Here is a 57,671-nt window from a genome sequence, read left to right as displayed (position 1 = left end):
CGCGTGGGAGGGCACGGACGAGGACCCGGCCCAGTGGTACTGGTTCGAGGGCAACTTCGAGTCCTACGAGCAGAACAAGGTCGAGCGCCTCGGCCCTGACGCGGCCAAGCCGCACCGCGTCACGCACCGCCGCCTGACGCGGGACTAGGCTCCGCGCGTGACGCACGCGGGAGGGCCCCGGAACCACGTGGTTCCGGGGCCCTCCCGCGCTGTGACCGCTTGCGGCCGGGGTCCGGCTAGGACTTCCGTCCCCTCCGGGCCGCGGCCTTGATCATCCCGGATTGCAGTCCGCCGAGCAGCTTGGACTTCGCGTCGTCGGGGACGCGGATCATGCCCTCCTGCGCCGCGGTGGCCACGAGGAGGCCGTCCCGGTTGAAGAACCGGCCCTCGCAGAGCCCGCGGGCTCCCGAGGCGCTGGGGCTCTCCTGGACGTAGAGGAGCCATTCGTCGACGCGCACCGGGCGGTGCCACCACATGGCGTGGTCCAGGCTGGCCACGCTCATGCCCGGCGTGACCCAGGGCAGCCCGTGGCGGCGCAGCACCGACTCGAGCAGCGTGTAGTCGCTCCCGTAGGCGAGCGCCGCGCGCTGGACGGCCTGGTCGCCCTCGACCGGCCCGAACGTCTTCATCCAGACGGCGTTCGTCGCGGAACGGTCGGCCCTGCGCGGTCCCTCGACGTAGAGCGGCGTGTCGACGTGGCGGATGTCGAACGGCCGGTTGTATGCCCACTCCTGGGCCATGGGGTGCTTGAAGCGGCCGAGGAGGTCCGCCGTCGAGGGCAGCGACTCCGGGTTGGGAATCCCCTCGGGCATGCGTGCTTGGTGTTCGAGGCCCTCGGCCGGTTCCTGGAACGAGGCGATCATCGACAGGATCGGCACGCCCTCCTGGTAGGCGTGGACGCGGCGGGCCGAGAAGGACCGGCCGTCGCGCAGGCGTTGGACGCCGAAGGTGATCGGCTTGCGGGCATCGCCGGGGCGGAGGAAGTAGCCGTGCATGGAGTGGACGGGCCGGTCCGCGGAGACGGTCCGCGAGGCCGCGACGACCGACTGGGCCAGGACCTGCCCGCCGAAGACGCGCTGGCGCGGCTGCTCGGGCGAATGCCCGATGAAGATGTCCTCGTCCGTGCGCGCGTCGAACTCCCCATCGAGATCGAGCAGCCCCAGCAGGGAGGCGGTGGGGTCCTGGTGTTGCACGGTGGTGGCTCCTCGGCTGGTCGCGATCGTGACTCGACAGTATCCGGGCCGCGTTCGACGCGGCAAGCGGCCCGTCGCGGTGTGTCCCCGCCGGCTCGAGGGCATGAAAGCATGGTGTCATGCTGCCTGCCGACCTCAAGTTCGCCGATGCCGAATCCCTTGCCGACCTGCGCACCTTCCTCGTGCGGGCCCGCGCCGTGGCCGACGGCGAGGTGCGCCTCGCCGCAGCCGGGTCCTCCCTGGCCGTGTACGTGGCCGTCCTCGCCCCCGGGCAACTGGGCGAGGCCGTGCCGACCATCCTCGGCCTGCGCGTCGCACGCCTGGCGACGGACCCCGGTCCGGGCATGGACGCCGTCTACCCGATCGGTGCGGTGGCGGACCGCCTGGCCCGTTCCGGTGCCGGCGAGACGGTGCTGCCGCTGCCGCCCGCCGAGTCCACGGCGGCCTGGACCGGGGTCGCCCCGCCGCGCGGCGGATGGGAACGGGTGGGGGAGTGCGACGCCGGGGCGCTGCGCCGGGCGGCCGAGGACGGCATGCGCGCCGTCGCCTCGGCGCTGCCGGAGAACGCCGGGCGTCCGGTGCTCGCCACGGTGCGCCAACGGATCTGGTCGAGCCCGATGGAAGGCTCCGGCCCCGTGGTCCCCACGGGCGTCGCCTTCGCGGCGCAGACGCTGGGCTTCCTGCCCCCCGAAGGGCCGGTTCCGGTCTTCGCCTCCGGGCCGTGGCTGCGGTTGACCAGCCCCGTGGGGCACGTCCTCGTCCGCCGGGCCACGCTCCTCTGACGGGGCACGGGCCCCTAGCGCTGGTCCGGGGCGTTCTGGAGGGAGTGGGCCGCCCGTTCGAGGTAGTCCCACAGTGTCGCCTCCTGCAGCGGCGGTAGCCCCAACGCGTCGACGGCGGCGCGCATGTGCCGCAGCCACGTATCCCGGGCGGCGGAATCGATCGTGTAGGGCATGTGGCGCATGCGCAGCCGCGGGTGGCCCCGGCGTTCGCTGTACGTCGTCGGCCCGCCCCAGTATTGCTCCAGGAAGAGCTGCAGGCGCATCGCCGCGGGCCTCAGGTCTTCCTCGGGGTACATGGCCCGGAAGTCCGGATCGGCGGCGACTCCCTCGTAGAACTTCTCCGCGAGGCGGCGGAAGGTCTCGCGCCCGCCGACCTCGTGGTAGAAGGTCCCCGCGTAGGCCTCCGGATCGTGCTCGTCGTTCGGATCCAGCGGCCGGGTCGTGTCGAAGCCCGCCGAAGGCGAGCCGACGGGACGCAGGCGGCCGAGCGGCCGGCCCAGGTTGCTCCCCTGCGGAAGCAGCGGCGGGCGGTCGGGGTTCTCGTGCGGGGTAGCCATGTGGTGCGGGGATCCTTCGGGGCGGGTTGGGGTGACGCCCTCCAGACTACGCCCGGACGGGCTCGTGGTGGACGGCGAAGTTCACGCTGCGCGCGATGAAGCACACCGCGTTGGCCGCGCCGTGGAGTGAATCGGCGAGGGCGCGTTGGGACTCGTCGGACAGCTCGACCGCGGGGCGCAACGTCGCGGAGACGAACTCCCCGCTGCCGTCCCGGTTGAGCCGCATCAGGGCCTCGGCCTGGTCCGTGTAGCCCGTCACGACGACGCCGTTCTTCACGGCGAGATGCAGATAGGACAGCATGTGGCATTGGCTCAGCGCCGCCAGCAGGAGCTGTTCGGGGTTCCAGCGGTCGCGGTCCCCGTGGAACGTGGGGTCGGCCGTGCCCGGGAGATCGGGGAGCCCCGCCGCGGCGACGACGTGGTCGCGGCCGTAGTCCCGGTAGCCGGAGGTGCCGGTGCCGCGGTTCCCGGTCCAGGAAATGGAGACCTCGTAGTGGTGTTCGTTGAGCGTCATGCGGCCACGGTACACAGCCGCGGGCCGGTGGGGGAATCCACCGGCCCGCGTTGTTCGGCACCGTCTGCTGCCCAGCCGCGTCGTCCGATCAGCGGCGTCGACGGATCAGCGGTCGGCCGCCTGTGCGGCGAGCGCCCGCACCACGCCGTCGCGGTTCTCCAGCATGAGTCGCCGCAGCGCCGGGCTGTCGTCGCCGAGCTCCCCGAGGAAGGCGTCGGTGCGGTCCACGGTATCCTGGGACACCTGCGCGGACGGGTAGAGGCCCACGATGATCGACTGGGCGGTCTCGTAGCCCTTCTCCTCCCAGATCCGCCGAGCCGCCGCGAAGTACTCCGCGGCGTAGCCCTCGATGAGCGAGGCATCGTGCACGCGGTTGAAGCCGGCGATCGCCTGCCGCTGCAGCGTGTTGGACAGCGTCCCGTCCACCAGGACCGCGTCCCAGGCGGCGCGCTTGGCCTCCGCCGTCGGCAGCGCGGCGCCCGCGAGCTGCGCGGCAAGGCGCCCGTTGGCCGTGTTGTCGCGCTCGAGCTCGGCGTCGATGTCGGCCTGGCCGCGCCGCCCGCCGGCGGCCAGCGCCGTCAGGAGCTCCCAGCGCAGGTCGGCGTCGAGTTCCAGGCCCTCGAGCACGCGGGAACCCGTCAGCAGCTGCTCGACGGTGTCGAGCTGCGCCGCGGTGCGCGAGCGCAGGGCGAAGGCCTTGGCGAACTGCAGCTGGTGATCGGAGGCCGGTGCTGCGGCCTCGGCGAGCTCCCACAGGCGCTCCGCGGCGGATTCGGCGAGCGCGCGGCGGTCGGCGGCGGCGACGTAGTAGTCCAGCACCGTGTTGAGCTGGCGGAGCAGGACCAGGACCACGGAGGAGTCGGACTCCTGGGCGATGTTGTTCAGGACGAGCTCGACGTAGGCGCGCGCCGGCGTCTCCGCATCCCGCGCCGCGTCCCACGCGCTGCCCCAGAGCAGGGTGCGCGGCAGCGACTCGGCGATGTCCTTCAGGTGCTCCGTCGCCGTGGCGAGGGAACGCTCGTCGAGGCGGATCTTCGCGTAGGCCAGGTCGTCGTCGTTCAGCAGGACGAGCGCCGGGCGGCGCAGCCCCACAAGCGCGGGCACGTCCGTCCGCTCCCCGGCCACGTCGAGCTCCTCCCGATGCGTGCGGACCAGGCGTCCGGCGTCGTCCTGGTCATAGAAGCCGACGGCGAGGCGGTGCGGGCGGATGGTCGGGTAGCCCTCCGGCGCGGACTGGAGGATCGCGAACGAGGCGACGGCCCCGTCGTCGTCCACCGTGATCTCGGGGACCAGCTTGTTCACTCCCGCGGTCTCGAGCCAGAGCCGGCCCCACTCGGCGAGGTCGCGCCCGCTGGCCGCCTCGAGCTCGGTCATCAAGTCCGCGAGGACAGTGTTGCCCCAGGCGTGCTTGCCGAAGTAGGAGCGCACGCCGGCCATGAACTCCTCCTGGCCCACCCAGGCCACGAGCTGGCGGAGCACGGAGGCGCCCTTGGCGTAGGTGATGCCGTCGAAGTTGACCTGGACGTCCTCGAGGTCGTTGATCTCCGCGACGATCGGGTGCGTCGAGGGCAGCTGGTCCTGGCGGTAGGCCCAGGACTTCTCCATCGAGGCGAACGTGGTCCATGCGCCCGTGAACTCGGTGTTCTCGGCCGCCGCCAGGGTGGACATGAACTCCGCGAAGGACTCGTTGAGCCACAGGTCGTTCCACCAGCGCATCGTGACGAGGTCCCCGAACCACATGTGGGCGAGCTCGTGCAGGATGGTGATCGCGCGGCGTTCCACCATGGCCCCGGTCGGCCGGGAGCGGAAGACGTAGCTCTCGAGGAACGTCACGGCCCCGGCGTTCTCCATGGCGCCGGCATTGAACTCCGGGACGAACAGCTGGTCGTACTTGGGGAACGGGTAGGGTGTGCCGAACTGCGCCTCGAAGAACTCGAAGCCCTGGCGCGTGAGCGTGAAGACGTTCTCCGCATCGAGGTGCTCCATGAGGGACTTGCGGGCGAAGACGCCGAGCGGGATGGTCCGGCCGTCCGAGCTCGTGAGCTCGCTGCGCACGGACTCGTAGGGCCCGGCGATCAGGGCCGTGATGTAGGAGGACATGCGCAGGGTCGGCTCGAACGCCCAGACGGCCGCGCCCCCGCCCGCGTCGCGCGGGGCGGGCGTGGGGGAGTTGGACACGACGTCCCAGTGGGCGGGCGCCTTGACGGTGAACCGGAAGGCGGCCTTGAGGTCGGGCTGCTCGAAGACGGCGAACATACGCCGCGAGTCGGGGACCTCGAACTGCGTGTACAGGTAGACCTCGTCGTCCACGGGGTCCACGAAGCGGTGCAGGCCCTCGCCCGTGTTCGTGTAGAGGGCGTCCGCGACGACGGTGAGGACGTTCTCCTCCGCGAGGCCGTCGAGGCGGATGCGGACGCCGTCCGCGACGTCCGGGCCCAGCTCCGTGCCGTTCAGGACCACCGAGTGCACGGTGTCCGTCACGGCGTCGATGAAGGTCGAAGCGCCCGCCGCGGCCGTGAAGCGGACCGTGGTGGTCGAGCCGAAGACCCGGTCTCCGCGCGTCAGGTCGAGTTCGACGTCGTAGCTGTCGACGGCGAGCAGCTCGGCTCGCTCCTGCGCCTCGGCGCGGGTCAGGTTCAATCCAGGCAAGGTCGGTGCCTCCATAGCTCGTTCATGTGCGGTGCGCGGCCGGAGCCGGCACGGCGATTCTGAAAGAATCGCTGAAGATGTGGCCATTGTCTCACCAAGCGCCACTGCTTGCACCCTAGCGACGCACCCGCTCCGCCACAAAGCACGTTGCGCCCTCGGCCCAGGCCCGCCCGGGGGATAGGCTGGGACGCGTTCACCACCCACTCACCCGCGGAGGACCCTTTCCATGCGCGTGCACATCGCCACGGACCATGCCGGTCTTGAACTGAGCGCCCACCTGGTGCGCCATTTGAGCGCCGCCGGCCACGACGTCGTCGACCACGGCCCCACGGCCTACGACCCCGAGGACGACTACCCGCGCTTTTGCATCAACGCCGCCCTCGCGGTCGTCGCCGACCAGGCGGCCGGCACCGAGGCCCTCGGGATCGTCCTCGGCGGCTCCGGCAACGGCGAGCAGATCGCGGCGAACAAGGTCGCCGGAGTCCGCGCGGCGCTGGCCTGGAACCTCGACACGGCGCGCCTGGCCCGCGAGCACAACGACGCGAACGTCATCGCCGTCGGCGGGCGCCAGCACCCGCTCGATGAGGCGACCGCGATCATCGAGGCCTTCCTCGCCGAGCCGTTCAGCAACGCGGAGCGCCACGTGCGCCGCATCGGCAAGATCGCCTCCTACGAGGCCACGGGCGAGGTCCCCGCCGAGTAATGCCGGAGGGCCACTCGATCCACCGCCTCGCGCGGCAGTTCAACGACGTCTTCGCGGGGAGCCGGCTCCGGGTCTCGAGCCCGCAGGGCCGGTTCTCCGCCGACGCCCGGCGCGTGGACGGGCGGACGCTCGAATCCGCCGGGGCGCACGGGAAGATGCTGTTCCTCCGCTTCGACAACGACCTCACGCTGCGCGTGCACCTGGGGCTCTACGGGGCCTGGGACTTCGGCGGCGACGAGGGCTTCCGCGGCGCCTCCTCGATCGGGGCGCCGCGCCGCGTGGGGGAGCGGGAGGCGTACGACGACGGGGCCCCCGTCCCGTACGCGGGCCCGCCGGAGCCCGTGGGGCAGGTCCGCGCCCGGCTCGAGTCCGGGCACGGATGGGCGGACCTGCGGGGGCCGAGCGCCTGCGAGGTGCTCGACGACGCCGGCGTGGCCGCCGTGCTGGGGCGCCTCGGTCCGGACCCGCTCGGGCCGGCCCCGGATGATGCGGTTGCCGGCGCGGCGGCGCTGCCGGTTCCCGTCTGGGACGATCCGCGGGCGGAGTTCGCGCGCCGGCTCGTCCGCCGCGCCACGCCCGTGGCCGTGCTGCTCATGGAGCAATCCGTCATCGCCGGCGTCGGAAACATCTACCGCGCCGAGGCCCTGTTCCGGGAGCGGATGGACCCCTGGGCCACCGGGCGGCAGGCAGGCGTCGACGCGGCGCGGCGGCTCTGGGACGACCTCGCGTCGATCATGGCCGACGGTGTCCGCGACGGCCGGATCATCACCACGCGTCCCGGGGACCGCTCCGGCGCGGCGCCGGTCTGGCCGGACGACGCCTACTACGTCTACCAGCGCCAGGGACTGGGCTGCAGGGTCTGCGGTACGGGGATCGCCCTGGCCGAGATCGCCTCCCGCAAGCTCTACTGGTGTCCCGCGTGCCAGGGGCGGGAAGGGCGCGCGTAGGCGTCGGTTCCGGACGGCGGATTGCGGACCGGGGGTCGGCTCGTGCTAAAGTCTCAACGTCCTCGGGGATGTAGCTCAATGGTAGAGCCTCAGTCTTCCAAACTGATTACGCGGGTTCGATTCCCGTCATCCCCTCGCGTCGCGAAGGCGGACCGGCCGCGGCCGGTCCGCCTTCCGCGTCTGATTAGTCGTAGCGCGGCCGTTCTGCGTAAACTGGCAGCTGCACTAATCGGGGTGTAGCTCAGCTTGGCTAGAGCGCGCGCTTTGGGAGCGTGAGGTCGCAGGTTCAAATCCTGTCACCCCGACTCTGCCCACCATCGATCCCATCCTCAGGAGTACCACAGCTGTGAAGAGCGCCGTCGAAAACCTCTCCCCGACCCGGGTCAAGCTCAACGTCGAGGTTCCGCTCGACGAACTCCAGCCGAGCATCGACGCCGCGTACAAGACCATCGCACAGCAGATCCAGGTGCCGGGCTTCCGCAAGGGCAAGGTGCCCAACGTGCTGATCGACCAGCGCGTCGGACGCGGCTACGTCCTCGAGACGGCCGTGAACGAGGGCATGAACGGCTTCTACCAGGAGGCCGTCCGCGAGGCCGACATCGTCCCGCTGTCCCGTCCCGAGGTGGAGATCACCGAGGTGCCCGAGGGCGACGCCGGCCAGCTCGCCTTCCACGCCGAGATCGACATCCGGCCTCAGATCGAGCTCCCGGACTACGCCGGCCTCGAGGTCCAGGTCGACGCGGCATCGGCGTCCGACGAGGATGTCCAGAAGCAGCTCGACGAGCTGCGCGGACGCTTCGGCACGCTCAAGGCCGTCGAGCGCCCCGCCGCCGACGCCGACTTCATCACGATCGACCTCAAGGCGACCATCGGCGACGAAGAGGTCGACTCCGCGACGGGCCTGTCCTACCAGGTCGGTTCCGGCACGATGCTCGAGGGCCTCGACGAGGCCGTGACCGGCCTGTCCGCCGGCGAGGACGCCGTCTTCGAGTCCACGCTGGCCGGTGGCGAGCGCTCGGGCGAGACCGCCCAGGTCAAGGTCGCCGTCTCGGCCGTCAAGGAGCGCGAACTCCCCGAGGCCGACGACGAGTTCGCCCAGCTGGCCTCCGAGTTCGACACGATCGCCGAGCTCAACGAGGACCTCGCCAAGCAGGCGGCCGACGCCAAGGTCGTCGAGCAGGGCGTGCAGGCGCGCGACCTCGTCCTCGACAAGCTCGTCGAGCTCATCGAGGTCCCGGTCCCCGGTTCCATCGTCGACGAGCAGGTCGAGCAGCACTTCGCCCAGGGCGGCCACACCGAGGGCGAGGAGCACGACACCGAGGAGCACCGCGCCGAGGTCCGCGCCAACGCCGAGCGCGCCTTCAAGAACGAGGTCATCCTCGACAAGATCGCCGAGAAGGAAGAGGTCGGCGTCGAGCAGTCCGAGCTCATCGACTACATCGTCCAGACCGCGAGCCAGTACGGCATGGACCCGAACCAGTTCGCCCAGATGCTCGACGGCGCCGGCCAGGTGCCGATGATGATCGGCGAGGTCCGCCGCCGCAAGGCGCTCGCCAAGGTCCTCGAGCTGGCCAAGGTCACCGACTCCGAGGGCAACGAGGTCGACCTCAGCAGCTTCGTCCGCCCGGCCGGCGAAGAGGCCTCGGCCTCCTCCGCGAGCTCCGCCTCGTCGGCTTCCTCCGCCTCCGCCTCCTCGGCCGAGTAGGAAACGCAGCGCAACGCCGCTCGGCGGGACCCTTCGGGGCTCCCGCCGAGCGGCGTTTAAGCGGCCGGTGAACGCGCGGCGCGGACCACCATGCGCCCACAGCGAACAGCCCCGGCCGCACCGCGCCGAGGCGGTCCTCAGGCAGTAGTCTCATGGAAGGCAAGCGCCCACGGCGCCCCGGCGCAACGGCCGGAGGAGCACGGCACCACGGAGAGGTATTCGAGCATGTCCAAGGAATCCCGCACCCCCACCATGGCTTCGGTCGACCCGGCCAGCCGCGAGGACTACATCTACAACCGGCTGCTCAAGGAGCGGATCATCTGGCTCGGCACCGAGGTCGCCGACGAGAACGCCAACGCGATCTGCTCGCAGCTGCTGCTCCTGTCCGCGGAGGACCCGGACAAGGACATCTACCTCTACATCAACTCCCCGGGCGGTTCCATCACCGCCGGCATGGCGATCTACGACACGATGAACTACATCCCCAACGACGTCGTCACGGTCGCCACGGGACTCGCCGCGTCGATGGGGCAGTTCCTGCTCTCCTCCGGCACGAAGGGCAAGCGCTACGCGACCCCCAACGCACGCATCCTCATGCACCAGCCCTCGGGCGGCATCGGCGGCACCGCCTCCGACATCCGCATCCAGGCCGAGCTGATCCTGCACATGAAGAAGGTCATGTCCGAGCTCACGGCCGAGCAGACGGGCCAGGATCTCGAGACCATCCTGCGCGACAACGACCGGGACAAGTGGTTCACGGCCCAGGAGGGCCTCGAGTACGGATTCTTCGACCACATCGCCCAGAACTCGCACTCCGTCTCCGGCGGCGGCGGAGTGAAGCAGTAGCGGCGAGCCCGTCCCGACCCCTTAGATCCCCACAGGAGAACACCATGAACGCCAACGGCATCGGAACCGCCGGGCAGCTGCCGACCGCCCGCTACATCCTTCCCCAGTTCGAGGAGCGCACGCCCTACGGCTTCAAGCGCCAGGATCCCTACGCGAAGCTCTTCGAGGACCGGATCGTCTTCCTGGGCTCGCAGGTCGACGACGCCTCGGCCGACGACGTGATGGCCCAGCTGCTCGTCCTCGAGTCCATGGATCCGGAGCGCGACATCACGCTGTACATCAACTCCCCGGGCGGTTCCTTCACGGCCATGACCGCCATCTACGACACGATGCAGTTCATCCGTCCCGAGGTGCAGACCGTCTGCCTCGGCCAGGCGGCCAGCGCGGCGGCCGTTCTGCTCTCGGCCGGGGCCCCCGGCAAGCGGCTCGCCCTGCCCAATGCACGCGTCCTGATCCACCAGCCCGCCATGGGCGGGGGAGAGCGCGGCACCGCGACGGATCTGCAGATCCAGGCAGAGGAGGTCATGCGCATGCGGACCTGGCTCGAGACCACGCTCGCCGCCAACAGCAACAAGACGGCGGAGGAGGTCGGCATCGACATCGAACGCGACCTCTACATGACGGCCGAGGACGCCAAGGTCTACGGCCTGATCGACGAGGTGCTGACGCCGCGCAAGATCAAGCCACAGGCCGTCGGCAGCTAGCCCTCCGCACCGCCGGGCCCTGCGAAATGTTGCAGCATGGGCCCGGCGGTGACCCAAACCGTCGGGTCGCTGACTTACAGTTGAAGAAGTCCCGCAGCGGCGCCCCACCGGGCGTGGCGCGGGCAACGGGCGGGCCGCCCTGACGGACCGCCATCGCGCGGCGCGACGACTGCACCGCGCGGAGTCGTCGGTCCGTCCGGCGGCCGGGAGTGCCGACAGTAGGGAGAAGGTCGCAATGGCACGCATGGGTGAGAGCTCCGATCTGCTGAAGTGTTCCTTCTGCGGCAAGAGCCAGAAACAAGTGCGCAAGCTCATCGCAGGACCGGGCGTCTACATCTGCACCGAGTGCATCGAGCTCTGCAACGAGATCATCGACGAGGAGCTGGCCGAGGTCGAGGAGGGCGCGGAGTTCGAGCTGCCGCGGCCGCGCGAGATCTTCGACTCGCTCCAGGAATACGTGATCGGCCAGGAGGGCGCGAAGCGCTCGCTCGCCGTCGCCGTCTACAACCACTACAAGCGCATCCAGGCCGGGAACGTCCCCAAGCCGGCCTCGCTCAACGACAGCTCCCACCCCCTCGACGAGGTCGAGGTCGCGAAGTCCAACATCCTCCTGATCGGTCCCACGGGCTGCGGCAAGACCTACCTCGCCCAGACCCTGGCCCGCCGTCTCAACGTGCCGTTCGCCGTCGCCGACGCCACGGCCCTGACGGAGGCCGGCTACGTCGGCGAGGACGTGGAGAACATCCTGCTCAAGCTCATCCAGGCCGCGGACTACGACGTCAAGAAGGCCGAGCAGGGGATCATCTACATCGACGAGATCGACAAGATCTCGCGCAAGAGCGAGAACCCCTCCATCACGCGCGACGTCTCGGGGGAGGGCGTGCAGCAGGCCCTCCTGAAGATCCTCGAGGGAACGGTGGCCTCCGTGCCTCCGCAGGGCGGACGCAAGCACCCGCACCAGGAGTTCATCCAGATCGACACGACGAACGTCCTGTTCATCGTGGCCGGTGCCTTCGCCGGACTCGAGGAGATCATCGGCTCGCGGGCCGGACGCAAGGGAATCGGCTTCGGTGCGCCGTTGACGCACCTCAAGGCCGAGGCCGCGTCGTACTCGGACGTGCGGCCGGAGGACCTGCTCAAGTTCGGCCTGATTCCCGAGTTCATCGGGCGCCTCCCGGTCATCACCACGGTCGAGAAGCTCGACCGCCCCGCGCTCATCGAGATCCTCACGGAGCCGAAGAACGCCCTCGTGAAGCAGTACCAGAAGATGTTCAGGATCGACGGCGTCGAGCTCTGCTTCGAACAGGACGCGCTGGAGGCCATCGCGGACCTCGCCCTGGAACGGGGTACCGGTGCGCGGGGGCTCCGCGCCATCCTCGAGGAGGTGCTCGGCCCCGTGATGTTCGAGCTGCCGGGCCGCGAGGACATCGCGGAGGCCGTCGTCACCGCGGAGGTCGTCGCGGGGAAGGCCGAGCCCACGCTGATCTCGCGCCAGGTGGCCGCGAAGCGCCGCAACAAGTCGGCCTAGACCAGGCCGTTCCGCATCCTCGACACCCATCCCGGCACACGCCTGCCACGAAGGAGCAACTCGATGAGCACGACCACCGTCGGTTTCTGGTTCGACCCGATCTGCCCGTTCGCGTGGGCCACCTCGCGCTGGATCCTGGAGGTCGAGAAGGTCCGGCCCATCGGCGTCGAATGGAACGTCATGAGCCTGTCGATGCTCAACGAGGGGCGCGATCTGCCCGAGGACTACCGCCGCATGATGGACGACTCCTGGGGTCCCGTCAGGGTTGTTGCCGCCACCGGCCAGCAGCACGGACAGGAGGCCGTCGCCCGCCTCTACACGGCGATGGGACGGCTCATCCACCACGAGCAGGTCAAGGACCGCGCCGAGGTCATCACCCGCGCGCTCGAGGACGCGGGCCTGCCGGCCACGTTGGCCGATGCCGCCGCCACGGACGAGTTCGACGCGGTGCTGCGGGCCTCGCACGACTCGGGGATCAACCAGGTCGGCCAGGACGTCGGCACACCCATCCTCTCGCTCAACGGCACGGCCTTCTTCGGCCCGGTCATCACGCGCGTTCCCCGCCGCGAGGAGGCGGGCCGGCTCTTCGACGCGGCCGTCGCGCTCGCCTCCTACCCGCACTTCTTCGAGCTCAAGCGCTCGCGCACCGAGAGCCCGGAGTTCGACGGCTAGCGCCAGGCGGCACCGAATCCCGGCTCGCCCCAGGAGTCAAGGCCACGCGCCCATGGGAAACCCCGGGCGGCGCGCCGTGGACCCTCCAAATCCCCGCACGGGCCTTGCGATGCGACGCGGCCCGGCGTAGAACTGTGGGTACGCATCACCAGACAATGCGTGGTCACGAACCACATCCGCAGTGACGGAACGAAGGCATCGCCTTCCAACCGACCGCAGGTAACGAGGCGGAAAGACCTGCAGGAGACGGATCGGGACCGGCTACCGGAATCAATCGGTCGTTACCCGGCAGCCAATGAGTCGAAGCCCCTCCGACGCGGAAACGCCGAAGGGGCTTCCCCTCGTGGTGATCCTCTAGCGCGGTGCGGGCTCCTCGGCGGGAGCCAGCTCGACGCCGCCGACCGTCAGCTCGCCGTCGGCCACGATGAGCGTGAGGTCGCGGGCGTTCCCTGCGGCCAGGAGGTCGCCCAGGCCCGCGCGCAGCTGCTCGATCTGGGCGGCCGGCGCCGAGATGGTCCCGGCGACAACCTCGGTGCGCTGCTTGACCTTCGCCTCCGACTTCGCCTTCCTGATCCCACCGAGCGCGGAGCCGACGGTCGGCAGGACGCCGGGGTCGGCCCCCTCGAGCGCGGCGGCGAGGTGAGCCGACGTCGGCCAGGCAGCCCGGTGCACGGAACCCTCACGCCACCAGCCCCAGACCTCGTCCGTCGCGAACGGCAGGAACGGTGCGAAGAGGCGCAGCACGGCGTCGAGGGTCGTGGCCAGCGTCGCGAGGACGCTCGCCTGCTCCTCGGGACCGCGGGCACCGTACGCACGGTCCTTGACGAGCTCGACGTAGTCGTCGGTGAAGGACCAGAAGAAGGACTCCACGAGGTCCAGCGCCCGCGCGTAGTCGTACGACTCGAGCGCGCGCGAGGCGTCGTCGATCACCGTGGACAGGCGCGCGAGGAGCGAACGGTCCAGGCCGTTGACGACGACCTCCGCCGCGCCGTCGAGGACGTCGGAGCTCGTCGCGCCCAGGTTGAGCACGAACTTCGAGGCGTTGAGGATCTTGATCGCCAGGCGGCGGCCGATCTTCATCTGCGCGATCTCGTAGGCGGTGTCCGCCCCGAGCTTCGCGGAAGCGGCCCAATAGCGCACGGCATCGGCGCCGAACTCGTTCAGCACGTCGGTGGGGACCACCACGTTGCCCTTGGACTTGGACATCTTCTTCCGGTCCGGATCGAGGATCCAGCCGGAGATCGCCGCGTGCTTCCACGGCGCGCAGCCGTGCAGGGCGTCGCCGCGCACCGCGGTCGAGAAGAGCCACGTGCGGATGATGTCGTGCCCCTGGGGGCGCAGGTCGAACGGGAAGACCTTCGCGAAGAAGTCCTCGTCCCGGCTCCAGCGGCCCACGATCTGCGGCGTCAGGGAGCTCGTCGCCCAGGTGTCGAGGACGTCGGCATCGCCGGTGAACCCGCCGGGGACGTCGCGCTGGGCCTCGTCATAGCCCGGTGCCGCGTCGGCGGCCGGATCGACCGGCAGCTGCTCCTCCGAGGGCAGGATCGGGTGCTCGTAGTCGGGGTCGCCGGCCGCGTCCAGCGGATACCAGACCGGGACCGGCACGCCGAAGAAGCGCTGCCGGGAGACGAGCCAGTCGCCGTTGAGTCCCTCGACCCAGTTCGTGTAGCGCGAGCGCATGAACCCGGGGTGGAACTCGATCTCCTTGCCGCGGCCGACCAGGCGCTCGCGACGGTCCTCGTCACGGCCGCCGTTGCGGATGTACCACTGGCGGGAGGTGACGATCTCGAGGGGCTTGTCGCCCTTCTCGAAGAAGTTCACCGGGTGGCTGATCTTCTTCGGTTCGCCGTCGAGCAGCCCTGCCTCGCGGAGCAGCTCGACGACCGCCTCCTTCGCGGAGAACACGGTCTTGCCGGCGATCGCGGCGTAGGCCTCGCGGCCGGCCTCGCTCGTGATCCACTCGGGCGTCTCGGCCGTCACGCGGCCGTCACGGCCGATGATGGCCCGGGTCGGCAGGTCCAGCTCGCGCCACCACGTGACGTCGGTGAGGTCGCCGAACGTGCAGACCATGGCGATGCCCGAGCCCTTGTCCGCCTTCGCGAGCGGATGCGCGCGGACCTCGACCTCGACCCCGAAGACGGGGGAGACGACCTTCTGGCCGAAGAGCGGCTGGTACCGCTCGTCGTCTGGATGCGCGACGAGGGCCACGCAGGCGGCCAGAAGCTCCGGGCGGGTCGTCTCGATGTGGATCTGCGTGCCGTCGGCCGCGGTGAACGGGTAGCGGTAGTACGCCCCCGGCATCTCGCGGTCCTCGAGCTCGGCCTGGGCGACCGCGGTGCGGAACGTCACGTCCCACAGGGTCGGCGCCTCGGCCATGTAGGCGTCTCCGGCGGAGAGGTTGGTGAGGAAGGCGCGCTGGGAGACGGCCCGGGAGACGTCGTCGATGGTCCGGTAGGTCAGGTCCCAGTCGACCGAGAGGCCGAGCGTCGTGAAGAGGTGCTCGAAGACCTTCTCGTCCTCCACCGCGAGCTGCTCGCACAGCTCGATGAAGTTCCGGCGCGAGACGACGTCCCAGTCGCGCTGGTTCTTCGCCGGCTGGGCCGGGGGAGCGTAGTCCGGGTCGTAGGGGGTCTTCGGATCGCAGCGCACGCCGTAGAAGTTCTGGACGCGGCGCTCGGTCGGCAGGCCGTTGTCGTCCCAGCCCATCGGGTAGAAGACGTTCTTTCCGCGCATGCGCTGGTAGCGGGCCAGAACGTCGGTCTGCGTATAGGAGAACATGTGCCCCACGTGCAGCGAACCCGACGCCGTGGGAGGGGGAGTGTCGATCGAGTAGACCTGATCGCGCGTCGTCTCGGGATCGAAGCGGTAGGTTCCCGCGGTGCGCCACGCGGCGGACAGGCGCTCTTCGAGGCCTTCCAGGGCGGGCTTGTCGGGGACGGAAACGGGTGAGGGCGTGTCTGTGCCCAAGGAGTTCTCAGCCATGGGTTCCATTCTTCCATGCCGGGACACGCCGGGCCGCCGTACCATGGGGCGCATGGGCACCATCCGACTCCTGCGCGCCTACGATCCGCCCGACGGCGGCTACCGCGTCCTCGTCGACCGGCTCTGGCCGCGCGGACTGGCGAAGGCCGACGCGCACCTCGACGACTGGGCCAAGGACGCGGCCCCGTCCCACGAACTGCGCCGCTGGTTCCACGCGGGCGGGTCCTTCGACGGGTTCCGGGAGCGCTACCTGCACGAGCTCCATGCCGGTCCGGCCGCGGAGGGTGCCGAGCGTCTGCGTGGACTCGTCCGGGAGCACGAGGACGTCGTGTTCGTCTACGCCGGTCGGACGACCGGGCCCAACCACGCCACGGTGTTACGCGACGACATCGTCGACGCGGCGGGCGGGGGACGCCCCGAATAGGCTGGGCTCCATGGAAACCCCTGCCTCCACCACGCCCCCGTCCGCCCTTGTCACCGGCGCCAGTACCGGCATCGGCGAGGCGACCGTCCGCCTGCTGGCCTCCCGCGGCTGGACCGTCTTCGCCGCGGCCCGCCGCGCCGAGCGCCTCGAGTCCCTCGCCGCCGAGACGGGCTGCCTGCCGGTCCCTGCCGATATCTCGGAGGACGACGACGTCGCGCGCCTGCTCGATGCCGTCGCCTCGGGCGGCGGCATCGACACGCTCGTGAACATCGCCGGAGGGGCCCGCGGCGTGGAGGCCGTCGGCTCCGCCGTGACGGAGGACTGGGAGTGGATGTACCGGGTCAACGTCCTGGGGACGATGAAGCTCACGCGGGCCTTCCTCCCGATGCTGCGTGCCACCGGCCGCGGAACGGTCCTGAACCTGACGTCCACGGCCGCGCTCGTCTCCTACGAGGGCGGGGGCGGATACAACGCCGCGAAGGCGGCCGAGCGCGCCATGACGGCCGCGTTGCGCCTCGAGGAGGCCGAACACAACATCCGCGTCGTCGAAGTGCTGCCCGGCATGGTCCACACCGAGGAGTTCTCCCTCCAGCGCCTCGGCGGGGACCGCGAGCGGGCCGAGAAGATCTACGAAGGCGTGGAGAAGCCCCTGACCGCAGAGGACATCGCGGACATCATCGCCTACGCCGTGTCCGTCCCCCACCACGTCAACCTCGACGAGATCGTCGTCCGGCCCGTCGCGCAGGCGGCGGCGCACAAGGTGATCCGGCGGCTTCCGTGACGGGCCCGACCCGCCACGTCGTCGCGTGCGCCCACGGCACCGACAACCCCGAGGGGCGCCGGCTCATCGACGGCCTCCGGGCCGAGCTCCAGCGCCGGCTCGCTGATCACGAGCCGGCGATCGTGGTCCACGAGGCCTACGTTGACGTGCAGGATCCCCGGCTGACCGGGGTCCTGGCCGGCTTGCCGGCGGGCGAGCCCGCCGTCGTGGCGCCCCTGCTGCTGTCCGAGGGATTCCACACCCGGGTCGACATCGCCGAGGCGGTCGCCGCCCGCCCGGCAACGGCGGCCGTCGCGCCGATCGGTGCGCAGCAGGACCTGGCCCGGGTGCTCGCCGAACGGATCCGCGCGGCGGGTTGGGCGGAGGGCGACGCCGTCGTCCTCGCCTCCGCCGGCACCCGCGAGCCCAGGGGGCAGGAGCAGGCCCGCGAGGCCGCCGTGCTCCTGTCCAGACAGCTCGGCGTCCCCGTCACGGCGGCATTCTGCTCGGCGACCGAACCCCGCGTCGCCGACGCGGTCGCCGCGGCCCGGGCCGCGGGGGCGTCCCGCGTCGGGGTGGCGTCCTACCTCCTGGCCCCCGGCTTCTTCCACGACCGCCTGGCCGGGAGCGGCGCCGACTACGTGTCCAATCCGCTGCTTCCCTCGGTCATGATCGCGAAATGTGTCGTCGAAAGACTTCATGAAGCGGGGCACCTGCTCCCGCGGGACACCGAATGAGTCCCCGTGTGACCACGTGACCGATTGGGTCGGACGGCGTTCGGGGCGGGGCGGGCGGCGTCCCTAGGCTCACTGCCATGACTCAGGCAACCGAGACTCCCTCCCGCCCACGGCCCGCCCGGCCGGCCGCCAAGCCGCACGGGCAGTGGAAGATCGACGGCACCGAGCCGCTGAACTCCAACGAGACCCTCAAGCAGGCCGACAACGGGCTCAACGTCCGCGAGCGCATCGAGCAGGTCTATGCGCACGAGGGCTTCGACTCGATCGATCCCGACGACCTCCACGGCCGCTTCCGCTGGTGGGGCCTCTACACGCAGCGCAAGCCCGGGATCGACGGCGGCCGGACCGCGACGCTCGAGCCGCACGAGCTCGAGGACCGCTACTTCATGCTCCGCGTCAGGATCGACGGCGGCGCCCTGGACCTCGAGCAGCTGCGCGCCATCGCCGGCATCTCCCGGGACTTCGGCCGCGACACCGCCGACGTCACCGACCGGCAGAACATCCAGCTGCACTGGATCGACGTCGTCGACGTCCCCGAGATCTGGCGCCGGCTCGAAGCCGTCGGGCTGAGCACCACCGAGGCCTGCGGCGACGTCCCGCGCGTCGTCCTCGGCTCGCCCGTCGCCGGGATCGCGGCGGACGAGATCCTCGACCCGACGCCGGCCATCCGCGAGATCACCGAACGCTTCGTCGGCGACCCGGAGCTGGCCAACCTGCCGCGCAAGTTCAAATCCGCGATCACGGGCCATCCCTCGCTCGACGTCGTCCACGAGATCAACGACATCTCCCTCGTCGGCGTGCGGCACCCGGAGCTCGGCCCCGGCTACGACCTCTGGGTCGGCGGCGGACTGTCCACGAACGCCCGGCTGGCCGAGCGCCTCGGCGTGTTCGTCGCGCCGGAGCGGGCGGCCGAGGTCTGGCATGGGGTGATCCGGATCTTCCGCGACTACGGCTACCGCCGGCTGCGCAACAAGGCCAGGCTCAAGTTCCTCATGGCCGACTGGGGGCCGGAGCGCTTCCGCACGGTCCTCGAGGAGGAATACCTCGGCTACCGCCTGCCCGACGGTCCCGCCCCCGAGCCCGCGAGCGAACCCGGCGACCACGTCGGAATCCACGAGCAGAAGGACGGGCTGAACTACATCGGGGCGGCCCCGCAGGTCGGCCGCCTGTCCGGCACGCTCCTCTCCGAGCTCGCCGACCTCATGGAGAAGTACGGCTCCCGGCGCCTGCGCACCACGCCGCACCAGAAGCTCGTCGTCCTCGACGTGCCCGCCGACCGGGCGGAGGAAGCGGCGGCGGACCTCGACGCGCTCGGCCTGTCCACCCGCCCCTCGCTGTTCCGCCGCTCGGCGATCGCCTGCACCGGGATCGAGTTCTGCAAGCTCGCCATCGTCGACACCAAGGACACGGCGATCGGCGCGGTCCGGGAACTGGAGCGCCGCTTCGAAGAACGGCCCGCGGCGCGCCCACCCCGTTCCCTCAGCCTGCACGTGAACGGCTGCCCCAACTCCTGCGCGCGCATCCAGACCGCGGACATCGGCCTCAAGGGCCAGCTGTTGCCGGACGGCGACGGCGGGCAGGTCCCCGGCTTCCAGGTGCACCTGGGCGGCGGGCTCGCGTCCTCGGAGCGCGAGGAGGCCGGCCTCGGCCGCACGGTGCGCGGCCTGAAGGTCGCGGCCACGGAGCTTCCGGACTACGTCGAGCGCCTCACGCGGCGCTACGGGGAGACAGCCCAGGACGGCGAGAGCTTCGCCGCGTGGGCGCACCGCGTGGACGACGAGGAGCTGTCATGAGCGCCCGGGAACTGCTGACGGGGCGGCCCTCCGAGGCCCTTGATCGTGATCGCGCCCTCGCGGCCCGGGGCGCCGAGGTGCTCGGCTGGGACGCCCCCGCCGAAGAGGTGATCGCGTGGGTCGCCGGGCACTTCGCCACGAGCGAGGCCGCCGTCGCCTGCTCGATGGCGGACGCCGTGCTGCCGGCCCTCGTCGCCGACCGCCTGCCCGGGGTCGACGTCTTGTTCCTGGAGACGGGCTACCACTTCACCGAGACCCACGCCGCCCGCGACGAGGTGGCCGAGGCCCTGGACGTGAACATCGTCGAGGTGCTGCCGCGGCAGAGCGTCGCCGAGCAGGATGCCGAACACGGGCCCCGCCTGCACGAGCGGAACCCGGGTGAGTGCTGCCGCCTGCGCAAGATGGAACCGCTTGCGCGCGCGCTGAAGGGCTATCGCGTCTGGTTCACCGGGGTCCGGCGGGAGGAGGCCCCGACCCGGGTCGACACCCCGCTCGTGACGTGGGACGAGGCCCACGGCCTCGTCAAGGTCAACCCGCTTGCCGGGTGGAGCTTCGAGCAGCTCGTCTCCTACGCGGGGGAGCATCAGGTCCCCGTGAACCTCCTCCTGGCGCATGGATACCCGTCGATCGGCTGCGCCCCCTGCACGCGGCCCGTGGCCCCCGGCGAGGACCCGCGCTCAGGCCGCTGGGCGGGCCTGAACAAGACCGAGTGCGGCATCCACCGGTGACGGGGTCCTCCACGGCACCGGCCACGACCGCCCGGAAGCCGAGCACCGGGCACACCACACCACACCACGAGCAAGGAGCACGCCCCATGAGTGCCACGACCATTGTGGAACACCCCGCGGCCCCGGCCGCCCGGTCCGGGACACGCGACGTCCTGGACCTGCTGGAGGCCGAGTCCATCCACATCCTGCGCGAGGTCGTCGCCGAGTTCGAGCGTCCGGCGATGCTGTTCTCCGGCGGCAAGGACTCCGTCGTGATGCTGCACCTCGCGGCCAAGGCGTTCCATCCGGGGCGCATCCCCTTTCCCGTCGTCCACGTCGACACGGGCCACAACTTCCCCGAGGTGCTGGACTTCCGCGACCGCACGGTCGAGCGCCTCGGCCTGCGCCTCGTCGTCGCGAGCGTCCAGGAGTACATCGACCGCGGCGAGCTGCGCGAGCGCGCCGACGGGACGCGGAACCCGCTGCAGACCACCCCGCTCATCGACGCCATCAACGACCACCGCTTCGACGCCGTCTTCGGCGGGGCCCGGCGCGACGAGGACAAGGCCCGGGCCAAGGAGCGCATCCTGAGCCTGCGCGACGAGTTCGGCCAGTGGGACCCGCGCAACCAGCGCCCGGAGCTGTGGAACCTCTACAACGGACGCCACGCACCGGGCCGGCACGTCCGTGCCTTCCCGATCAGCAACTGGACGGAACTGGACATCTGGCGCTACATCGAGCGCGAGGGCATCGAGCTTCCGCCGCTGTACTACGCCCACGAGCGGGAGGTCTTCGAGCACGACGGGATGTGGCGCGCCGTGGGAGAGTTCAGCCGGCCGGGGGAGGGCGTGGCCGTCACGCGGCGAACCGTCCGCTACCGCACCGTCGGCGACATGTCCTGCACCGGTGCCGTGCTGTCGGAGGCCTACACCGTGTCAGACGTCGTCCACGAGGTCGCCGCCTCCACCCTGACCGAGCGTGGGGCCACGCGAGCGGACGACCGCATCTCCGAGGCGGCCATGGAAGACCGCAAGAAAGAAGGGTACTTCTAATGACGAACACCACGTTGGACACCGCCGCCACCCAGGCCCCCACCGGGGACCAGGTCTCCGGCCTGTTCCGCTTCGCCACCGCGGGCTCCGTCGACGACGGCAAGTCCACGCTCGTCGGGCGGCTGCTGCACGACGCGAAGGTCGTCCTCGCCGACCAGCTCGACGCCGTGGCCAAGGCGTCCGCCGACCGCGGCTTCGGCGGCGGCGACGGCACCCTGGACCTCGCACTGCTGACGGACGGCCTCCGCGCCGAACGCGAGCAGGGGATCACGATCGACGTGGCCTACCGCTACTTCAGCACGGGCCGCCGCTCCTTCATCCTCGCGGACTGCCCGGGCCACGTGCAGTACACCCGTAACACGGTCACGGGCGCCTCGACCGCGGATGCCGTCGTTGTCCTCGTCGACGCCCGCAAGGGCGTGCTCGAGCAGACCCGCCGCCACTTGAGCGTCACGGCACTGCTGCGCGTGCCGCACCTCGTCGTCGCCGTGAACAAGATCGACCTCGTGGACGACGGCGGAGGGCGCTTCGCGGCCATCGCCGAGGACGTCCTGCGGCTCGCCACGGCGCTGGGACTTCCGACGCCGCACGTCGTCCCGGTCTCCGCCCTCCGCGGCGACAACGTCGTCGAGCGCTCGGCGCTGACCCCCTGGTACCCCGGCCCGACCCTCCTCGAGCTGCTCGAAGGGCTGCCGACGGGCGACGCCGAAGAGGGCCTCAGCGGCGACTTCCGGCTCCCCGTCCAGCTCGTCGTCCGCCCCCAGAACGGCGTGGCTCCGGGAGTGGACCCCGCCGCCTACCACGACTACCGGGCCTATGCCGGCCAGATCGCCGCGGGCTCCGTCGCGGTCGGCGACACCGTGACCGTCGCGACGCCGGGACAGCCCCGGAGGACCACCCGCGTGACGGGCATCGAGGTCGCCGGAACGCCGCGTCCCGGCGCGTCGGCCCCGGACTCGGTCACCCTCACCTTGGCCGACGAGCTCGACGTGGCCCGGGGGGACACGATCGGGGCCGCGGGCACCCTCCCGGAGTCCGCCGGGCGCTTCGACGCGGACCTCTGCTGGCTCTCCTCGGACGCGCTCCGCCCCGGCGCCCGCGTCCTCGTCAAGCACGGCACCGCCGTCGTCCGCGCCCGGGTCACCGCCATCGCCGGCCGGGTCGACCTCGAGGACTTCACCCGGGTTCCGGCCGGGACCCTCGAACTGAACGACATCGGCCGCGTCTCGCTCCACCTCGCCTCCGAGCTTCCGCTGGAACCGTACGCGCAGCACCGGCGCACCGGCTCCTTCCTGGTGATCGATCCGCACGACGGCAACACCCTGGCGGCGGGCCTCGTCGCCTCGGCGTCTCCGCCGGCGGACGCGGGGGAGGCCGCATGAGCACCATCCGCTACACACCGGACGACGGCGACCGCCGCACGTCCCGCAGGGCCTTCCTGGCCGCGGGCGGCTCGGCGATCGGCCTGCTGGTCCTCGGCGCGGCCGCGACGACGACGATTCCCCGCCCGGGTGGGGCCGTGGCCACGGCCGCCGGCCCGGCCGAACGGCTCCGGCTCGGCTTCTTCGCGAACCTGACCCATGCCCCGGCCCTCGTGGGCACGGGCGACGGGATCTTCGCCGAGGTGCTCGGGGCCCAGGGGACCACGATCGAGGAGCACGTGTTCAACGCGGGTCCCGCCGCCGTCGAGGCACTCAACGCGGGCGCGATCGACGCGGCCTACCTCGGCCCCAACCCGGCGATCTCCGCCTACGTCTCCAGCGCCGGGACCGGCATCAGGATCCTCGCGGGGGCGGCGGCCGGCGGGGCGCAGCTCGTGGTCCGGCGGGGCCTGGACTCGCCCGAGGCGCTCCGGGGTGCGACCCTCGGCACCCCGCAGCTGGGCGGCACCCAGGACGTCGCCCTGCGCACCTGGCTCACGGAGAACGGGCTCGACGTGGACGTCCGCGGCGGCGCCGTGTCGATCACCCCGACGGGCAACGCCCAGACCTTCGAGCTGTTCCGTTCGGGCCAGCTCGACGGGGCGTGGCTTCCCGAGCCCTGGGCCTCCCGGCTCGTGCTCGAGGCGGACGCCGTCGTGCTCGTCGACGAGGCCGAGCTGTGGGACGGCAGCGAGACGGGGCAGGCCGGCCTGTTCCCGACGACGGTGCTCGCCGTGGGACAGGAGTTCGCCGCGCGCCACCCCGAGACGGTCGAGTCGCTCGTGGCCGCCCACGTGCGGGCGCTGACGTGGATCAACGGCACGTCCCGCGGGGAACTGCTCCCGATCCTCGACCGACGGCTGACGGAGACCGCGGGGGCCGGACTGGACGACGCCGTCATGGAACGCGCGCTGGACCACCTCACCTTCACCTCCGATCCCCTGAGCGGGGCCTTCCCCCGACTGCTCCAGGCGGGGGTCGACGCCGGCGTCACCGAACCGGGTGACCTCACAGGGCTGGTCGACGAGTCGGTCCTGCGTTCGGTCCTCGAACGGGGGGTGGGCGCATGAGCATCATCATCGAGTCGCTCGGCAAGGACTACGGCGCGGCTCCCGTGCTCGAGGACATCTCGACGACGATCGAGGACGGCGAGTTCGTGGCCGTCCTCGGAGCCTCGGGATGCGGCAAGTCGACCCTGCTCAACGTCATCGCCGGGCTCGAGCCGCCGAGCGCGGGCAGCGTCACCGTCCCCGAGGCCGGCGCCGCCCTGATGTTCCAGGACGCCGCCCTGCTGCCGTGGCTCACGGCCCGGGCCAACATCGAGCTGGCACTCGAGCTGCGGGGCCTCGGCCGCGCGGAGCGCCGCGAACGCGCAGAGGAGCTGCTCCGGCTCGTCCACCTGGGCGACGCGGGGGGCAAGCGCCCGCACGAGCTCTCCGGCGGCATGCGCCAACGTGCCTCGCTCGCCCGGGCGCTGGGCCAGGACCGGCCGATCCTGCTGATGGACGAGCCCTTCGCGGCCCTGGACGCCATCACGCGGGAACTACTGCACGACGAGTTGGAGCGCCTCTGGGAACTGCATCGGCGCACGGTCGTCTTCGTGACCCACAACGTGCGCGAGGCCGTCCGCCTCGGCCAGCGGATCCTGCTCCTGTCCTCCCGCCCCGGCCGCATCGCGGCCGAGTGGCGGATCGATCCCGGCGTACGGCGCGATCCTGCCGAGGCCGCTGTGCTGACCCGCACCATCACCGAACGACTGCGCGAGGAGATCCGGCAGCATGCACACTGAATCGAACACCGCCGTCCGCGACGCGGCACCGCCCCCTGCCCGGGACCACGACCCCGGGCTCGGCGAGGTCGAAGCCGGCCTGGACCGCCTCCAGACCACGCAGGAGAAGCCCCGGCGCCGCCTCGACTCCGTCCTGATCCCCCTGGGCACCGTGGCCGCGCTCCTGAGCATCTGGCAACTCGCCGCCTGGGCCGGGTCGCCGCGCGAGGACCTCTTCCCGGGACCCGTGCAGGTCCTCGGGGTCGCGGGGGAGCTCCTCGCCGACGGCCGCCTGACGGAGGCCGTCGCCACCTCGCTCAACCGCGGACTGCTCGGTTTCCTGCTGGCCCTGGCGATCGGCACGCCGGCCGGACTGCTGCTCGCCTCGTCCACGACGCTGCGCCGCGGCATCGGCCCGCTCGTCTCGGGCCTCCAGGTCCTGCCCAGCGTCGCCTGGGTCCCCGCCGCCATCATCTGGTTCGGCCTGACCGACGCGACCGTGTTCTTCGTGGTGGTCATGGGCGCGACGCCCTCGATCATCAACGGCTTCCTCTCCGGGGTGGACCACGTCCCGCCCCAGTACCGCCGGCTCGGCACGGTCCTCGGTGCGGGCCGCCTCCAGCAGCTGACCCGAATCGTGCTCCCCGCCGCCCTGCCCGGCTACCTCGCCGGCCTCAAGCAGGGGTGGGCCTTCTCGTGGCGTTCGCTCATGGCCGCCGAGATCATCGCCGTCGGCGGCAGCATCGGGTTCGGCCTCGGCTCGCTCCTGCAGCAGGGCCGGGAGCTCTCCCTCCTCGCCGTCGTCGTCGCCGCCATCCTCGCCATCCTCCTCGTCGGCATCGTCGTCGAGCTGCTCGTCTTCGGGCCGATCGAGCGCCGCCTGCTCCGCCGCCGCGGACTGACCCCGGGGAGCACCCGGTGACGCGGCGGGAACCGGAGCGTGGCCCGCACGGCGCGGCCCCGGCGCCGTCCTCCGACACCGCGGTCCACCCCCTCGCGCTGCGGCTGCGGGGCAAGGAGGTGGCCTGCGTCGGCGGAGGCCGCGTCGCCGAGCGGCGCATCGGGCAGCTGCTCGACGCGGGGGCGCTCGTGACGCTCATCGCGCCCGAGGCCACGGAGGCGCTCGCCCAGGCGGCGGCCGACGGGCGGCTGAGCTGGCTGCGCCGGCCCTACCGCCGGGGTGACCTGGCCGGCGCCTGGTTCGTCCATACCGCCACGGGCCTGCCCGCCGTCGACGCGGCCGTGTCCGAGGAGGCCGAGGAGCAGCGCACCTGGTGCGTCAACGCCTCCGACCACGAGCGCTCCAGCGCGTGGACGCCGGCCGTCGCGCGCGTCGGCGATGGCGTCACGATCGCGGTCACCGCCGGCGCGGACCCACGCCGCGCCGTCGGGCTCCGCAACGCCATCTCCCTGGCCGCCGACACGGGCCTGCTGCCCCTGCGCCGCAAGCGCACGCCCCGCGGCTCCGTGGCCCTGGTCGGCGGCGGGCCCGGCGATCCCGGGCTCATCACCGTCGCCGGACGGCGGCTCCTGGCCACGGCCGACGTCGTCGTCGCGGACCGGCTCGGCCCGCGGGAACTGCTCGAGGAGCTCGCCGCCGACGTGCGGATCATCGAGGTCGGCAAGGCCCCCGGCCACCACCTGGCCACGCAGCAGGAGATCAACGAACTACTCGTCGCCGAGGCCCGGGCGGGCCACAAGGTGGTCCGGCTCAAGGGCGGGGACCCCTACGTCCTCGGCCGCGGCGGCGAGGAGGAGGCGCATTGCCGAGCGCACGGGATCGAGGTCGAGGTCGTCCCGGGCGTGACGAGCGCCGTCTCCGTCCCGGCCGCCGCCGGCATCCCGGTCACCCATCGCGGCGTGGCCACCGGCTTCTCGATGGCCACGGGGCACGACGAGCTCGCCGAGCTCCCCGCGCGGCCGGACCACACCCTCGTCCTGCTCATGGGCGTCCGCCGCCTGGCCGACCATGCCCGGCTGCTCCGCCGCCGCGGGCTGCCGGCAGACACTCCGGTCGCCGTGATCGAGCGGGGCTGGATGCCCGGACAACGGGTCACGATCGACCGGCTCGACGCGATCGCCGAGACGGCCCGGGACGTCGGGGTCGCCAACCCCGCCGTCATCGTGGTCGGCGACGTCGTCCGTCTCAGCCCCCATGCCGCCGGGACGCCCTGCCACGCCTCCGCGCAGGCCATCCGGGCCTAAGCCACCCATCGCCCCCACGACTCCAAGGAACACCATGAGCCAGACCAACTCCACGGCCCTCCGTCCGCTCCGCGTCGCCATCATCGGCGCCGGCCCGGCGGGCGTCTACGCTGCCGACATCCTGACCAAGGCCGAGCGCGGCTTCGACCTCTCGATCGACCTGTTCGACCGCTATCCCGCACCGTACGGGCTGATCCGCTACGGGGTGGCGCCCGACCACCCGCGGATCAAGGGCATCGTCAAGGCCCTGCACAAGGTCCTGGACCGCGGCGACATCCGCTTCTTCGGCAACGTCGACTACGGCACGGACCTGCACCTCGACGACTTGCGGACCCACTACGACGCGGTGGTCTTCGCGACCGGGGCGATCCGGGACGCGGACCTGAACATCCCCGGGATCGAGCTCGAGGGCTCCTACGGGGCCGCGGACTTCGTGTCCTGGTACGACGGGCACCCGGACGTGGACCGGCACTGGCCGCTGCAGGCGCGCGAGGTCGCGGTGATCGGCAACGGCAACGTGGCCCTGGACGTGGCCCGGGTGCTCTCCAAGCACGCGGACGACCTGCTCTCCACGGAGATCCCGGCGAACGTGTACGAGGGGTTGAAGGCCTCCCCGGTCACGGACGTGCACGTCTTCGGCCGCCGCGGTCCGGCGCAGATCAAGTTCACCCCGCTGGAGCTGCGGGAACTGAGCCATTCGCGGGATGTGGACATCGTGCTCTACCCGGAGGACTTCGAGTTCGACGCGGCCTCGGACGAGGCGATCAAGACGAACAACCAGGTCAAGACCATGGTGAACACGCTCACGAACTGGCTCGTGGAAGAGCAGGACACGGGGGCCTCGCGGCGCCTGCACCTGCATTTCCTGCACAACCCGGTCGAGGTCCTGGGCGAGGACGGGCGGGTGTCCGGGCTGCGCTTCGAGCGCCAGGAGCTGGACGGCACGGGCAACGTGCGCGGTACGGGGGAGATCGTGGACTACCCGGTCCAGGCCGTGTACCGGGCGATCGGCTACTTCGGCTCCGCCGTCGACGGCGTGGGCTACGACGGTTCCACCGGGACCATCCCCAACGCGGGCGGGCGGGTCCTGGACGAATCCGGGCAGCCCGTGCCCGGGCTCTACGCCACGGGCTGGATCAAGCGCGGGCCCGTGGGCCTGATCGGCCACACCAAGGGCGACGCCCTCGAGACCATCACCCTCCTGCTCGAGGACGCCGCCTCGCTGGAACCGGCGACCGCACCCGAGGCGGAGGCCATCACGGGGCTCCTGGGCTCGCGCGGCGTCCGCTACACGACGTGGGAGGGCTGGCTGGCCCTGGACGCCCACGAGCGCGCGCTCGGCGAGGCGGCGGGCACGCTGCAGACCGAGGCAGGTCCCGTGACCCGCGAGCGCATCAAGGTGGTCCCGCGCGAGGACATGGTCGACGCCTCGACGCCGGCCGTGCGCGCTTAGCCGCGGGCCGGGCATCGGCTAGACTGGAGACCAACAGCGTCGACCCGGCCATCACCGGCGAGCTTCCGGAAGAACGGTGGGACCCCGCACGGGGTGCCGGCTACTAGAACCGGACGGGTAAGCCCGTCACAGCAGTCACGAAGCGGCGGCGCGCTCCCTGCACGGGGAGGGCGCTGGCAAGCGGGGTGGTACCGCGGGACCAGGCGACCGATCGCCCGGGACCGTCCCCGCACGGAGAACGCCCGGCATCCACCCGATGCCTCCGATCCCAGGAACGCCGCCGATGACCACGTACCCCCAGGCCTCCACCGACCCCCGCTCGAGCACGCCCGCGTCGCCGCGCTTCCCCGACATCGAGGAACGCGTGCTGAAGTACTGGGCCGAGGACGGCACCTTCCAGGCCTCGATCGACGCGCGCGGCGCCGAGGACAACGAGTTCGTCTTCTACGACGGCCCCCCGTTTGCCAACGGCCTGCCGCACTACGGCCACCTGCTGACGGGCTACGTCAAGGACCTCGTCGCCCGCTACCAGACCCAGCGCGGGCGCCGCGTCGAGCGCCGCTTCGGCTGGGACACGCACGGCCTGCCCGCCGAGCTCGAGGCCATGAAGCAGCTCGGCATGACGGACAAGCATCAGATCGAGGCCATGGGCATCGACACGTTCAACGACGCGTGCCGCTCCTCCGTCATGAAGTACGCCGGGGAGTGGCAGGAGTACGTGACCCGCCAGGCCCGCTGGGTGGACTTCGAGAACGACTACAAGACGCTCAACGTCGACTACATGGAGTCGGTCATCTGGGCGTTCAAGCAGCTGCACGAGAAGGGCCTGACCTATCAGGGCTTCCGCGTCCTGCCGTATTGCTGGAAGGACGAGACCCCGCTGTCCAACCACGAGCTGCGGATGGACGACGACGTCTACAAGGACGTCCAGGACCAGACCGTGACCGTGACGTTCCCGCTCCTCGCGGGCGAGGGGGAGCTCTCCCGGCAGCTCGCCGGCGTGCAGGCCCTCGCCTGGACCACGACGCCCTGGACCCTGCCCACCAACCAGGCCCTCGCCGTCGGACCGGACGTGCGCTACGTCGTCGTCCCCGCCGGCCCGAACGGGGTCAAGGCCTCCGCCGCCACGGGCCGCTTCCTGATCGCCGAGGACCTCCTGGGCGCCTACGCCAAGGATCTGGGGTACGACGACGGGGCTGCCGCCGCCGCCGCGGTCGAGTCGGGCCACCTGGGCGCCGAGCTCGAGGGGATCGGCTACGAGCGCCTCTGGGACACCTTCGCCGACGCCGGGAAGTACGGCACGGAGAAGGCCTGGCGGATCCTCGTCGCCGACTACGTCACGACGACGGACGGCACGGGCATCGTCCACCAGGCGCCCGCCTACGGCGAGGACGACCAGGCGGTCTGCGAGGCCAACGGGATCCCCGTGGTGCTCTCCGTCGACGAGGGAGCGCGCTTCCTGCCCGTCTTCGAGGGCGGGCCGCTCGCCGACATCGCCGGCGTGCAGGTCTTCGAGGCGAACAAGACGATCATCCGGGTGCTCAAGGACGCCGGCCGGCTGGTCCGCCAGGCCAGCTACGTGCACTCCTATCCGCACTGCTGGCGCTGCCGCAACCCCCTGATCTACCGCGCCGTGTCCTCGTGGTACGTCAAGGTGACCCAGTTCAAGGACCGCATGGTCGAGCTGAACCAGGACATCAACTGGATCCCGGGCAACGTCAAGGACGGCCAGTTCGGCAAGTGGCTCGAGAACGCGCGCGATTGGTCGATCAGCCGCAACCGCTACTGGGGCTCGCCGATCCCCGTCTGGGAATCCGACGATCCGCGTTACCCGCGCCGCGAGGTCTACGGTTCGCTCGCCGAGATCGAGGAGGCCTTCGGGACCCTGCCGCGCAACCACGCCGGCGAGGTGGACCTGCACCGCCCCTTCATCGACGACCTCGTGCGCCCGAACCCGGACGACCCCACGGGCAAATCCATGATGCGCCGCGTCGAGGACGTCCTCGACGTCTGGTTCGATTCCGGGTCGATGCCCTATGCCCAGGTGCACTACCCGATGCAGAACAAGGAGTGGTTCGACTCCCACAACCCGGCGGACTTCATCGTCGAGTACATCGGGCAGACCCGCGGCTGGTTCTACACGATGCACGTCCTCGCGACGGCGCTGTTCGACCGCCCGGCGTTCAAGAACGTCATCAGCCACGGGATCGTCCTGGGCTCGGACGGGCAGAAGATGTCCAAGTCGCTGCGCAACTACCCCGACGTCAACGAGGTCCTGGACCGCGACGGCTCCGATGCGATGCGCTGGTTCCTCATGGCCAGCCCGATCCTGCGCGGCGGCAACCTCGTGGTCACCGAGCAGGGGATCCGCGAGGGCGTGCGCCAGGTGCTGCTGCCGATGTGGAACGCGTGGCACTTCTTCACGCTCTACACGAACGCCGCCCACGGGGGAGCGGGCTACGCGGCCCGGCTCCGCTACGCCTCCGACGATCCCCTCGACGCGTACCTCCTGGCCGCTACGGGGCGCCTCGTCCGCCAGAGTACCGAGGCGATGGACGCCTACGAGATCTCCGACGCGTGCGATGCCCTGCGCCGCTACATGGACACGCTGACCAATTGGTACATCCGCCGCTCGCGGCAGCGCTTCTTCGACGAGGACACGCAGGCGTTCGACGTGCTCTACACGGCACTGGAGACGCTCACGCGCGTCGCCGCGCCGCTGCTGCCGCTCGCGAGCGAGGAGATCTGGCGCGGCCTGACGGGCGGACGCTCGGTGCACCTGGCCGATTGGCCGGACGCCGGGCTCTTCCCCCAGGACGAGGCCCTCGTGGAGCGCATGGAGCTCACGCGGCGCATCGCCTCCGTCGGCTCCTCGCTGCGCAAGGCCGCCAAGCTGCGCGTGCGCCTGCCGCTGCAGGGCCTGACCGTCGTCGCGCCGGGCGCGCGGGAGCTCGAGGGGACGTTCGCGGCCGTCGTGGCCGACGAGCTCAACCTGCGCTCCGTGACGCTCCTGGACGCCTCCGAGGCCGACGCGGGCGAGTTCGGGATCAGCCAGCGGCTCGTGGTCAACGCCCGGGCCGCCGGCCCGCGCCTGGGCCGCGACGTGCAGCTGGCGATCAAGGGGTCCAAGTCGGGCGACTGGTCGGTCGACGCCGAGGGCTCGGTGGTGTGCGGGGGCCTGGCGCTCGAGCCGCACGAGTACACCCTGGAAACGGTCGTGGCGGACGACGCCGGTGCCTCCGTCGCGGCGGCCGTGCTGCCGGGCGGGGGGTTCGTGGTGCTCGACACCGAGCTCACCCCCGAGCTCGAGGCGGAAGGCGTCGCGCGCGACGTCGTGCGCGCCATCCAGTCCGCGCGCAAGGACGCAGACCTGCGGGTGGCCGACCGGATCCGCACCGTCGTCCACGCGGACGCCGCCACCGTGGCGGCCCTGCACGCCAACGCGGCACTCGTCAAGGAGGAGACGCTGAGCGTGGGGCTCGTGCTGCACGAGTCCGCGGGCGGCGACGTGCGCGTCGAGGTCGAGACCGTCGCGGCCGCCGAGGCCGGCGGAGAGGAGCGCAAGCCGTGAGCGATGCCGACGCCTTCTCCGTCCAGAGCGTGTACGCCGAGCTGCTCTCGCGCGCCCCGGAGAACAAGATCGAACCCCGCATGGAGCCCATGCGGCGTGCCATGGAGATCCTCGGCGAGCCCAACAAGGCCTTCCCGATCATCCATGTGACCGGAACCAACGGGAAGACCTCGACGGCCAGGATCCTGGAGTCGCTCCTGCGCGCCCACGGGCTGCGCACGGGTCGCTACACGAGCCCCCACCTGGCCTCCGTCACCGAGCGGATCAGCCTCGACGGCGAACCCGTCGCCGACGCCGACTTCGTCCGGATCTGGGACGAGATCCGCCCGTACCTGCTCATCGTGGACGAGGAGCTCGAGGCGCGCGGCGAGAACCGGCTGACCTACTTCGAGGCCGTCACGGTCCTGGGCTTCGCGGTGTTCGCCGACGCGCCCGTGGACGTCGCCGTCATCGAGGTGGGCCTCGGCGGCATCACCGACGCCACGAACGTGGGGGACGGGCAGGTCGCCGTCGTCACGCCGATCTCGCTCGACCACACGGATCTGCTCGGCGACACGGTCGAGGACATCGCCTGGGAGAAGTCCGGGATCATCAAGCCCGGAGGATTCCTGGTCAGCGCCGCGCAGCCGGCCGCGGCCGCGCAGGTCCTCCTCGACGCCGCCCGCGGGAAGGACGTCCCGTTCCGCTTCGAGGGCGTCGAATTCGGCGTCGAGGAGCGGACGCTCGCCGTCGGCGGCCAGTCCCTGCGGCTGCGGGGCATCGCGGGGCGCTACGACGAGCTGCTGCTGCCCCTGCACGGAGCCCACCAGGCCCAGAACGCGGCCGTCGCGGTCGCCGCGCTCGAGGCGTTCCTCGGCGGCGGCGAGCGCGAGCTGAACGCGGAGCTGCTCCGGGAGGGCCTCGCCGAGGCGGCGAGCCCGGGCCGCCTCGAGGTCGTCCGTTCGGCGCCGACCGTGCTGGTGGACGCCGCGCACAACCCGGACGGCGTCCGGGTCAGCGCCGAGGCCGTCAAGGAGGCCTTCGGCTTCACGGCCCTCGCCCTCGTCGTCGGGATCCTCGCGGAGAAGGACGCGCCGGCGATGCTCGCGGAGCTGCGGGAGCAGTACGGAGACCTGGTCCAGGACCTGTGCCTGACCCAGTCGACGTCGCCCCGGGCCGTCCCGGCCGGCGAGCTCGGGCGCTTGGCGCTCGAGGCCGGATGGCCCGAATCGGACCTGCACATCACGGAAAAGCTCGACGACGCCCTGGAATGGGCGGTGGGCCGGGCCGAGGCCGGCGGCGACTTCGGGGGCGGCGTGCTCGTCACCGGATCGATCACCGTCGTCGCCGAGGCGCGGACGCTGCTGGGAAGGTAGGACCATGGCACGACTCACCAAGGCGCAGCGCGAGTGGCGGCCCGGCATGAAGAAGCCCCGCCGCTCCGTGCGCACCCTCTTCGCCTCCACGGTGCTGACCCTGGAGGCCTTTGTGGTCCTCTTCGCGACGCTCGGCGTGTTCGGGCTGCACCGCGGGGCCGTCTCCGCCTGGCTGATCTGGGGGATCGGGCTCGGTCTGGCGCTGTTGTGCCTGGCCACGTGCGCGTTCCTCGGCCGCCCGTTCGGCTACTGGATCGGCTGGGGCATCCAGGTGCTGCTGGTCGGCGCGGGATTCATCGATCCGTACATGTTCATCGTCGGGGCGCTCTTCGCGGCCGCCTGGTGGTACGCCGTGACCAAGGGCGGGGCGATCGATGCGGAGAACGCCGAGCGCGACCGTGCGCAGGCCCGCTGGGAAGCGGAGCACCCGGAGGCCGGCTCCGACTAGACTGGCCGGAGGAAACCCGACCCCCACCTCAAAGGAGCACGCCCATGTCCGTTGAACGGACCCTTGTCCTGGTCAAGCCCGACGGCGTCGAGCGCCAGCTCACCGGAACGATCCTCGCCCGCGTCGAGGCCAAGGGCTACCGGCTCGCGGCCCTCAAGCAGGTCCAGGCCACCCGGGAGCTGCTCGAGCGCCACTACGAGGAGCACGTCGGCAAGCCCTTCTACGAGCCCCTCGTCGAGTTCATGCTCTCGGGCCCCGTCGTCGCCGCCGTCTTCGAGGGCCACCGCGTCATCGAGGGCTTCCGCTCCCTGGCCGGGACGACCGATCCGACGACGGCCGCCCCGGGGACCATCCGCGGCGACTTCGGCCGCGACTGGGGCCTGAAGGTGCAGCAGAACCTCGTCCACGGCTCGGACTCGGTGGAGTCCGCGGAACGCGAGATCGGCATCTGGTTCGCCTGAGCGTCGCCGCCCCGCTCCGCGCGGGGACCGGTCACGGTACGACGGCGGCCGGCCACCCTCCACGGGTGGCCGGCCGCCGTCGTCGTTGTGCGCTCGGGCGTGGACCGGGGTCCGCGTTGCCTCAGCCGAGGAACATGTTCATAAAGCGGAAGAAGATCGACGCGGCGCACGCCACGATCACGAGCGCCGTGGCCACGCCGGGCCAGCCGGCCGCGGCACGGCGCAGCCACGCGGGCGCGGGGAGCACGCCGTGCAGGATGTTCCGGGCCGTCGTGTAGATGAAAAGCGGGATCACCATGAGCCAGACGACGATGCAGTAGAGGCACAGGACGTTGATCTCGAACAGCGCCTGGTACCAGAGCCATCCGATGAACGCCGCGGCCAGCGTGATCCCGGTCTGGACGCCGATCCAATACCAGCGGGGGAAACGGGCGCCTGCCGCGAGCGAGACGCCGATCGTCAGGACCACGGCGAAGCCGACGACCCCGATGAAGGGGTTCGGGAAGCCGAACAGGGCGGCCTGCCAGGTCTGCATGACCGTGCCGCAGGAGACCCAGGGGTTGAGGTCGCAACTCGTCACGTGTGAGGCGTCGCGGTAGAGCTCGAGGCGCTCCAGCACGAGGATCACGGACGCGATCCAGGCCACGGCGGCCGTGGCCGCGAGGATGACGCCGAAGGCCTGGTCCCGGGCGAAGCGTGGAAGTTCCGTCGTGGTCAAGCGTCTGGCTCCTCGCTCGCGGGCGCCGGAGGACCCCGGCGCGTTCGCCTCCAGTGTATCGACGCCGCGCGTGCCCGGGTCCCGCCGTGCGGGGCCCCGTGTGAGATAATGGCCGTGGCCGTCCGTGGATCCACAGTCCAGGGCCGGCCCAGCGACAGGCTTCCAGGCCCGCGGGCGATGCATCGGACCGGCGTGAAGACACGACGCCCCTCTCGAATACCGCCGACGGCCGCCGCAACGGAAAGCGGCTTGCCGGGAAAAGCGCCGCTGGTCCAACGGGACGTCCGCACCCCATACGTGGTGGGTGCCCCCCGGTGGATAGCATCCTGACTTCCGGCGCGCGGAGGCCCTTCAGGCCCCGCCGCCGAACTGAGCGCCCGGCGGGCCCACTGTGGGGGTCGGCCGGGTAGGAGCATGACCCATGGATTCATTGACGACCCCGTCGACCGAGAATACGCCCGAAGCAGAGGGCGGATTCCCGGAACAGGCCGCCCCCGCGGCGGAACCGAAGAAGGCGGTGCGCCGTAGGAAGCCCGCCGCCAAGACCGCGGCCGCCTCCGCCGCGGAAGAGGGCGAGACGGCCCCCGGTGTCGCGGCGGCCGAGGCCCCCGCATCGTCGGAGGCCTCCACCGCCGAGGCGCCGGCCGAGGCTCCCGCGAAGGCCACGCGGCGGCGCAGCAGCACCGCGGCGAAGACCACCACCAAGACCGCCGCCGCGAAGTCCACCCCGGCGAAGAAGACCGCCGCCACCCAGGCCACCGCAGCGAAGAAGACCGCCACCGGGGCCGAGGCGTCTGTCGAGGCCGATCCGGTCGCGGCCATCGAGCCCGCCCTGGCGTCCGGGGATGGCGTCTCCGACCAGCTGGAAGAACCCGCGGCGAAGGCTCCGCGCAAGCGCGCCCCGCGCAAGTCCGCCGTCACGGTGCCCGACGAGGCACCCGCCCCCGAGGTGCCCGCAGATGGTGCTGCCGAGGGGGACGCGCCCACCGAAGCGGCCCCTGCCCGGAAGGCTCCGCGCAAGCGCACGCCGCGCAAGGCCACCGCGGCGGCGCAGGGCGACGACACCGGCGCGGAAGCCCCGGACGACGCGGCGGCCGCGCAGGAGGCAGCCGCGGTCCAGCCGCCGGCCTCCCCGGCCGCGGACGAGGCACCCGGGGCCGGCACCGGCGTCGTGCCCGGCTCCTCCGATGCGACCACCGAGGACACCGAGGGCGGGCCGGCCGCGGATCCCTTCACCATCCCGGCCTCGCCCGTGTCCCTGCTCTTCCACGCCCCGGACCTGACCGCCGTCCCGGCGCCGGCCGCCGTCGTCGAGGACGAGGAGGACGATGACGCGGATTCCGGCGAGGAGGGCGCGGGACGCCGCCGCCGCGGCCGCCGCACCCGGCGCACCCGCGGGGGAGCGTCCGAGGAGGCCGCCGCCAACGGCCCGGCCGGGGAAGAGGAGGGCGTCGTCTCCCGCCGCCGGCGCCGCCGCCGCCGCGGAGACGCCGACCTGGAGCTCACGGGCGGCCAGGACGACGACCCGCCCAACACGGTCACCCGGGTCCGCGGCCCGCGGCAGGCCGCCGAGCCGGCGCCGTCGAACAAGGTCATGGGCGTCAAGGGCTCCACGCGCCTCGAGGCCAAGCGCCAGCGCCGCCGCGAGTCCCGCGAGTCGGGCCGACGCAGGCACGTCATCACCGAGGCCGAGTTCCTGGCCCGGCGCGAGTCCGTCGACCGCCAGATGGTCGTGCGCCAGCGCGAGGACCGCATCCAGATCGGCGTCCTCGAGGACGGCATCCTCGCCGAGCACTTCGTCTCCAAGACGCAGCAGGACTCGCTCATCGGCAACGTCTACGTCGGCAAGGTGCAGAACGTGCTGCCGTCCATGGAGGCCGCGTTCATCGACATCGGCCGCGGCCGCAACGCCGTGCTGTACGCCGGCGAGGTCAATTGGGACGTCGCGGGCCTCGACGGGCAGCCGCGGAAGATCGAGCACGCCCTCAAGTCCGGCGATTCCGTGCTCGTCCAGGTCACCAAGGACCCCGTGGGCCACAAGGGCGCCCGTCTGACGAGCCAGATCTCGCTGCCCGGACGCTACCTCGTCTACGTGCCCGGCGGCTCCATGACGGGCATCTCCCGCAAGCTGCCCGACGTCGAGCGCAACCGCCTGAAGAAGATCCTCAAGGACCACTTGCCGCAGAACGCCGGCGTCATCGTGCGCACGGCCGCGGAGGGGGCCTCCGAAGAGGAGCTCATGAACGACATCAACCGGCTCCGCGCCCTCTGGGAGGAGATCGAGCGGAAGTCGACCTCGACGAAGACCACGCCGCCCGAGCTGCTCTACGGAGAGCCGGACCTGACCATCAAGGTCGTCCGCGACGTCTTCAACGAGGACTTCTCCAAGCTCGTGGTCTCCGGCGAGGAGGCCTGGGACACCATCGAGGCCTACGTCACCTACGTCGCCCCGGACCTGCTGGGCCGGCTCGAGAAGTGGGAGGCGGAGGAGGACATCTTCGCGGCCAACCGCATCGACGAGCAGATCCACAAGGCGCTGGACCGCAAGGTGTTCCTGCCCTCGGGCGGCTCGCTCGTGATCGACCGCACGGAGGCCATGACGGTCGTCGATGTGAACACGGGCAAGTTCACCGGCTCCGGGGGCAACCTCGAGGAGACGGTCACCAAGAACAACCTCGAGGCCGCCGAGGAGATCGTCCGCCAGCTGCGCCTGCGCGACATCGGCGGGATCATCGTCATCGACTTCATCGACATGGTCCTGGAAGCCAACCGCGACCTGGTGCTGCGCCGCCTCGTCGAGTGCCTCGGCCGCGACCGCACCAAGCACCAGGTCGCCGAGGTCACGTCGCTGGGGCTCGTGCAGATGACGCGCAAGCGGATGGGCACCGGGCTGCTCGAGGTCTTCAGCGAGAACTGCGAGGCGTGCAACGGCCGCGGCGTCGTGACCCACGAGGAGCCCGTCGAGCACCGGCGTTCCTACACTGCCTCCGGCGAGCAGCAGTCCGGATCCCGGAACGACCGCAACGACCGCTCCGGCCGGTCCTCGCGCCGCCGCAAGGGCGGGAAGGACCAGGACGCGCCGGAGCAGCCCGTCGAGGCCCAGCGTCCGGCGGAGGACCCCGAGCGCGAGGCGAAGGCGAGCGCCGCCCGGGCCGCCTTCGCGACCATTGCCGCCGCAGCGCACGCGGCCCATGAACACGAGCACGACGCCGGGGCGCGCCCGGAGGCCGCCACGGAGGGGGCCACGGGTGGATCCGCTCCGGCGGACGGCGCCGCGTCCGGCGACGCCGAGGCCGAGGCCGGGCAGGCCGGGACCGGCGGACGCCGTGGCCGCCGACGCCGTGGCCGCGCCGGTTCGCCGGTGACGACGACGGGAGGCGCGGCAGATGCGCCCGCCGGCGACGAGGCGCCTGCCGACGCCGCGGAGCGGCCGGACACGACCCCGGTGCAGGCCGGGGAGGCGCTCGCCGCGCCCGCCGCGCCCACCGCGGCCGCGTCGGTCTCCGAGACCAGCGTGCCGGCTCCCGAGGAGGCGGCCGAGCAGGTCGTCACGATTGCCGGAGAGGCCGTGCGGCTTCCCCGGGCCAGGCGCAGCCGCCGGGCCACCGCACCCGTCCAGGCCCCCGAGCTGACCCTCGAGTCGCTCTCCGAGGTGCTCGGCGCTCTCGCGCCGGACAGCGGTGACGGGGACGCGGGCCGGACCGCGGACGCGGCCTCGGCGACCACGCCCGGACGGGAGCCCGCCGGCGCGGTCGAGTCGACCGACGTCGTCGAGGAGAGCGGCGTCGTCGCGGCGGCCGACGCCGCCGCCGAGGCTGCCCCGGGCCGGGCCACGCAGCCGGAGTCCGTGGCCGTGCAGGAGGCGGCGCAGCCGGAAGCCCCTGCCCCGCGCCGGCCGCGCCGGACCCGTTCCGCCCGATCCGCGCAGGGCTCGGCCCACGAGCCGATCGAGCGTGGCGTGGCCGCCGCGCCGGCCTCGGGAGGCTCGACGCACACGGCGGCGCTCCCCGGGGACACGGCGGCGCGTGCCGCGGCTCCTGCCGAGGCGCCCGTTGTGCTCGGCGTCGGCGTGCCGGCGTCGGAGCTGTAGCGCCGAAGGTCTTGACGACTCGCCGGGGCAGGATGTATTTGCCCCGGCGGGGCCGACTAGCGTAATCTAGATCTTCGGTGCGAACGCCGCTCATCGGAACTTTCCGCTCGGCGTGACAGCACGGCGCAACCCCAGGCATCCATCCCGGAGACCCTGATGCGCAGTTAGAGATATCAATGTCGAGAGAAGTGAGTTCCAAAGTGGTGTACGCGATTGTCCGCGCTGGCGGCCGCCAGGAGAAGGTTTCCGTCGGAGACCTTGTGACCCTTGACCGCGTTCCGGTGGCAGCTGGCGGCACCATTGAGCTTCCCGCGCTGCTGCTGGTCGACGGAGACAAGGTGACCTCCGCAGCCCAGGACCTGGCCAAGGTGACCGTGACCGCCGAGGTCGTCGAGAACCTCCGCGGTCCGAAGATCGTCATCCAGAAGTACAAGAACAAGACCGGCTACAAGAAGCGCCAGGGCTTCCGCTCCGCGCTGACGAAGGTCAAGGTCACCTCCATCGCCTAGGGCGCCGGAGACCAGCAACCCCCGATTTGAAGGTAGGCACATTCAATGGCACATAAGAAGGGTGCGAGCTCCACTCGCAACGGCCGCGACTCCAACGCCCAGTACCTCGGCGTGAAGCGCTTCGGCGGCCAGGTCGTCTCCGCCGGCGAGATCATCGTCCGCCAGCGCGGAACCCACTTCCACCCGGGCGCCAATGTCGGCCGCGGTGGCGACGACACGCTGTTCGCCCTCGCCGCGGGAGCCGTCGAGTTCGGCACCCGTCGCGGGCGCCGCGTCGTCAACATCGTCTCCGCCGACTAGTCGGACCGGACGAGACAGAGCTTTACTAGACTGGAGGGCGGGCCGTTCGGCCCGCCCTCCAGTCGCATTCCAGCGGCGCGCAGCTTCGCGCCGGCCTGCACGACCAGCAGCACACAGAGGAGTCCAGCCGTGGCAGCGTTCATCGACCGCGTCGTCCTTCACGTTTCCGGAGGAACCGGCGGCCACGGCTGCGTGTCCATCAAGCGTGAGAAGTTCAAGCCGCTCGGCGGCCCCGACGGCGGCAACGGCGGCAACGGGGGAGACGTGGTGCTCCGCGTCGACCACCAGGCCACGACCCTGCTGGACTACCACCACCTGCCGCACCGCCACGCCGGCAACGGCGAGGGCGGCAAGGGCGACAACCGCCCCGGCAAGCACGGCCAGTCGCTCGTCCTGCCCGTCCCGGACGGGACCGTGGTCAAGGACCGCGAGGGGAACATCCTCGCGGACCTGATGGGCGAGGGCGCCGAGTTCACCGCCGCCGCCGGGGGGCAGGGCGGGCTCGGCAACGCCGCGCTCGCCTCCGCCAAGCGCAAGGCCCCCGGCTTCGCCCTGCTCGGCCTTCCCGGCTCCGCGCGGGACATCGTCCTCGAGCTGAAGACCGTCGCCGACATCGCCCTCGTGGGCTACCCCTCCGCCGGCAAGTCCAGCCTCATCGCGGCGATGTCCGCCGCCCGCCCCAAGATCGCCGACTACCCGTTCACGACCCTCGTGCCGAACCTGGGCGTCGTCCAAGCCGGCGAGGTCCGTTTCACCGTCGCCGACGTGCCCGGACTCATCCCCGGCGCGAGCGAAGGGCGCGGCCTGGGCCTGGAGTTCCTGCGCCACGTCGAGCGCTGTGCGGCGCTCGTGCACGTCCTCGACTGCGGCACCCTGGAATCGGACCGCGACCCACTCTCCGACCTCGCGGTCATCGAGGCCGAGCTCGCCGCCTACGCGGTTGATTCCGGCTTCTCCGACGGCGATGCCGTCCCCCTGAACGAACGCCCCCGGCTCATCGCGCTGAACAAGGTCGACATGCCCGACGGCGAGGACATGGCGAAGTTCGTCCGCCCGGAACTCGAGCAGCGCGGCTACCGCGTCTTCGAGGTCTCGGCCCTGAACCGGGAGGGACTCCGCGAGCTCACGTTCGCCATGGCCGGCCTCGTCGACGAGGCGCGGGCGCACCGCGAGGCCACGCCCGCCCCCGCCCCCGTCCAGGTCCTGCGCCCCCGCGGCGTCGACGCCCGCGGATTCTCGATCCGCCGGGAGGAGCGCAACCTCGAGCCGCTCTTCCGCGTGCTCGGCGAGAAGCCCGTGCGCTGGGTCATGCAGACCGACTTCACCAACGACGAGGCCGTCGGCTACCTCGCCGACCGGCTCGCGAAGCTCGGCGTCGAGGACGAGTTGTTCAAGATGGGCGCCACGCCCGGCGACGCCGTCGTCATCGGCGACGACTCCACCGGCGTCGTCTTCGACTGGGAGCCCACCATGGCCGCCGGGGCGGAACTGCTCGGCTCCCGGCGCGGACAGGACGTCCGCCTCGAGGAGACCAACCGGCCCACACGCGGGCAGAAGCGCCAGGAACAGCAGGAACGCCGCGACGCCAAGGCCGCGGCCCGCGCCGAGCTCGAGGCCGAGCGCAAGGCCGGCATCTGGACCGAGTCGGTGAACTACAAGCACCGCGCGCCGGGGGACGACGACTGAGCATGCGCCAGAACCGCAAGGCCTCCTCCATCCTCCGGCGGTCCCACCTGCCGCAGGCACGCCGGCTCGTCGTCAAGGTCGGCTCCTCGTCGCTGACCACGGTCACGGGCGGCATCTCCGAGCCCGCGCTCGCGGAGCTCGTGGACCGCCTCGCCACCGTGCGCAACGCCGGTACCGAGCTCATCCTCGTCTCCTCCGGCGCGATCGCGGCCGGGCTCGCGCCGCTGGGGCTCGAACGCCGCCCCCGTGACCTCGCCACGCAGCAGGCCGCAGCCGGCGTCGGCCAGGGCCTGCTCATGGCCCGGTACACGCAGGCCTTCGGCGCCCACGGCGTGACGGTCGGGCAGGTCCTGCTCACGGCGGACGACCTGATCCGGCGCCAGCAGTACGCCAACGCGTTCCGCGCCCTTGCACGGCTCCTCGCCCTCGGCGTCGTGCCGATCGTCAACGAGAACGACACGGTGGCGACGCACGAGATCCGCTTCGGGGACAACGACCGCCTCGCCGCCCTCGTCGCGCACCTCGTCAAGGCCGACGCCCTCGTCCTGCTCTCCGACGTCGACGCCCTCTACGACGGCCCGCCCGCCGAGGGCGCCACCCGCATCCCGCACGTCGGCCGGGCCGAGGACCTCGAGGGCATCCGGATCGGCAGCACCGGCGCGGCCGGCGTCGGCACGGGCGGCATGGCCACCAAGGTCCAGGCCGCGACCATCGCCGCCGAATCCGGGATTCCCGCCCTCGTCACCTCGACCTCCAACGCGGCCCGGGCCCTGGCCGGGGAGGACGTGGGAACCTGGTTCGCCTCCCGTGGTACCCGGCGCCCCGCACGCCTGCTCTGGCTCGCCCACCTGGCCAGCACGCAGGGCCGCCTCGTCCTCGACGACGGCGCCGTCGCCGCCGTCGCGACGGGGTCCAAGTCCCTCCTGCCCGCCGGGATCACGGGCGTCGAGGGGGACTTCGAGGCCGGCGACGCCGTCGAGATCGCGGATCGTACCGGCCACGTCCTGGCGCGCGGCCTCGTGAACTATTCCTCGGGGGAGCTGCCCGAGATGCTGGGGCGGGGCACACGGGAGCTCGCGCGATCGCTCGGCGCGCATTTCGAGCGCGTCGTCGTCCACGTCGACGACCTCGTGCTCGTCTAGCGTCGCCCCGGTACCGGTCGCGGTCACCACCCGTGCGGGCTTCACGAAGCTGGGAGGACGCCCGCGGCGTCGCTAAGCTGGGTCCATGAGCCACACCGTTCCCGAAGCCGTGCCCGCACAGGACCCCGCCGTCCACGACGCGACGGAGGCCTCGCCGTCGTCCTCGCTGCCGGAGCCCGCGAGGGAGCGAGCCACCGCGGCCGAGGAGATCGGGCGCCGCGCCGACCGCGCCCGCACCGCATCGCGAGTCCTGGCGCGCGCCAACCGGGACTGGAAGGACCGCGGACTCGCGGCCATCGCCCGCGAGCTCGACGCCCGGCGCGCCGCGGTGCTCGCCGCCAACGCGAAGGACGTGGCCCGCGAACGCGAGGCCGGCACCGCCGACGCCCTGCTCGACCGGCTGCGGCTCGACGACGCCCGCGTCGACGGCCTGATCGCCGCGCTCGGGGAACTGGAGGGCCTGCCCGACCCCGTCGGATCCGTCCTGCGGGGGCAGACCCTGCCCAACGGCCTCAGGCTGCGCCAGGTCCACGTCCCCATGGGCGTCGTCGGCGCCATCTACGAGGCCCGGCCCAACGTCACGGTCGACATCGCCGGCCTCGCCCTCAAGAGCGGCAACGCCGTGCTGCTGCGCGGCGGCTCGGCCGCCGCCGAGACCAACCTCGCCCTCCTGCACCTCATCCGCGACGCGCTGCGCTCGGCCGGGCTGCCCGAGGACGCGGTGCAGAGCGTCGACGACTACGGGCGCGAGGGGGCCACCGTGCTCATGGCGGCCCGCGGCAAGGTCGACGTCCTGATTCCCCGCGGGGGGCGCTCCCTCATCCAGTCCGTCGTGCGCAATGCGACCGTGCCCGTCATCGAGACGGGCGAGGGCAACGTGCACATCTACCTCGACGCGTCCGCCGACGCCGAGGCGGCCGTCCCGATCCTGCTCAACGCCAAGACCCAGCGGCCCTCGGTCTGCAATACCGTCGAGACGCTCCTGATCCACCGCGACGCGGGGGCGGGGCGCGCCGTGCTCGAGGCGCTCGCGGGGACCGGCGTGCGGCTCCACGTCGACGAACGCGCCGCGGCCCTCGTACCGGAGCTGGCCACCGTGCCCGCGACGGAGGAGGACTGGGGCTCCGAGTACATGAACCTGGACCTCGCGGTCGCCGTCGTCGACGGCCTGGACGAGGCCATGGAGCACATCAGGCGCTGGTCCACGGGCCACACCGAGGCGATCCTCACCAACGACCTCGCCAACGCCGAGCGCTTCATCCGCGAGGTCGACTCCGCGGCCGTCATCGTCAATGCGTCCACGCGTTTCACCGACGGCGGCCAGCTCGGACTCGGCGCGGAGATCGGCATCTCGACGCAGAAGATGCACGCACGCGGCCCCATGGGACTGCGCGAGCTGACCACGACCAAGTGGATCGTGCAGGGCGACGGCCACGTCCGTTCGTAGAGCACCAGCAACATGGGTAACATAGGGGGGAGCAAAGCAACTGCCCCTCCTCCGGACGCGAGCCGGGCCCGGGGCGCGCATCTTGAGTCCTAGGGAGAGACATGCTGAACCAGTACGTGGGAGCGGCCGTGGCCGCAACGGAGCACGCCGCCGAGAGCGCAGCCAACCAGGCCCTCCTGGTCGGCGGTTCGATCTTCGCCGTCTTCCTGGTGCTGCTGCTCATCACCGTCTCCTTCACCAACGTCGGCCGGCGGCACGAGGCCCACGCGGAGGTCGCCGACACCCACCGCCAGCACACCAACAAGCACGGCCATCACTGATTCCGCCGCAGCGGGCACGGCCACGAGGCCGGTCCGCCTGGGGGTGATGGGCGGCACGTTCGATCCCATCCACCACGGCCACCTCGTCGCCGCCAGCGAGGTGGCGGCCGAGTTCGGCCTGGACGAGGTCGTGTTCGTCCCCACTGGCCGGCCCTGGCAGAAGTCCGACCGCCGCGTCTCGGCGTCCGAGGACCGCTACCTCATGACCGTCGTCGCCACCGCCTCGAACCCGCGCTTCACCGTGAGCCGGGTCGACATCGACCGCCCGGGGCCGACCTACACGATCGACACGCTGCGCGACCTGCGGCGCCAGCGACCGGACGCGGAGCTGTTCTTCATCACGGGCGCGGACGCGCTCGAGCAGATCATGTCCTGGAAGGACATCGACGAGTTGTGGAGCCTGGCCCACTTCGTCGGCGTGACGAGGCCCGGCCACGAGCTGCCCGACCTGGGCCGCCAGGACATCAGCCTCCTGGAGGTCCCGGCGATGGCCATCTCGTCGACGGACTGCCGTGAACGCGTCCGCAGCCACAAGCCCGTCTGGTACCTGGTGCCGGACGGCGTGGTGCAGTACATCGCCAAGCACCAGCTATACAACGACGACGGCGGCGCCGACGGCGCCTGATCCGGGAGAGAGACGGCATGAGCGACGAGGACGGGTCCGCCCTGAGCAGGAGGGCTCTGCGCGAGAAGCGCAGGGCCGCCCAGGCGGATGCCAGCGGTCTGCCGGTCGAGCCCCCCGCGGCCGGGGCCGCGGAGGCCGCACGTCCGGCCGCGCCCGGTCCCGCGGCGCCCGTGGAGTCCGAAGAGGAGACCGCGCGGCGGGTCGCGCGGGCCAACCGGAGCCGTCGCGCGGCCCCCGGCCCCGTCGACGCCGTCCCGGAGCGCTCCGAGCGCACGTCCCTGCAGCGGGCACGCGACCGGGAGGCCCTGCGCCGGCAGCGCTCGCTCGCGTCCTATGCCCCGGAACCCGTCTCCCCGGGAGACGATCCGTCCCCGATGACCCGACGCGAACTGCGCCTGCGGGCCCTGGCCGCCGCGCGCGCCGCGATGCAGGAGCCGGGGACCGCGGTCGGCGGCACGGGCCCGGCGACGCAGGACGACGACGGGGCCACGCCGGCGGATCCCGGCGGGGGTCCGGCCGGGGGTGCTTCGGATGACGCCGGCGCCGCGCCGGTCGGCGAGGGGCAGATGAGCGTCGAGGAGGCCCTCGCGGCGCGGCGCGCCGCGGCCGTGGGCGACGGCGCCGAGGGACCCGCGGCCTCGGAGACGGGCCTCATCGACCTCGAGGTCCTGGCCCGGCAGCGGGAGCATGCCGCCCGCGCCGCCATCATCAATCGGAGGGTCGCCGAACGCCGCAGGCTCGAGGCCGCGAACTCCCAGCGGCTGGAGCAGGTGCGCTCCGATCCGTTCACCGGCGCCATGAACCAGCTGCGGGACGCGCGGGCCGAGCGCGAGCTCGCGAACACGGGCGTCCACGGGCCGCTGACCAGCGGCGTCAGCATCGAGCTGCCACGGGCCGCCATGGCGGACGCGCGGAGGCTCGACGCCGACCGTTCCGCCACCACGGGGCACGGCACCGGGGCGGAGGCCGACGCGGTGGAGGGCGGCGCCGTCGTTCCCGGACGGCCGACGGCGGACGCCGATACGCCCCGCGTGGTCCCGGCCTCCGAGCAGGACGCGGCCCCGGTCCAGGCCAGGTCCGCCCAGGGGCTCGAGCCGCTCGACTACCTCACCGCCGGCGGGCGCCGCGCCAACCGCGTGCTCCTGCTCTCCGTCGCCGCCTTGGCGCTCGGAGCCGCGACCTTCCTCGCGGGACTCGTCCTGTTCATCAATTCCCTCTAAACCCACACCCGGCGCCCGACGCGCGGGGCCCAAGGAGAAAAGTGCCCATCAACGACCATTCCCTGGACATCATCCAGACGGCCGCGGCCGCCGCGGTGGACAAGCTCGCGGAGAACCTCGTCGCGCTCGACGTCAGCGAGCGCCTCGGCATCACCGACGCGTTCCTCATCGCCTCGGCCTCGAGCGAGCGGCAGGTCAACGCCATCGTCGACGGCATCGAGGACGCGCTGAACACCCGCCTGGACCTGAATCCCGTGCGCCGCGAGGGCAGGGGAGAGGGCCGCTGGGTCCTTCTCGACTACCTCGACGTGGTCATCCACGTCCAGCACAACGAGGACCGCGTCTTCTACGCCCTGGAGCGTCTGTGGAGCGACTGCCCCGTCATCCCGCTTCCCGCCCAGCAGACCGCCGCGGAGGGTACCGCCGACGCGGGCTGAATCCCGCCGTCGGCGGATTTGCGCGCCGGAAACGGCATGTCCTATGATGGATGAGTTGTCCAGCGGTCCGCCGCGGGACGCCCTTCCGGGGGTATGGCGCAGTTGGTAGCGCGTCTGCATGGCATGCAGAAGGTCAGGGGTTCGAATCCCCTTACCTCCACGGATGCGAGTATTTTGGGCAAGGCCCCGTCTTCGGACGGGGCCTTGCTGCTTCCCACGGGGTCCCTGCTTCCGAAGGAGTCCCGGGCGCCGGAGTCCGACGCGCGGGCGGGCGGCGCACGGATCACGGTCCTTCGGCGCGTCGGGACGGGCCTAAGCTGGTGGGCATGACTGATGCGTCGCCTGCCTGCCCCGAGTGCGCGGGGCACTACGCCTACGAAACCGGTGCGCTCTGGGCCTGCCCCGAATGCGGCCACGAGTGGAGCCAGGAAGCGGGGCCGGAGGCCGAGGAGGAGCGGGTCATCCGCGACGCCGTCGGCAACGTGCTCGCCGACGGGGACACCGTGACGGTCGTGAAGGACCTCAAGGTCAAGGGAGCCGCCGGGCCCATCAAGGTGGGGACCAAGGTCAAGAACATCCGCCTCGTCGACGGCGTGGGCGACCACGACATCGACTGCAAGGTCGACGGCTTCGGGCCCCTGCAGCTGAAGTCGAGCGTCGTCAAGAAGATCTGAGCGTCGTCCGCGCCATCGCCGGACCATCAGGGCCGGGCATCACCACGATGCCCGGCCCTTTTTGATGGGTGCCACACCCTTCACAGAAGCAGTCACGCCGCTTACTCTGAAAGGGTCACTTCGCATCCGGATCGTGCCGGCCCTCCGCCGGCCCGCCGGATGCCCACCTTCAGGCCCCGTGCAACGTCGCCCGGGGCCCTGATCACGAGCGGGGATCATGAACGAACACCAGGCAATCAGGCGCCGCCTGCGCGCGGCCGCGGGCGGGATGCTCGCGGCCGGCTTCATCGCCGCCGCCCTGTCGTCACCGGCCGGGGCCGCCCCGGCCGCCGCGGAGGCCGAGGCCTCGTCGACGCCGGTCGGGCGCGCAGTCGAGGCCGGGGACTACCTCGTCCGGCTGGCCGACGACGCGGTCGCCGCCTACGACGGGGGAGTCGCCGGGCTGGGCTCGACCCGCCCCGCGGACGGCGCGAGGCTCGACCTCCGCCAAGACGGCGTCAAGCGCTACCAGGACCACCTCCTGTCCGCGCAACGCGGGCTGCGCCGGGCGGTCAAGCTCGGCGAGGACCGCGTCTACGACGAGTACACCGTGGTCGAGAACGGCTTCGCGGCGCGGCTGACCGCCGAGCAGGTGCGGGCCCTGGCGTCCGATCCGCGGGTCGAGGCAGTGGAACCGGCCGAGATGCTGGAACTGCAGGGATCGACGACCGAGTTCCTGGGCCTTGGCGCCGATGCGGACGGCACCGGAGGCGTCTGGGACGCGCTGGGCGGGACCGAGGCGGCGGGCGAGGGCATCGTCGTCGGCATCGTCGACAGCGGGATCGCGCCGGAGAACCCGTCCTTCGCGGGCGAGCCGCTCGGGACCGAAGCCACCGGAGGGCGACCCTACCGGCAGGGCGGCCTGATCCACTTCGACAAGGCGGACGGGCAGCGCTTCACGGGCGAATGCGAGGAGGGGCAGCAGTTCACGGCCGATCTGTGCAACACCAAGCTCATCGGCGCCCGCTCCTTCCTCTTCGGCACCCAGCCGATCGCCACGCCGGCCCAGGGGGAGTACGACTCCCCGCGCGACGGCAACGGGCACGGCTCCCACACCGCCAGCACCGCGGCGGGCAACTTCGGCGTCGAGGCCGTCGTCGGCCCGGGCCACCGCCAGCGCATCTCGGGCGTGGCCCCGGCGGCCAGGATCGCCTCCTACAAGGCGTGCTGGTCCTACGCGGACGGCACCGCCGGCTGCAACAGCCTGGGCCTCGTCTCGGCCATCGAGCAGGCCGTCAAGGACGGCGTCGACGTCATCAACTACTCGATCGGCCCCTCCGGCGGGGCGTCCACGTCCGTGGGGTCGAGCGACCTCGCCTTCCTCAACGCCGTCAACGCAGGGGTCTTCGTGGCCGCCTCGGCCGGCAACTCGGGCCCGGGCGCCTCGACGGTCGGGAACACCTCGCCGTGGATCACCACGGTGGCGAACAGCACCTACGCCAACCCCCAGTCCGATCTGGTCCTCGGGGACGGACGGACCTTCACGGGGCATTCGCTGACGGTGCCGAGCGACGGGCTGCCGCAGACCGCGCTCGTGCGCGGGCAGGACGCGTCGCTGGACGGCAACGCCCGGGCCGTGCTGTGCGACGCGGGTTCGCTGGACCCGTCGAAGGCCGCCGGCACGGTGGTCGTCTGCGACCGCGGCGAGATCGCGCTCGTCGACAAGGCCGCGGAGGTGGCGCGCGCCGGGGGAGCCGGGATGGTCCTCGTGAACGTCCCCGGGGGCGCCGCGGACCTCGCGGCCCTCGACTACGTCGTCCCGGCAGTCCATGTCGGCGCCGAGGCGGGGGCCACGGTGAAGGAGTACGCGGCCAGCGGAACCGGAACGGCCGCCTTCGCCAAGGAGCCCTCCGATCCGGTGGACATCCCGGTCCCGCAGATCGCCGGCAGCTCCAGCCGCGGCCCGATCCGCTCCGACGCCCAGAACCTGCTCAAGCCCGACGTCGCGGCCCCAGGCACCACGGTCATCGCCGCGGGCGCCAACCCGGACGGCGGGGAGCCGCGCCACGTGGTGATGTCCGGGACCTCGATGGCCTCGCCGCACGTCGCGGGGCTCGCGGCCCTCTACCTCGGAGAGAGGCCCCTCGCGGGAGCGGACGAGATCCGCTCGGCCCTGATGGGCACCGCGGTGGACCTCAAGACGCCCGACGGCGGGGCCTCGCGCGACGTGTTCGCGCAGGGCGCGGGCCACGTCGGCGCCGGACGCTTCCTCGACGCCGGCTTCTACCACCCGGCACCGGCGGAACAATGGACGGGCTACCGGCGCTGGGTCGCCGACCCCTCCCACCCCGAGGCGGTCTCCGGCACGGAGCTGAACATCCCCTCGATCGCCGCGGGCGAGGTCGTCGGGGCACGCCGGGTCACCCGGACCGCGACGTCGCTCCGCGCCGGAACGTGGACGGCCGACGTCGACGTGCCGGGCTTCACCGCGACCGTGGAACCGGCACGGCTCGAGTTCACGGGGCCCGGGCAGAGCCTCGAGTACACGGTCTCCTTCACCCGGACGACGGCGCCGCTGGACCGGTTCGCCCAGGGCCACCTGCTGTGGAAGGGGCCCGGGGCGGATTCGATCCGCGTTCCCGTGGCGCTGCGCCCCGTGGGCCTTCAGGTCCCGGCCGCCGTTGCAGGGACCGGGACGACGGGCGGCCTCTGCCTCGCCGTGGTCCCGGGAGAGACGGGGCCCGTGGTGCCGAGCTCGACCGCGCTGCAGGAGGCGAAGTACTTCCGGGCCACCGAGGGCTGGATCCACTCCGGCACCTCGCTGTATTCGATGGGGCCGGGGCGGACGGGCGCCGCGCCGGCCCGCGCCTCGGAGTTCAGCGGGCGCGTGGAGGCGGCCAAGGAGACCATCGGCTACGAGTTCGAGGTCCCCGAGGGCACCGAGCGGCTCGTGCTCGAGCTCACGGACGCCCACGGCGCGAACACGGACCTGGACATGGTCCTCTTCCGCAAGGGAAGCTCCGAGTCCCTCTACGCGCAGACGTGGACCGGCGCGGCCTCGGTCAGCCGCAACGAGCGACTCGTCGTCGAGGCCCCCGTCGCGGGCGGCTACCGGATCAACGCCCAGGCCTGGCAGTTCGCCGCGGGCCAGAGCTCGGCGGAGTGGCACCTGACGGTGATGGCGGAGGGGTCCGACGGCGCCGCCGCCGAACTCGCGCTCCCGGCCTCCGTCGACGGCACGGCGGGGGTCCCCCTGGAGATCCCCGTACGGTGGAGCGGGCTCAAGCCCGACTCGCACTACCAGGCCGTCATCCGCTACGACGGCCTTCAGGAGACGACGGCGGTGTCCATCACCACGGGGGCCGCCGTCGAGGATCCCGTGGCGCTGCCGTGCGACGCCGGCGCCGGCGAGCCGGACCCGGGCACGCCCGGGCCGGGCGTCCCGGACGACGACGAGGCCACCCGCCCCGGCACCCCCGTGCTGCAAGCGGACAACGGCTGGGACACCGGGCTGATGGACGGCGACTACTCGATCACCATGAACCTGTGGTGGGGCGGCAACGGCAGTCTCTTCCGCTTGTACGAGGACGGCGAGCTCGTCGCCGTGCACCGCCTGGAGGCCGCGAGCCCCAACGCCCAGTCCGTCGCGACGCGCATCACGGGCCGGCCGAACGGCAGCTACGTCTACACGGGCGAGCTCGTCAACTCCGCGGGATCCACCTGGTCGGCGCCGGTCACGGTGAGGGTGTCCGACGCCGCACCGGGCCGCCCCGTGCTCTCCACCGAGGGCCCGGCGACGACCGCCGGCACCACGCTGGTGGCGAACCTCTGGTGGGGCACCAACGCCACCGGGTACCGGTTGCTCGAGGACGGCGGGGTCGTCGACGAGCAGGTGCTCGAGGCCCGCACGCCGCAGGCGCAGTCCGCCCGGACCACGCTGACTGGCCTGGAACCGGGGAGGCACCGGTACGTCGCCGAGTTCTTCAACGACGCCGGGACCACGGCCAGCACGGAGCTCGTCGTGACCGTTCGCCCGTAGCGGGTGGCGGACTCCGAGGGAGGACGAGGGCGGGTGCCGGTTGCTTCCGGCACCCGCCCCGCGTCGTCCGCGACACGCCAGGGCGGACGCGACACGCGGTGGATTCAAGCTGTGCACGAGCACTCCACACCCTGTGGACCCGGGGCCGGGATCGGCGTGATTCCACGGCAATCCGGGGCTCGTTTATCCCCACGGGCTGTGGACGAAAGGGTTTTCAAATGACATACTTGTAATACATCATCTAGGGGTCCAAGACGCGGCCATGCACTAGATGTAGTATTGAGATCGCTGGCGAGGCCCCAAGGACCAAACCCGCGAATCGCCCCGGATCCAGCCGGCCGCACCACGTGCGGAGGCGCCGGAAGGGGCGGAAGAACAAGCCATCATCTGCACGAGGGGACACCGGCCATGACCGTCACGGTTTACACGAAGCCAGCTTGCGTTCAGTGCAACGCGACGTACCGCGCACTCGACAAGAAGGGGATCGCGTACCAGTCCGTGGACATCTCCCAGGATCCCACGGCGCTCGAGCGCGTGCGGGCCCTCGGGTACATGCAGGCCCCCGTCGTCGTCACTGAGGCGGACCACTGGTCCGGCTTCCGCCCGGACAAGATCGAGGAACTGGCGCAGGCCGCCACGATCTCGGTCGCCTGACCCGAAGAACCACTCGGCACCAACCCACGGAGGCGGACGCGATGCCACTCGGCGCACCAGCCGCGGCCGCGCCGTCGACCGGCACGGAGCCCGAGGAGACGACGGGCCTGGGGCTCGTCTACTTCTCCTCCGTGTCCGGCTACACGGCCCGCTTCATCGACAAGGTCGGGCTCGACGCCGCGCGCATCCCGCTCTATCCCCACGAGCCACGCCTCGTGGCCACGGAGCCGTTCGTCCTGGTCCTGCCGACCTACGGCGGCGAGGAGGGACGGCACTCCGTACCGCCGCAAGTGGTGCGGTTCCTCAACGACGAACGCAACCGGAGCCTCCTACGCGGGGTGATCGGTGCGGGCAACACCAACTTCGGAACGGCCTACTGCCTCGCGGCCCGCAAGATCTCGGCCAAGTGCGGCGTTCCGCTGCTATACCGCTTTGAACTCATGGGCACGCCCGAAGACGTGTCCAACGTACGCCAAGGATTGGAAGAGTTTTGGACACAACAGTCGCAGAGCCGGCCGTGACCACGGACGGCAAGGAGGTCCCCGCGGCGTACGCGGGGCTGGGCTACCACGAGCTGAACGCCATGCTCAACCTGTACGGCCAGGACGGGCGCATCCAGTTCGAGGCCGACCGGGCCGCGGCGCGCCAGTACTTCCTGCAGCACGTCAACAACAACACGGTCTTCTTCCACGACCTGGACGAGAAGCTCGAATACCTCATCAAGCACGACTACTACGAGCGCGAGACGCTCGACCAGTACACGATGAACTTCGTGCGGGACCTCTTCTCGCGGGCCTACAAGAAGAAGTTCCGCTTCGAGACCTTCCTGGGCGCCTTCAAGTTCTACACGAGCTACACGCTCAAGACGTTCGACGGCAAGCGCTACCTCGAGCGCTACGAGGACCGCGTCTGCATGGTCGCCCTCCACCTCGCCCGCGGCGACGAGGAGCTGGCCGTCCGGCTCGTCGACGAGATCATCGACGGCCGCTTCCAGCCGGCCACCCCGACCTTCCTCAACGCCGGCAAGAAGCAGCGTGGCGAGCTCGTCTCCTGCTTCCTGCTGCGCATCGAGGACAACATGGAGTCCATCGCGCGCGGCATCAACTCCTCGCTGCAGCTCTCCAAGCGCGGCGGCGGCGTGGCCCTGTCGCTGACCAACATCCGTGAGTACGGCGCCCCGATCAAGCAGATCGAGAACCAGTCCTCGGGCGTCATCCCCGTGATGAAGCTCCTCGAGGACAGCTTCTCCTACGCAAACCAGCTCGGTGCCCGCCAGGGAGCCGGTGCCGTCTACCTGCACGCGCACCACCCGGACATCTACCGCTTTCTCGACACCAAGCGCGAGAACGCGGACGAGAAGATCCGCATCAAGACCCTCTCGCTCGGCGTCGTCATCCCGGACATCACGTTCGAGCTGGCCAAGAAGAACGAGGACATGTACCTCTTCTCCCCGTACGACGTCCAGCGCGTCTACGGCGTGCCGTTCTCCGACATCTCCGTCTCCGAGAAGTACTACGAGATGGTCGACGACGCGCGGATCAAGAAGACCAAGATCAACGCCCGCGAGTTCTTCCAGACCCTCGCGGAGATCCAGTTCGAGTCCGGCTACCCGTACATCATGTTCGAGGACACCGTGAACCGCGCCAACCCCGTCAAGGGCAAGGTGACGATGAGCAACCTGTGCTCGGAGATCCTCCAGGTCTCCTCGCCCTCGGTGTACTCCGAGGACCTCGGCTACGCGGAGGTCGGCAAGGACATCTCCTGCAACCTCGGCTCCATGAACATCGCCAAGACCATGGACTCGCCGGACTTCGGCCTGTCGGTGGAGACCGCGATCCGCGCGCTGAGCGCGGTGTCGGACATGTCCTACATCGCCTCCGTCCCGTCCATCGCCGAGGGCAACCGGCAGTCGCACGCCATCGGCCTGGGCCAGATGAACCTGCACGGCTACCTGGCGCGCGAGCGGGTCCACTACGGCTCGGAAGAGGGCCTGGACTTCACCAACATCTACTTCTACACGGTGCTGTTCCACGCCCTGCGAGCCTCCAACCTGCTCGCGATCGAGCACGGTGCGGCCTTCGGCGGCTTCGAGGACTCGAAGTACGCGAGCGGCGAGTTCTTCGACAAGTACACCGAGCAGGAGTGGACGCCGCAGACCGCGAAGGTCGCCGAGCTGTTCGAGGGCGTGCACATCCCGACCCGCGAGGACTGGCTGGCGCTCAAGTCCTCCGTCATGGAACACGGGATCTACAACCAGAACCTGCAGGCCGTGCCGCCGACCGGCTCGATCTCCTACATCAACAACTCGACCTCCTCCATCCACCCGGTGGCGGCCAAGGTCGAGATCCGCAAGGAAGGCAAGATCGGCCGCGTGTACTACCCGGCCCCGTACCTGTCCAACGACAACCTGGAGTACTACCAGGACGCGTACGAGATCGGCTACGAGAAGATCATCGACACCTACGCCGCAGCCACCCAGCACGTGGACCAGGGCCTGTCCCTGACGCTGTTCTTCAAGGACACGGCCACGACCCGCGACATCAACAAGGCGCAGATCTACGCGTGGCGCAAGGGCATCAAGACGCTCTACTACATCCGTCTCCGCCAGCTCGCGCTGGAGGGCACGGAGGTCGAGGGCTGCGTCTCGTGCATGCTGTAGCAGCGCACGGCTGAAGGGTACGACGGCGGGCGGGCGCCCGCCGTCGTACCCGAACCCAAGGATTCAACGAAGGAAAGTCAGGGGAAGAAATGACCGAGAAGGTCAAGCTGCTGGGCCACGTCGAGGCGATCAACTGGAACCGCATCCAGGACGAGAAGGACGTCGAGGTGTGGAACCGCCTCGTGAACAACTTCTGGCTGCCGGAGAAGGTGCCGCTGTCCAACGACGTCCAGTCGTGGGGGACGCTGACGCCCGAGGAGCAGACGCTCACGATGCGCGTCTTCACGGGCCTGACCCTGCTGGACACCCTGCAGGGCACGGTCGGCGCCGTCTCGCTCATCCCGGACGCCGTCACGCAGCACGAGGAGGCCGTCTACACGAACATCGCGTTCATGGAATCGGTCCACGCCAAGAGCTACTCCTCGATCTTCTCGACGCTGTGCTCCACCAAGGAGATCGACGACGCCTTCCGCTGGTCCACGGAGAACGAGAACCTGCAGAAGAAGGCCCGGATCGTCGAGGGCTACTACCACGGCGACGACCCGCTGAAGAAGAAGGTCGCCTCGACGCTGCTCGAGTCCTTCCTCTTCTACTCCGGCTTCTACCTGCCGATGTACTGGTCCTCCCGGGCCAAGCTGACCAACACGGCCGACCTGATCCGCCTCATCATCCGCGACGAGGCCGTGCACGGCTACTACATCGGCTACAAGTACCAGAAGGGGCTCGAGAAGCTCAGCGAGGAGCGCCGCCAGGAGCTCAAGGACTACACGTTCGAGCTGCTCTTCGAGCTCTACGAGAACGAGGTCCAGTACACGCACGACCTCTACGACGGCGTGGGCCTGAGCGAGGACGTCAAGAAGTTCCTGCACTACAACGCCAACAAGGCCCTGATGAACCTGGGCTACGAGGCGATGTTCCCGGCGTCGGTCACCGACGTGAACCCGGCGATCCTCTCCGCCCTGAGCCCCAACGCGGACGAGAACCACGACTTCTTCTCCGGCTCCGGATCCTCCTACGTCATCGGCAAGGCCGTGAACACGGAAGACGAGGACTGGGAGTTCTAGCTTGCCGTGTGTGTGAGTTGCCAAGTTATTTGGCATAGGTGACAAGTTAGTTGGCGTATGCCAGCCAACTTGGCATAGGTGACAGGCTAGTTGGCAAGGCACTGGCTTCCGAAGGGACCGGTCGTCGTGCCAACCAGCCTGTCACGGGGGGTGATGCACACCCTGAGCGGCCGCCCGAGCACACCTGCGCCTGAACCAGGTGAAGGAGGGCAGGCCGCGGGGACGACGTCCGGCTGATGTCACCGCCGAGACTTTCGGATTTCCTGGACCGGCTTGGATAGACCGGTCCCCATAAAGAGGTCAGCGGCATACAACCATCGCCTGCTGCCGCTGCCCCACGGGAGGGTGTACGTGACTGCAACAGCAGACGCCGGAAGTACGGCTCTCGCCGTGCCGAATGATCTCGCCGGAGCATTGCTGCCGATCGCAGCGGAGCTCTCAAGGCTCGAAGAGAACGCGAGGTATTCCCAGCAGAGCCAATTCGAGCAATCCAAGATATGGCGGAGTACCAACCTGCAACTCGGCATCCCCGCGGCCGTTCTTGCTGCGGTAGCCGGGACAATCATGCTTGTCTCCGAGGAGTGGCAAGTCTTCGCCGCAATTGTCAGCCTGCTCAGCGCCGCCCTGGCAACGACGACCACCACGCTAAGCGCTGAGCGCAGGTCGGACAGAGCTGCGACTGCCGCGAATGCGTACCGGGACATCCAGATGGAGGCACGGCAGCTGCTGCTCATTGACCTGGGGCGCCTCGAGTATGACGATGCCCGGGACAGGCTGCGAAACCTCACGGACAGATATGCGGAGATCAGCCGGGGCGCGGAGCCGGTTCTCCGCCGCGCATACGTTAGCGCCAAAAAGAATTTGGCGGCCGGAGGCCAGACGCATTCAATTGACACAAAGGATCCGAACGAGTGACCGCTCCCCAAAAGCTGAACGAACTCCTCTCCTACTTCACTCCGTCGCCGGCCCAATTCGACGCTGCTCGCTCGCATCGGGACTCAATTGCAGCCCGTTTGGAGCAACATCCGGGGACTTTCGGAATGTTCGAGACCGGTTCACTCACGCATGGAACCGGCATCTCGATTTATAGTGACGTCGACTTCTTCGCGTCGATGAAGGGCACGAGGCCTACCCCGTCGACGGCGCTCGCAAAAGTACGAGATTCACTCAAGGCCAGGTTCACAACGACCGAAGTCCGAGTGTCCTCACCGGCCGTGGTCGGGACTATCTCATTAACGGTGTATCCGGCGGTTTCTTTTAGTAGCTTTCAGCGGCCGGGAATCGGTCGCTGAAAGTGATGGCGAAGGCGTTCAAAGCGGGCTTCCAACGCACGGCCCATCGGGTCTTGCCGGCACCGGTCGGATCGAGGGATCGGGTGACCAGATACAGGCACTTTAGCGCAGCCTGCTCGGTGGGGAAATGACCCCGGGCCTTCACGGCGCGCCGGTACCTGGCGTTGAGGGATTCGATCGCATTGGTCGAGCAGATCACGCGCCGGATTTCCACGTCATAGTCCAGGAACGGGATGAACTCCTCCCACGCGTTCTCCCACAGCCGCACGATGGCCCCGTATTTCTTGCCCCAGCGCTCGGTGAGCTCCTCGAACGCCGCCCTGGCGGCCGCAGCGTTCACGGCGGTGTAGATGGGCTTCACGTCCCGTTTGAGCGCGTCCCAGTCCTTCTTCGAGGCCAGGCGGAAGGTATTGCGGATCAGGTGGATGATGCAGGTCTGCACGGTTGTCAGCGGCCAGACGTTGGTGACGACTTCGGGCAGGCCTTTGAGGCCGTCGCAGACCAGGAAGAAGGTGTCTTTCACGCCGCGGTTCTTGATGTCGGTGAGCACGCTCATCCAGAACTTCGCGCCCTCACCGCCGGTGCCGGCCCACAGGCCGAGGATGTCCTTCTCACCCTCCAGCGTCACGCCGATCGCGGCGTAGACGGGCCGGTTGGCGACCTGCCCGTCGCGGACCTTGACGACGATGGCGTCGATGAAGATCGCCGCGTAGACCTCATCCAGCGGCCGGTTTTGCCACGCGGCCATCTCGTCGAGCACCCTGTCGGTGATCCGCGAGACGGTCTCCTTTGACACGGACGCACCGTAGATCTCGGCGAAGTGCGCGCTGATTTCCCCGGTGGTCAGGCCCTTGGCATAGAGCGACAGGACCATCTCAT

50 protein-coding genes and 3 tRNA genes (1 of these 53 running past the window's edge) are annotated in these 57,671 nt (G+C 71.0%); 46 read left to right on the top strand and 7 right to left on the bottom strand.

All coding sequences use genetic code 11. From position 1 onward, the window contains the following. On the top strand, positions 1–148 hold the 3' portion of the coding sequence (gene ettA / locus ACQ3I4_RS14235; protein WP_430633806.1) for an energy-dependent translational throttle protein EttA. 1,535 nt of this gene lie to the left of the window's left edge; only the last 148 of its 1,683 coding nucleotides appear in the window; the start codon falls outside the window, past its left edge; its stop codon occupies positions 146–148. Between the two features lie 88 nt (positions 149–236). Here the strand turns inward: ettA and ACQ3I4_RS14230 are convergent, their stop codons facing one another. Further along, positions 237–1,259 carry an acyl-CoA thioesterase gene (locus ACQ3I4_RS14230; protein ID WP_430633809.1) on the bottom strand — a complete coding sequence of 341 codons (1,023 nt, stop codon included), beginning with the start codon at positions 1,257–1,259 and terminating at the stop codon, positions 237–239. Between the two features lie 53 nt (positions 1,260–1,312). On the opposite strand from ACQ3I4_RS14230, the gene ACQ3I4_RS14225 reads away from it, so the two are divergent. Beyond that, on the top strand, positions 1,313–1,975 hold the full coding sequence (locus tag ACQ3I4_RS14225; protein ID WP_430633805.1) for a hypothetical protein: 663 nt from the start codon (positions 1,313–1,315) through the stop codon (positions 1,973–1,975). Positions 1,976–1,989: 14 nt separating this feature from the next. On the opposite strand, the gene ACQ3I4_RS14220 is transcribed toward ACQ3I4_RS14225, so the two are convergent. The 3 genes from ACQ3I4_RS14220 to pepN form a co-directional block, all read right to left on the bottom strand. Next, complete coding sequence (locus ACQ3I4_RS14220) at positions 1,990–2,406, bottom strand: globin (RefSeq protein WP_430633808.1); 417 nt, start codon at positions 2,404–2,406, stop codon at positions 1,990–1,992. 172 nt (positions 2,407–2,578) lie between these two features. Next, positions 2,579–3,046, bottom strand: a complete 468-nt coding sequence (locus ACQ3I4_RS14215; protein WP_430633804.1) for an OsmC family protein — start codon at positions 3,044–3,046, stop codon at positions 2,579–2,581. 105 nt (positions 3,047–3,151) lie between these two features. Continuing rightward, a complete protein-coding gene (pepN, locus tag ACQ3I4_RS14210) occupies positions 3,152–5,695 on the bottom strand; it encodes an aminopeptidase N (RefSeq protein ID WP_430633803.1) in 2,544 nt (847 codons plus the stop codon). Between the two features lie 226 nt (positions 5,696–5,921). On the opposite strand from pepN, the gene ACQ3I4_RS14205 reads away from it, so the two are divergent. From ACQ3I4_RS14205 to ACQ3I4_RS14165, 9 genes are all read left to right on the top strand, one after another. Next, positions 5,922–6,398 carry a ribose-5-phosphate isomerase gene (locus ACQ3I4_RS14205; protein WP_329860717.1) on the top strand — a complete coding sequence of 159 codons (477 nt, stop codon included), beginning with the start codon at positions 5,922–5,924 and terminating at the stop codon, positions 6,396–6,398. Next, positions 6,398–7,345 carry an Fpg/Nei family DNA glycosylase gene (locus tag ACQ3I4_RS14200; RefSeq protein ID WP_329860716.1) on the top strand — a complete coding sequence of 316 codons (948 nt, stop codon included), beginning with the start codon at positions 6,398–6,400 and terminating at the stop codon, positions 7,343–7,345. Before ACQ3I4_RS14205 ends, ACQ3I4_RS14200 begins: the two co-directional genes overlap by 1 nt. Positions 7,346–7,409: 64 nt before the next feature. Continuing rightward, positions 7,410–7,480 (top strand) — tRNA-Gly (locus tag ACQ3I4_RS14195). Between the two features lie 95 nt (positions 7,481–7,575). Further along, positions 7,576–7,650, top strand: a tRNA-Pro gene (locus ACQ3I4_RS14190). Between the two features lie 41 nt (positions 7,651–7,691). Further along, positions 7,692–9,050, top strand: a complete 1,359-nt coding sequence (gene tig / locus ACQ3I4_RS14185; protein ID WP_329860715.1) for a trigger factor — start codon at positions 7,692–7,694, stop codon at positions 9,048–9,050. A gap of 252 nt (positions 9,051–9,302) precedes the next feature. Next, complete coding sequence (locus ACQ3I4_RS14180) at positions 9,303–9,896, top strand: ATP-dependent Clp protease proteolytic subunit (protein WP_329860764.1); 594 nt, start codon at positions 9,303–9,305, stop codon at positions 9,894–9,896. 44 nt (positions 9,897–9,940) lie between these two features. Continuing rightward, a complete protein-coding gene (locus tag ACQ3I4_RS14175; RefSeq protein WP_329860714.1) occupies positions 9,941–10,600 on the top strand; it encodes an ATP-dependent Clp protease proteolytic subunit in 660 nt (219 codons plus the stop codon). A gap of 235 nt (positions 10,601–10,835) precedes the next feature. Next, positions 10,836–12,128 (top strand): ATP-dependent Clp protease ATP-binding subunit ClpX, encoded by a 1,293-nt coding sequence (clpX, locus tag ACQ3I4_RS14170; RefSeq protein WP_329860712.1) that lies wholly within the window; start codon positions 10,836–10,838, stop codon positions 12,126–12,128. A gap of 63 nt (positions 12,129–12,191) precedes the next feature. Continuing rightward, positions 12,192–12,800, top strand: a complete 609-nt coding sequence (locus ACQ3I4_RS14165) for a disulfide bond formation protein DsbA (RefSeq protein WP_329860710.1) — start codon at positions 12,192–12,194, stop codon at positions 12,798–12,800. A gap of 354 nt (positions 12,801–13,154) precedes the next feature. Here ACQ3I4_RS14165 and valS read toward each other — a convergent pair whose 3' ends face one another. Further along, positions 13,155–15,782: a valine--tRNA ligase gene (gene valS / locus ACQ3I4_RS14160; RefSeq protein WP_430633802.1), complete on the bottom strand. Its 2,628-nt coding sequence runs from the start codon at positions 15,780–15,782 to the stop codon at positions 13,155–13,157. 52 nt (positions 15,783–15,834) lie between these two features. On the opposite strand from valS, the gene ACQ3I4_RS14155 reads away from it, so the two are divergent. The 16 genes from ACQ3I4_RS14155 (at position 15,835) to ndk (ending at position 33,937) form a co-directional block, all read left to right on the top strand. Then, positions 15,835–16,206 carry a DUF488 domain-containing protein gene (locus tag ACQ3I4_RS14155; protein ID WP_430633801.1) on the top strand — a complete coding sequence of 124 codons (372 nt, stop codon included), beginning with the start codon at positions 15,835–15,837 and terminating at the stop codon, positions 16,204–16,206. A 10-nt stretch (positions 16,207–16,216) separates the two neighbouring features. Continuing rightward, entirely contained in the window at positions 16,217–16,987 is a 771-nt protein-coding gene (locus tag ACQ3I4_RS14150) for an SDR family oxidoreductase (protein WP_430633800.1), read from the top strand. Beyond that, complete coding sequence (locus tag ACQ3I4_RS14145; protein ID WP_430633799.1) at positions 16,984–17,703, top strand: sirohydrochlorin chelatase; 720 nt, start codon at positions 16,984–16,986, stop codon at positions 17,701–17,703. The genes ACQ3I4_RS14150 and ACQ3I4_RS14145 overlap by 4 nt, the downstream gene beginning before the upstream one ends. 77 nt (positions 17,704–17,780) lie before the next feature. Beyond that, positions 17,781–19,496: a nitrite/sulfite reductase gene (locus ACQ3I4_RS14140; RefSeq protein ID WP_329860705.1), complete on the top strand. Its 1,716-nt coding sequence runs from the start codon at positions 17,781–17,783 to the stop codon at positions 19,494–19,496. Further along, the gene (locus ACQ3I4_RS14135; protein ID WP_329860703.1) at positions 19,493–20,224 is read left to right on the top strand and encodes a phosphoadenylyl-sulfate reductase; all 732 of its coding nucleotides are present in this window, start codon (positions 19,493–19,495) and stop codon (positions 20,222–20,224) included. The genes ACQ3I4_RS14140 and ACQ3I4_RS14135 overlap by 4 nt, the downstream gene beginning before the upstream one ends. An 86-nt stretch (positions 20,225–20,310) precedes the next feature. Then, positions 20,311–21,255 (top strand): sulfate adenylyltransferase subunit CysD, encoded by a 945-nt coding sequence (gene cysD, locus ACQ3I4_RS14130; protein ID WP_329860702.1) that lies wholly within the window; start codon positions 20,311–20,313, stop codon positions 21,253–21,255. Then, positions 21,255–22,637, top strand: coding sequence for a sulfate adenylyltransferase subunit 1 (locus ACQ3I4_RS14125; RefSeq protein ID WP_329860701.1), 1,383 nt, complete (start codon positions 21,255–21,257; stop codon positions 22,635–22,637). Before cysD ends, ACQ3I4_RS14125 begins: the two co-directional genes overlap by 1 nt. Then, positions 22,634–23,746, top strand: coding sequence for an ABC transporter substrate-binding protein (locus ACQ3I4_RS14120; protein WP_329860699.1), 1,113 nt, complete (start codon positions 22,634–22,636; stop codon positions 23,744–23,746). The genes ACQ3I4_RS14125 and ACQ3I4_RS14120 overlap by 4 nt, the downstream gene beginning before the upstream one ends. Then, a complete protein-coding gene (locus ACQ3I4_RS14115; RefSeq protein ID WP_430633798.1) occupies positions 23,743–24,465 on the top strand; it encodes an ABC transporter ATP-binding protein in 723 nt (240 codons plus the stop codon). The genes ACQ3I4_RS14120 and ACQ3I4_RS14115 overlap by 4 nt, the downstream gene beginning before the upstream one ends. Beyond that, the gene (locus ACQ3I4_RS14110; protein ID WP_329860697.1) at positions 24,455–25,366 is read left to right on the top strand and encodes an ABC transporter permease; all 912 of its coding nucleotides are present in this window, start codon (positions 24,455–24,457) and stop codon (positions 25,364–25,366) included. Before ACQ3I4_RS14115 ends, ACQ3I4_RS14110 begins: the two co-directional genes overlap by 11 nt. Positions 25,367–25,443: 77 nt before the next feature. Next, positions 25,444–26,649 carry a uroporphyrinogen-III C-methyltransferase gene (gene cobA, locus ACQ3I4_RS14105; protein ID WP_430633807.1) on the top strand — a complete coding sequence of 402 codons (1,206 nt, stop codon included), beginning with the start codon at positions 25,444–25,446 and terminating at the stop codon, positions 26,647–26,649. A 34-nt stretch (positions 26,650–26,683) separates the two neighbouring features. Continuing rightward, on the top strand, positions 26,684–28,102 hold the full coding sequence (locus tag ACQ3I4_RS14100; protein ID WP_430633797.1) for an FAD-dependent oxidoreductase: 1,419 nt from the start codon (positions 26,684–26,686) through the stop codon (positions 28,100–28,102). A gap of 283 nt (positions 28,103–28,385) precedes the next feature. After that, the gene (ileS, locus tag ACQ3I4_RS14095; RefSeq protein WP_430633796.1) at positions 28,386–31,673 is read left to right on the top strand and encodes an isoleucine--tRNA ligase; all 3,288 of its coding nucleotides are present in this window, start codon (positions 28,386–28,388) and stop codon (positions 31,671–31,673) included. After that, on the top strand, positions 31,670–33,028 hold the full coding sequence (locus ACQ3I4_RS14090) for a bifunctional folylpolyglutamate synthase/dihydrofolate synthase (RefSeq protein ID WP_329863534.1): 1,359 nt from the start codon (positions 31,670–31,672) through the stop codon (positions 33,026–33,028). Before ileS ends, ACQ3I4_RS14090 begins: the two co-directional genes overlap by 4 nt. A gap of 4 nt (positions 33,029–33,032) precedes the next feature. Further along, positions 33,033–33,476 carry a DUF4233 domain-containing protein gene (locus tag ACQ3I4_RS14085; protein WP_329863536.1) on the top strand — a complete coding sequence of 148 codons (444 nt, stop codon included), beginning with the start codon at positions 33,033–33,035 and terminating at the stop codon, positions 33,474–33,476. A gap of 44 nt (positions 33,477–33,520) precedes the next feature. Beyond that, complete coding sequence (gene ndk / locus ACQ3I4_RS14080) at positions 33,521–33,937, top strand: nucleoside-diphosphate kinase (RefSeq protein WP_329864307.1); 417 nt, start codon at positions 33,521–33,523, stop codon at positions 33,935–33,937. 121 nt (positions 33,938–34,058) lie between these two features. Here ndk and ACQ3I4_RS14075 read toward each other — a convergent pair whose 3' ends face one another. Further along, positions 34,059–34,655, bottom strand: a complete 597-nt coding sequence (locus tag ACQ3I4_RS14075) for a vitamin K epoxide reductase family protein (protein ID WP_329863538.1) — start codon at positions 34,653–34,655, stop codon at positions 34,059–34,061. Positions 34,656–35,076: 421 nt separating this feature from the next. Here ACQ3I4_RS14075 and ACQ3I4_RS14070 point away from each other — a divergent pair, with 421 nt between their 5' ends. From ACQ3I4_RS14070 to ACQ3I4_RS13980, 19 genes are all read left to right on the top strand, one after another. Further along, the gene (locus tag ACQ3I4_RS14070) at positions 35,077–38,745 is read left to right on the top strand and encodes an Rne/Rng family ribonuclease (protein WP_430633795.1); all 3,669 of its coding nucleotides are present in this window, start codon (positions 35,077–35,079) and stop codon (positions 38,743–38,745) included. A 200-nt stretch (positions 38,746–38,945) separates the two neighbouring features. Further along, a complete protein-coding gene (gene rplU / locus ACQ3I4_RS14065; protein ID WP_329863542.1) occupies positions 38,946–39,254 on the top strand; it encodes a 50S ribosomal protein L21 in 309 nt (102 codons plus the stop codon). 45 nt (positions 39,255–39,299) lie between these two features. Continuing rightward, complete coding sequence (rpmA, locus tag ACQ3I4_RS14060) at positions 39,300–39,554, top strand: 50S ribosomal protein L27 (RefSeq protein WP_329863544.1); 255 nt, start codon at positions 39,300–39,302, stop codon at positions 39,552–39,554. 129 nt (positions 39,555–39,683) lie between these two features. Then, a complete protein-coding gene (obgE, locus tag ACQ3I4_RS14055; RefSeq protein ID WP_329863546.1) occupies positions 39,684–41,240 on the top strand; it encodes a GTPase ObgE in 1,557 nt (518 codons plus the stop codon). A gap of 2 nt (positions 41,241–41,242) precedes the next feature. Further along, on the top strand, positions 41,243–42,382 hold the full coding sequence (gene proB / locus ACQ3I4_RS14050; protein WP_329863549.1) for a glutamate 5-kinase: 1,140 nt from the start codon (positions 41,243–41,245) through the stop codon (positions 42,380–42,382). Positions 42,383–42,467: 85 nt separating this feature from the next. Next, the gene (locus tag ACQ3I4_RS14045; RefSeq protein ID WP_430633794.1) at positions 42,468–43,829 is read left to right on the top strand and encodes a glutamate-5-semialdehyde dehydrogenase; all 1,362 of its coding nucleotides are present in this window, start codon (positions 42,468–42,470) and stop codon (positions 43,827–43,829) included. A 101-nt stretch (positions 43,830–43,930) separates the two neighbouring features. Continuing rightward, positions 43,931–44,149, top strand: coding sequence for a hypothetical protein (locus tag ACQ3I4_RS14040; RefSeq protein ID WP_329863553.1), 219 nt, complete (start codon positions 43,931–43,933; stop codon positions 44,147–44,149). After that, positions 44,142–44,774: a nicotinate-nucleotide adenylyltransferase gene (gene nadD / locus ACQ3I4_RS14035; protein WP_329863578.1), complete on the top strand. Its 633-nt coding sequence runs from the start codon at positions 44,142–44,144 to the stop codon at positions 44,772–44,774. Before ACQ3I4_RS14040 ends, nadD begins: the two co-directional genes overlap by 8 nt. A 17-nt stretch (positions 44,775–44,791) precedes the next feature. Beyond that, entirely contained in the window at positions 44,792–45,994 is a 1,203-nt protein-coding gene (locus ACQ3I4_RS14030) for a hypothetical protein (RefSeq protein WP_430633793.1), read from the top strand. Between the two features lie 41 nt (positions 45,995–46,035). Beyond that, on the top strand, positions 46,036–46,431 hold the full coding sequence (rsfS, locus tag ACQ3I4_RS14025; RefSeq protein ID WP_430633792.1) for a ribosome silencing factor: 396 nt from the start codon (positions 46,036–46,038) through the stop codon (positions 46,429–46,431). Between the two features lie 87 nt (positions 46,432–46,518). Then, a tRNA-Ala gene (locus ACQ3I4_RS14020) sits at positions 46,519–46,591 on the top strand. A 166-nt stretch (positions 46,592–46,757) separates the two neighbouring features. Next, a complete protein-coding gene (locus ACQ3I4_RS14015; protein WP_430633791.1) occupies positions 46,758–47,105 on the top strand; it encodes a zinc ribbon domain-containing protein YjdM in 348 nt (115 codons plus the stop codon). Between the two features lie 217 nt (positions 47,106–47,322). Continuing rightward, positions 47,323–51,123 (top strand): S8 family serine peptidase, encoded by a 3,801-nt coding sequence (locus ACQ3I4_RS14010; protein WP_430633790.1) that lies wholly within the window; start codon positions 47,323–47,325, stop codon positions 51,121–51,123. Between the two features lie 408 nt (positions 51,124–51,531). After that, positions 51,532–51,777, top strand: coding sequence for a glutaredoxin-like protein NrdH (nrdH, locus tag ACQ3I4_RS14005; protein ID WP_430633789.1), 246 nt, complete (start codon positions 51,532–51,534; stop codon positions 51,775–51,777). 41 nt (positions 51,778–51,818) lie between these two features. Beyond that, positions 51,819–52,298: a class Ib ribonucleoside-diphosphate reductase assembly flavoprotein NrdI gene (gene nrdI, locus ACQ3I4_RS14000; RefSeq protein ID WP_329863565.1), complete on the top strand. Its 480-nt coding sequence runs from the start codon at positions 51,819–51,821 to the stop codon at positions 52,296–52,298. Further along, positions 52,268–54,436 (top strand): class 1b ribonucleoside-diphosphate reductase subunit alpha, encoded by a 2,169-nt coding sequence (gene nrdE / locus ACQ3I4_RS13995; protein ID WP_430633788.1) that lies wholly within the window; start codon positions 52,268–52,270, stop codon positions 54,434–54,436. The genes nrdI and nrdE overlap by 31 nt, the downstream gene beginning before the upstream one ends. An 89-nt stretch (positions 54,437–54,525) precedes the next feature. Then, the gene (gene nrdF / locus ACQ3I4_RS13990; protein ID WP_329863567.1) at positions 54,526–55,500 is read left to right on the top strand and encodes a class 1b ribonucleoside-diphosphate reductase subunit beta; all 975 of its coding nucleotides are present in this window, start codon (positions 54,526–54,528) and stop codon (positions 55,498–55,500) included. Positions 55,501–55,851: 351 nt separating this feature from the next. Beyond that, positions 55,852–56,415 (top strand): SLATT domain-containing protein, encoded by a 564-nt coding sequence (locus ACQ3I4_RS13985; protein WP_329863569.1) that lies wholly within the window; start codon positions 55,852–55,854, stop codon positions 56,413–56,415. Then, entirely contained in the window at positions 56,412–56,792 is a 381-nt protein-coding gene (locus tag ACQ3I4_RS13980) for an SMODS domain-containing nucleotidyltransferase (protein WP_430633787.1), read from the top strand. Before ACQ3I4_RS13985 ends, ACQ3I4_RS13980 begins: the two co-directional genes overlap by 4 nt. Here the strand turns inward: ACQ3I4_RS13980 and ACQ3I4_RS13975 are convergent. After that, on the bottom strand, positions 56,758–57,671 hold a 914-nt coding region (locus tag ACQ3I4_RS13975), incomplete at its 5' end, for an IS256 family transposase (RefSeq protein ID WP_430632801.1). The two genes, ACQ3I4_RS13980 and ACQ3I4_RS13975, sit on opposite strands and share 35 nt — an antisense overlap.

The sequence above is a fragment of the Zafaria sp. Z1313 genome (assembly GCF_050563205.1).
Taxonomy (GTDB): Bacteria; Actinomycetota; Actinomycetes; order Actinomycetales; family Micrococcaceae; genus JAZDCJ01.
Note: the sequence above shows the minus strand (reverse complement) of the source record. Positions and strands in the feature narration are given on the sequence as shown.

Coding starts and splice junctions, on each gene's coding strand:
- ACQ3I4_RS14225 (WP_430633805.1), top strand. CDS start 1,313: ATGCTGCCTGCCGACCTCAAGTTCGCCGATGCCGAATCCCTTGCCGAC.
- ACQ3I4_RS14215 (WP_430633804.1), bottom strand. CDS start 3,046: ATGACGCTCAACGAACACCACTACGAGGTCTCCATTTCCTGGACCGGG.
- ACQ3I4_RS14205 (WP_329860717.1), top strand. CDS start 5,922: ATGCGCGTGCACATCGCCACGGACCATGCCGGTCTTGAACTGAGCGCC.
- ACQ3I4_RS14200 (WP_329860716.1), top strand. CDS start 6,398: ATGCCGGAGGGCCACTCGATCCACCGCCTCGCGCGGCAGTTCAACGAC.
- ACQ3I4_RS14180 (WP_329860764.1), top strand. CDS start 9,303: ATGGCTTCGGTCGACCCGGCCAGCCGCGAGGACTACATCTACAACCGG.
- ACQ3I4_RS14175 (WP_329860714.1), top strand. CDS start 9,941: ATGAACGCCAACGGCATCGGAACCGCCGGGCAGCTGCCGACCGCCCGC.
- clpX (WP_329860712.1), top strand. CDS start 10,836: ATGGCACGCATGGGTGAGAGCTCCGATCTGCTGAAGTGTTCCTTCTGC.
- ACQ3I4_RS14165 (WP_329860710.1), top strand. CDS start 12,192: ATGAGCACGACCACCGTCGGTTTCTGGTTCGACCCGATCTGCCCGTTC.
- valS (WP_430633802.1), bottom strand. CDS start 15,782: ATGGCTGAGAACTCCTTGGGCACAGACACGCCCTCACCCGTTTCCGTC.
- ACQ3I4_RS14155 (WP_430633801.1), top strand. CDS start 15,835: ATGGGCACCATCCGACTCCTGCGCGCCTACGATCCGCCCGACGGCGGC.
- ACQ3I4_RS14150 (WP_430633800.1), top strand. CDS start 16,217: ATGGAAACCCCTGCCTCCACCACGCCCCCGTCCGCCCTTGTCACCGGC.
- ACQ3I4_RS14140 (WP_329860705.1), top strand. CDS start 17,781: ATGACTCAGGCAACCGAGACTCCCTCCCGCCCACGGCCCGCCCGGCCG.
- ACQ3I4_RS14135 (WP_329860703.1), top strand. CDS start 19,493: ATGAGCGCCCGGGAACTGCTGACGGGGCGGCCCTCCGAGGCCCTTGAT.
- cysD (WP_329860702.1), top strand. CDS start 20,311: ATGAGTGCCACGACCATTGTGGAACACCCCGCGGCCCCGGCCGCCCGG.
- ACQ3I4_RS14125 (WP_329860701.1), top strand. CDS start 21,255: ATGACGAACACCACGTTGGACACCGCCGCCACCCAGGCCCCCACCGGG.
- ACQ3I4_RS14120 (WP_329860699.1), top strand. CDS start 22,634: ATGAGCACCATCCGCTACACACCGGACGACGGCGACCGCCGCACGTCC.
- ACQ3I4_RS14115 (WP_430633798.1), top strand. CDS start 23,743: ATGAGCATCATCATCGAGTCGCTCGGCAAGGACTACGGCGCGGCTCCC.
- ACQ3I4_RS14110 (WP_329860697.1), top strand. CDS start 24,455: ATGCACACTGAATCGAACACCGCCGTCCGCGACGCGGCACCGCCCCCT.
- ACQ3I4_RS14100 (WP_430633797.1), top strand. CDS start 26,684: ATGAGCCAGACCAACTCCACGGCCCTCCGTCCGCTCCGCGTCGCCATC.
- ileS (WP_430633796.1), top strand. CDS start 28,386: ATGACCACGTACCCCCAGGCCTCCACCGACCCCCGCTCGAGCACGCCC.
- ACQ3I4_RS14085 (WP_329863536.1), top strand. CDS start 33,033: ATGGCACGACTCACCAAGGCGCAGCGCGAGTGGCGGCCCGGCATGAAG.
- ndk (WP_329864307.1), top strand. CDS start 33,521: ATGTCCGTTGAACGGACCCTTGTCCTGGTCAAGCCCGACGGCGTCGAG.
- ACQ3I4_RS14070 (WP_430633795.1), top strand. CDS start 35,077: ATGGATTCATTGACGACCCCGTCGACCGAGAATACGCCCGAAGCAGAG.
- rpmA (WP_329863544.1), top strand. CDS start 39,300: ATGGCACATAAGAAGGGTGCGAGCTCCACTCGCAACGGCCGCGACTCC.
- proB (WP_329863549.1), top strand. CDS start 41,243: ATGCGCCAGAACCGCAAGGCCTCCTCCATCCTCCGGCGGTCCCACCTG.
- ACQ3I4_RS14045 (WP_430633794.1), top strand. CDS start 42,468: ATGAGCCACACCGTTCCCGAAGCCGTGCCCGCACAGGACCCCGCCGTC.
- ACQ3I4_RS14040 (WP_329863553.1), top strand. CDS start 43,931: ATGCTGAACCAGTACGTGGGAGCGGCCGTGGCCGCAACGGAGCACGCC.
- ACQ3I4_RS14030 (WP_430633793.1), top strand. CDS start 44,792: ATGAGCGACGAGGACGGGTCCGCCCTGAGCAGGAGGGCTCTGCGCGAG.
- ACQ3I4_RS14015 (WP_430633791.1), top strand. CDS start 46,758: ATGACTGATGCGTCGCCTGCCTGCCCCGAGTGCGCGGGGCACTACGCC.
- ACQ3I4_RS14010 (WP_430633790.1), top strand. CDS start 47,323: ATGAACGAACACCAGGCAATCAGGCGCCGCCTGCGCGCGGCCGCGGGC.
- nrdH (WP_430633789.1), top strand. CDS start 51,532: ATGACCGTCACGGTTTACACGAAGCCAGCTTGCGTTCAGTGCAACGCG.
- nrdI (WP_329863565.1), top strand. CDS start 51,819: ATGCCACTCGGCGCACCAGCCGCGGCCGCGCCGTCGACCGGCACGGAG.
- nrdF (WP_329863567.1), top strand. CDS start 54,526: ATGACCGAGAAGGTCAAGCTGCTGGGCCACGTCGAGGCGATCAACTGG.